The organism is Edaphobacter sp. FHG110511_03, from assembly GCF_059115365.1.
The window spans coordinates 115,344-173,014 of record NZ_JBZYWL010000006.1; the positions used below are offsets into that span (position 1 = coordinate 115,344).

48 protein-coding genes and 1 riboswitch (2 of these 49 cut by a window edge) are annotated in these 57,671 nt (G+C 58.8%); of the genes, 30 read left to right on the top strand and 18 right to left on the bottom strand.

Annotated features, from left to right (window positions below; genetic code table 11):
* The 5 genes from gnd to AC5S26_RS22895 all read left to right on the top strand — a co-directional run.
* Positions 1–744 carry the 3' portion of a phosphogluconate dehydrogenase (NAD(+)-dependent, decarboxylating) gene (gene gnd / locus AC5S26_RS22875; protein ID WP_494187268.1) on the top strand. The gene continues 279 nt to the left of window position 1, outside the view, so the window shows 744 of its 1,023 coding nt (coding positions 280–1,023); its start codon lies beyond the left edge, outside the window; its stop codon occupies positions 742–744.
* A 24-nt stretch (positions 745–768) separates the two neighbouring features.
* Positions 769–2,205, top strand: a complete 1,437-nt coding sequence (gene zwf, locus AC5S26_RS22880) for a glucose-6-phosphate dehydrogenase (protein ID WP_494187269.1) — start codon at positions 769–771, stop codon at positions 2,203–2,205.
* A 488-nt stretch (positions 2,206–2,693) separates the two neighbouring features.
* Complete coding sequence (carA, locus tag AC5S26_RS22885; protein ID WP_494187270.1) at positions 2,694–3,827, top strand: glutamine-hydrolyzing carbamoyl-phosphate synthase small subunit; 1,134 nt, start codon at positions 2,694–2,696, stop codon at positions 3,825–3,827.
* Between the two features lie 87 nt (positions 3,828–3,914).
* Positions 3,915–7,181 carry a carbamoyl-phosphate synthase large subunit gene (gene carB, locus AC5S26_RS22890; RefSeq protein WP_494187271.1) on the top strand — a complete coding sequence of 1,089 codons (3,267 nt, stop codon included), beginning with the start codon at positions 3,915–3,917 and terminating at the stop codon, positions 7,179–7,181.
* An 18-nt stretch (positions 7,182–7,199) separates the two neighbouring features.
* The gene (locus AC5S26_RS22895; RefSeq protein ID WP_494187272.1) at positions 7,200–8,243 is read left to right on the top strand and encodes a dihydrodipicolinate synthase family protein; all 1,044 of its coding nucleotides are present in this window, start codon (positions 7,200–7,202) and stop codon (positions 8,241–8,243) included.
* A 474-nt stretch (positions 8,244–8,717) separates the two neighbouring features.
* Here the strand turns inward: AC5S26_RS22895 and AC5S26_RS22900 are convergent, their stop codons facing one another.
* The 4 genes from AC5S26_RS22900 to AC5S26_RS22915 form a co-directional block, all read right to left on the bottom strand.
* A complete protein-coding gene (locus AC5S26_RS22900; RefSeq protein ID WP_494187273.1) occupies positions 8,718–9,704 on the bottom strand; it encodes a tetratricopeptide repeat protein in 987 nt (328 codons plus the stop codon).
* 119 nt (positions 9,705–9,823) lie between these two features.
* On the bottom strand, positions 9,824–10,585 hold the full coding sequence (locus AC5S26_RS22905) for an OmpA family protein (protein ID WP_494187274.1): 762 nt from the start codon (positions 10,583–10,585) through the stop codon (positions 9,824–9,826).
* Positions 10,586–10,683: 98 nt separating this feature from the next.
* A complete protein-coding gene (gene tolB, locus AC5S26_RS22910) occupies positions 10,684–12,063 on the bottom strand; it encodes a Tol-Pal system beta propeller repeat protein TolB (RefSeq protein WP_494187275.1) in 1,380 nt (459 codons plus the stop codon).
* Positions 12,064–12,148: 85 nt separating this feature from the next.
* Positions 12,149–12,931 carry a ThuA domain-containing protein gene (locus AC5S26_RS22915; protein ID WP_494187276.1) on the bottom strand — a complete coding sequence of 261 codons (783 nt, stop codon included), beginning with the start codon at positions 12,929–12,931 and terminating at the stop codon, positions 12,149–12,151.
* A gap of 99 nt (positions 12,932–13,030) precedes the next feature.
* Here AC5S26_RS22915 and AC5S26_RS22920 point away from each other — a divergent pair, with 99 nt between their 5' ends.
* Positions 13,031–14,377: an enolase C-terminal domain-like protein gene (locus AC5S26_RS22920; RefSeq protein WP_494187277.1), complete on the top strand. Its 1,347-nt coding sequence runs from the start codon at positions 13,031–13,033 to the stop codon at positions 14,375–14,377.
* A 43-nt stretch (positions 14,378–14,420) separates the two neighbouring features.
* On the opposite strand, the gene AC5S26_RS22925 is transcribed toward AC5S26_RS22920, so the two are convergent.
* Genes AC5S26_RS22925 through AC5S26_RS22935 form a run of 3 tightly spaced genes read right to left on the bottom strand, consistent with a single transcriptional unit; the run spans position 14,421 to position 16,451 of the window.
* Positions 14,421–15,212: an energy transducer TonB family protein gene (locus AC5S26_RS22925; RefSeq protein WP_494187278.1), complete on the bottom strand. Its 792-nt coding sequence runs from the start codon at positions 15,210–15,212 to the stop codon at positions 14,421–14,423.
* A gap of 10 nt (positions 15,213–15,222) precedes the next feature.
* On the bottom strand, positions 15,223–15,639 hold the full coding sequence (locus AC5S26_RS22930; RefSeq protein WP_494187279.1) for an ExbD/TolR family protein: 417 nt from the start codon (positions 15,637–15,639) through the stop codon (positions 15,223–15,225).
* Positions 15,640–15,641: 2 nt separating this feature from the next.
* On the bottom strand, positions 15,642–16,451 hold the full coding sequence (locus AC5S26_RS22935) for a MotA/TolQ/ExbB proton channel family protein (RefSeq protein WP_494187280.1): 810 nt from the start codon (positions 16,449–16,451) through the stop codon (positions 15,642–15,644).
* Positions 16,452–16,786: 335 nt separating this feature from the next.
* Here AC5S26_RS22935 and AC5S26_RS22940 point away from each other — a divergent pair, with 335 nt between their 5' ends.
* The 3 genes from AC5S26_RS22940 (at position 16,787) to AC5S26_RS22950 (ending at position 20,456) form a co-directional block, all read left to right on the top strand.
* Positions 16,787–17,965 carry a PAS domain-containing sensor histidine kinase gene (locus AC5S26_RS22940; RefSeq protein WP_494187281.1) on the top strand — a complete coding sequence of 393 codons (1,179 nt, stop codon included), beginning with the start codon at positions 16,787–16,789 and terminating at the stop codon, positions 17,963–17,965.
* 206 nt (positions 17,966–18,171) lie between these two features.
* Complete coding sequence (hemW, locus tag AC5S26_RS22945; protein WP_494187282.1) at positions 18,172–19,389, top strand: radical SAM family heme chaperone HemW; 1,218 nt, start codon at positions 18,172–18,174, stop codon at positions 19,387–19,389.
* Between the two features lie 38 nt (positions 19,390–19,427).
* The gene (locus AC5S26_RS22950; protein ID WP_494187283.1) at positions 19,428–20,456 is read left to right on the top strand and encodes a threonine aldolase family protein; all 1,029 of its coding nucleotides are present in this window, start codon (positions 19,428–19,430) and stop codon (positions 20,454–20,456) included.
* 22 nt (positions 20,457–20,478) lie between these two features.
* Here AC5S26_RS22950 and AC5S26_RS22955 read toward each other — a convergent pair whose 3' ends face one another.
* Entirely contained in the window at positions 20,479–22,272 is a 1,794-nt protein-coding gene (locus AC5S26_RS22955; RefSeq protein ID WP_494187284.1) for an ATP-binding protein, read from the bottom strand.
* An 18-nt stretch (positions 22,273–22,290) separates the two neighbouring features.
* Entirely contained in the window at positions 22,291–22,668 is a 378-nt protein-coding gene (locus AC5S26_RS22960) for a response regulator (RefSeq protein ID WP_494187285.1), read from the bottom strand.
* A 221-nt stretch (positions 22,669–22,889) separates the two neighbouring features.
* Here AC5S26_RS22960 and AC5S26_RS22965 point away from each other — a divergent pair, with 221 nt between their 5' ends.
* The 7 genes from AC5S26_RS22965 (at position 22,890) to phoU (ending at position 29,562) form a co-directional block, all read left to right on the top strand.
* A complete protein-coding gene (locus tag AC5S26_RS22965) occupies positions 22,890–23,600 on the top strand; it encodes a winged helix-turn-helix domain-containing protein (protein WP_494187286.1) in 711 nt (236 codons plus the stop codon).
* 99 nt (positions 23,601–23,699) lie between these two features.
* The gene (locus AC5S26_RS22970; protein ID WP_494187287.1) at positions 23,700–24,959 is read left to right on the top strand and encodes a sensor histidine kinase; all 1,260 of its coding nucleotides are present in this window, start codon (positions 23,700–23,702) and stop codon (positions 24,957–24,959) included.
* A 106-nt stretch (positions 24,960–25,065) separates the two neighbouring features.
* Positions 25,066–26,070 carry a phosphate ABC transporter substrate-binding protein PstS gene (pstS, locus tag AC5S26_RS22975; protein ID WP_494187288.1) on the top strand — a complete coding sequence of 335 codons (1,005 nt, stop codon included), beginning with the start codon at positions 25,066–25,068 and terminating at the stop codon, positions 26,068–26,070.
* 171 nt (positions 26,071–26,241) lie between these two features.
* Positions 26,242–27,231 carry a phosphate ABC transporter permease subunit PstC gene (gene pstC, locus AC5S26_RS22980; RefSeq protein ID WP_494187598.1) on the top strand — a complete coding sequence of 330 codons (990 nt, stop codon included), beginning with the start codon at positions 26,242–26,244 and terminating at the stop codon, positions 27,229–27,231.
* A complete protein-coding gene (gene pstA, locus AC5S26_RS22985) occupies positions 27,231–28,136 on the top strand; it encodes a phosphate ABC transporter permease PstA (protein ID WP_494187289.1) in 906 nt (301 codons plus the stop codon). Before pstC ends, pstA begins: the two co-directional genes overlap by 1 nt.
* A complete protein-coding gene (gene pstB / locus AC5S26_RS22990; RefSeq protein ID WP_494187290.1) occupies positions 28,136–28,894 on the top strand; it encodes a phosphate ABC transporter ATP-binding protein PstB in 759 nt (252 codons plus the stop codon). The genes pstA and pstB overlap by 1 nt, the downstream gene beginning before the upstream one ends.
* Complete coding sequence (phoU, locus tag AC5S26_RS22995) at positions 28,894–29,562, top strand: phosphate signaling complex protein PhoU (RefSeq protein ID WP_494187291.1); 669 nt, start codon at positions 28,894–28,896, stop codon at positions 29,560–29,562. Before pstB ends, phoU begins: the two co-directional genes overlap by 1 nt.
* A gap of 9 nt (positions 29,563–29,571) precedes the next feature.
* On the opposite strand, the gene AC5S26_RS23000 is transcribed toward phoU, so the two are convergent.
* Entirely contained in the window at positions 29,572–33,195 is a 3,624-nt protein-coding gene (locus AC5S26_RS23000) for a UvrD-helicase domain-containing protein (protein ID WP_494187292.1), read from the bottom strand.
* Positions 33,161–35,890: a PD-(D/E)XK nuclease family protein gene (locus AC5S26_RS23005; RefSeq protein WP_494187293.1), complete on the bottom strand. Its 2,730-nt coding sequence runs from the start codon at positions 35,888–35,890 to the stop codon at positions 33,161–33,163. The genes AC5S26_RS23000 and AC5S26_RS23005 overlap by 35 nt, the downstream gene beginning before the upstream one ends.
* Positions 35,891–35,972: 82 nt before the next feature.
* Between AC5S26_RS23005 and AC5S26_RS23010 the strand changes: the two genes are divergently transcribed.
* Positions 35,973–36,884 (top strand): SCO family protein, encoded by a 912-nt coding sequence (locus AC5S26_RS23010; protein ID WP_494187294.1) that lies wholly within the window; start codon positions 35,973–35,975, stop codon positions 36,882–36,884.
* Positions 36,885–36,890: 6 nt separating this feature from the next.
* Here AC5S26_RS23010 and AC5S26_RS23015 read toward each other — a convergent pair whose 3' ends face one another.
* A complete protein-coding gene (locus AC5S26_RS23015; RefSeq protein ID WP_494187295.1) occupies positions 36,891–37,334 on the bottom strand; it encodes a CBS domain-containing protein in 444 nt (147 codons plus the stop codon).
* A gap of 197 nt (positions 37,335–37,531) precedes the next feature.
* Between AC5S26_RS23015 and AC5S26_RS23020 the strand changes: the two genes are divergently transcribed.
* Positions 37,532–37,906: a hypothetical protein gene (locus tag AC5S26_RS23020; RefSeq protein ID WP_494187296.1), complete on the top strand. Its 375-nt coding sequence runs from the start codon at positions 37,532–37,534 to the stop codon at positions 37,904–37,906.
* Positions 37,907–38,050: 144 nt separating this feature from the next.
* Positions 38,051–39,913 carry an ABC transporter ATP-binding protein gene (locus AC5S26_RS23025; RefSeq protein ID WP_494187599.1) on the top strand — a complete coding sequence of 621 codons (1,863 nt, stop codon included), beginning with the start codon at positions 38,051–38,053 and terminating at the stop codon, positions 39,911–39,913.
* A gap of 21 nt (positions 39,914–39,934) precedes the next feature.
* On the opposite strand, the gene AC5S26_RS23030 is transcribed toward AC5S26_RS23025, so the two are convergent.
* On the bottom strand, positions 39,935–42,070 hold the full coding sequence (locus AC5S26_RS23030) for a S9 family peptidase (protein ID WP_494187297.1): 2,136 nt from the start codon (positions 42,068–42,070) through the stop codon (positions 39,935–39,937).
* Positions 42,071–42,198: 128 nt separating this feature from the next.
* On the opposite strand from AC5S26_RS23030, the gene AC5S26_RS23035 reads away from it, so the two are divergent.
* From AC5S26_RS23035 to AC5S26_RS23045, 3 genes are all read left to right on the top strand, one after another.
* Positions 42,199–42,885 carry a DUF4142 domain-containing protein gene (locus AC5S26_RS23035; RefSeq protein ID WP_494187298.1) on the top strand — a complete coding sequence of 229 codons (687 nt, stop codon included), beginning with the start codon at positions 42,199–42,201 and terminating at the stop codon, positions 42,883–42,885.
* 79 nt (positions 42,886–42,964) lie between these two features.
* A complete protein-coding gene (locus AC5S26_RS23040; RefSeq protein ID WP_494187299.1) occupies positions 42,965–43,759 on the top strand; it encodes a TPM domain-containing protein in 795 nt (264 codons plus the stop codon).
* Between the two features lie 124 nt (positions 43,760–43,883).
* A complete protein-coding gene (locus tag AC5S26_RS23045; RefSeq protein ID WP_494187300.1) occupies positions 43,884–44,468 on the top strand; it encodes a LemA family protein in 585 nt (194 codons plus the stop codon).
* A gap of 83 nt (positions 44,469–44,551) precedes the next feature.
* Here the strand turns inward: AC5S26_RS23045 and AC5S26_RS23050 are convergent, their stop codons facing one another.
* Positions 44,552–44,899, bottom strand: coding sequence for an STAS domain-containing protein (locus AC5S26_RS23050; RefSeq protein WP_494187301.1), 348 nt, complete (start codon positions 44,897–44,899; stop codon positions 44,552–44,554).
* Between the two features lie 14 nt (positions 44,900–44,913).
* Positions 44,914–45,354 carry an ATP-binding protein gene (locus AC5S26_RS23055; protein ID WP_494187302.1) on the bottom strand — a complete coding sequence of 147 codons (441 nt, stop codon included), beginning with the start codon at positions 45,352–45,354 and terminating at the stop codon, positions 44,914–44,916.
* 215 nt (positions 45,355–45,569) lie between these two features.
* On the opposite strand from AC5S26_RS23055, the gene AC5S26_RS23060 reads away from it, so the two are divergent.
* The 3 genes from AC5S26_RS23060 to AC5S26_RS23070 are packed head-to-tail and all read left to right on the top strand — an operon-like array spanning position 45,570 to position 49,978.
* A complete protein-coding gene (locus AC5S26_RS23060; protein ID WP_494187303.1) occupies positions 45,570–47,624 on the top strand; it encodes a M13 family metallopeptidase in 2,055 nt (684 codons plus the stop codon).
* Between the two features lie 16 nt (positions 47,625–47,640).
* Positions 47,641–48,900, top strand: a complete 1,260-nt coding sequence (locus AC5S26_RS23065; protein WP_494187304.1) for a magnesium transporter MgtE N-terminal domain-containing protein — start codon at positions 47,641–47,643, stop codon at positions 48,898–48,900.
* Between the two features lie 37 nt (positions 48,901–48,937).
* Positions 48,938–49,978: a CgeB family protein gene (locus AC5S26_RS23070; protein ID WP_494187305.1), complete on the top strand. Its 1,041-nt coding sequence runs from the start codon at positions 48,938–48,940 to the stop codon at positions 49,976–49,978.
* A 6-nt stretch (positions 49,979–49,984) separates the two neighbouring features.
* On the opposite strand, the gene AC5S26_RS23075 is transcribed toward AC5S26_RS23070, so the two are convergent.
* Positions 49,985–50,515, bottom strand: a complete 531-nt coding sequence (locus AC5S26_RS23075; protein ID WP_494187306.1) for a hypothetical protein — start codon at positions 50,513–50,515, stop codon at positions 49,985–49,987.
* Between the two features lie 136 nt (positions 50,516–50,651).
* Here AC5S26_RS23075 and nuoI point away from each other — a divergent pair, with 136 nt between their 5' ends.
* From nuoI to AC5S26_RS23100, 5 genes are all read left to right on the top strand, one after another.
* Complete coding sequence (gene nuoI / locus AC5S26_RS23080; protein WP_494187307.1) at positions 50,652–51,155, top strand: NADH-quinone oxidoreductase subunit NuoI; 504 nt, start codon at positions 50,652–50,654, stop codon at positions 51,153–51,155.
* An 80-nt stretch (positions 51,156–51,235) separates the two neighbouring features.
* Positions 51,236–51,559, top strand: coding sequence for a response regulator (locus AC5S26_RS23085; protein WP_494187308.1), 324 nt, complete (start codon positions 51,236–51,238; stop codon positions 51,557–51,559).
* An 86-nt stretch (positions 51,560–51,645) separates the two neighbouring features.
* Positions 51,646–51,758, top strand: a riboswitch (SAM riboswitch).
* Positions 51,759–51,889: 131 nt separating this feature from the next.
* Positions 51,890–53,176, top strand: a complete 1,287-nt coding sequence (gene thrC / locus AC5S26_RS23090; RefSeq protein WP_494187309.1) for a threonine synthase — start codon at positions 51,890–51,892, stop codon at positions 53,174–53,176.
* A gap of 3 nt (positions 53,177–53,179) precedes the next feature.
* A complete protein-coding gene (locus tag AC5S26_RS23095) occupies positions 53,180–53,458 on the top strand; it encodes a MoaD/ThiS family protein (RefSeq protein ID WP_494187310.1) in 279 nt (92 codons plus the stop codon).
* A 180-nt stretch (positions 53,459–53,638) separates the two neighbouring features.
* The gene (locus AC5S26_RS23100; RefSeq protein ID WP_494187311.1) at positions 53,639–53,788 is read left to right on the top strand and encodes a lmo0937 family membrane protein; all 150 of its coding nucleotides are present in this window, start codon (positions 53,639–53,641) and stop codon (positions 53,786–53,788) included.
* Positions 53,789–53,850: 62 nt separating this feature from the next.
* Here the strand turns inward: AC5S26_RS23100 and lon are convergent, their stop codons facing one another.
* Positions 53,851–56,277 (bottom strand): endopeptidase La, encoded by a 2,427-nt coding sequence (gene lon / locus AC5S26_RS23105; RefSeq protein ID WP_494187312.1) that lies wholly within the window; start codon positions 56,275–56,277, stop codon positions 53,851–53,853.
* A gap of 220 nt (positions 56,278–56,497) precedes the next feature.
* Positions 56,498–57,671 carry the 3' portion of an ATP-dependent Clp protease ATP-binding subunit ClpX gene (gene clpX, locus AC5S26_RS23110; RefSeq protein ID WP_494187313.1) on the bottom strand. The gene runs 113 nt beyond the window's last position, so 1,174 of the gene's 1,287 nt are visible here — the last part of the coding sequence; its start codon lies beyond the right edge, outside the window — the gene reads right to left on this strand; it ends in the stop codon at positions 56,498–56,500.

Consider the following 57,671-nt stretch of genomic DNA (forward strand, 5'->3'; position numbering starts at 1 on the left):
GGCAACTCCTACTACATCGACGATATTCGCCGCTCCAAGGAACTCAGCCCTCAAGGCATTCACTACGTTGACGTAGGCACCAGCGGCGGCGTCTGGGGGCTGGAGCGCGGTTACTGCATGATGATCGGCGGCGAGAACGAAATCGTTCAGCATCTCGATCCCATCTTCCAGGCCATCGCTCCCGGGCCCGGAGACGTTCCTCGCACCCCCGACTTCGACAAGATCGGCGGTACCGCCGAACAAGGCTATCTCCACTGCGGGGCGAATGGAGCCGGCCACTTCGTCAAGATGGTTCACAATGGAATCGAATACGGCATGATGGCCGCGTACGCCGAGGGCCTCGCCGTCCTCAAAGGTGCCAACATCGGCAGCCATACCGAGGAGATCGACGCCGAAACCACTCCGCTGCGCGATCCGGAGCATTACCAGTACAACTTTAACCTTCCCGCAGTAGCCGAGGTCTGGCGTCGCGGCTCGGTCATCGCCTCCTGGTTGCTCGATCTCACCGCCTCCGCGCTCGCCGAAGATCCCCAACTATCGAAGTTCGGCGGCCGCGTCTCCGACTCCGGAGAAGGCCGCTGGACCATCAAAGCAGGTATCGACGAGGGCATTCCCACTCCCGTCCTCTCTACAGCTCTCTATGAAAGGTTCGCCTCTCGCGGCCTCGCCGACTTCTCCGATAAACTTCTCTCCGCCATGCGCTACGAATTTGGCGGCCACCTCGAAAAACCCGTTACCAAATAACTGTAGCCACAAGGAGAGATGCTCTTGAGCGCGCAAGCCCCCACTGTTCAGCCTGTCATACACTCCGACGCTCTCGTCTTCTTCGGAGCCACCGGCGACCTCGCCTACAAAAAGATCTTTCCTGCCCTGCAGGCGATGGTCAAGCGCGGGCATCTCAACGTCCCCGTCATCGGTGTAGCCAAAGCAGGCTGGAATCTCGACCAGCTCAAAGCCCGTGCCCAGGATTCGCTCGAAAAGCATGGCGGCATCGATCGCGATGCCTGGCAGAAGCTCTCCTCGTTGCTCCATTATGTTGACGGAGACTATGCCGATGCCTCCACCTTCGCTGCCGTTCGCAAGGAGATGGGCCCCGCCAAGCACCCGGCTCACTACCTCGCCATCCCACCCTCGCTGTTTGAAAAGGTAGTGGAACAGCTCGTCAGCTCCGGTTGTTCTAACGGCGCACGCATCATCGTCGAAAAGCCCTTCGGCCACGATCTCGCCTCCGCCCAGGAGCTCAACCGCGTCCTTCTCTCGGCATTTCCCGAATCCGCCATCTTTCGCATCGACCATTACCTCGCCAAGGGGCCGGTGCAGGACATGGTCTCCTTTCGCTTCTCCAATGCCTTCCTCGAGCCGCTCTGGAACCGCGACTACATAGAGAGCGTCCAGATCACCATGGCTGAAAACTTTGGCATCCAGGGCCGCGGTGCCTTCTACGACCAGAACGGAGCCATCCGCGACGTCATCGAAAACCATATCTTTCAGGTGATGTGCAATCTCGCCATGGAATGCCCCGCACGCCGCGATAGCGAATCCATCCGTGACGAAAAGGTTAAAGTCCTCAAGGCCATCCCACCCATTGAGACCTGCAACCTCGTCCGCGGCCAGTTCCTCGGCTACAAGGACGAAAAAGGCGTCGCCCCCAACTCCACCGTCGAGACCTACGCCGCCCTCCGTCTCGAGATCAAAAACTGGCGCTGGGACGACGTGCCCTTCTACATCCGTGCCGGCAAAAATCTCCCCACCACCTGCACCGAGGTCATCGCCCGCCTCCGCCGTCCGCCCCAGACCAACCTCACCGATCCAGCTCCGCAGAATTACATGCGCTTCCGCATCATGCCCGAGATGACCATCGCCCTCGCCGTCTCCGTTGCAACTCCCTTGGAGGAGGGCCATCGCTCCCTCGTCGAGCTGGAAGCCTGCCGTCATCCTCGTTCTGAAGAGATGGAGGCCTACGAGCGCGTTCTCACCGACGCCATGGCCGGAGACTCCACTCTCTTCGCCCGTCAGGACTACGTCGAAGAGGCATGGCGCATCGTAGATCCCGTCCTCAAGGCAAACACTCCCGTCTATCCCTACGCCCTCGATACCTGGGGTCCCGCCAATGTCCCCCAGCAGACGCTCGACAACGTCACACCTCCCGGAGGCTGGCAGCAGCCGCTTACGGGCGCTGTCGAAGACTTCCAGGTCATTGGCTGAACGCTTCAATCTTCACCACGACGAAAGCGCCAGGACCTGACGGGCCAGATGGAAAGAACGTGCACATCGCCTAACTTGATGGAACTCGAAGTGCGCACCCGAAGTTCCAATCCACAACAAGCCGCTTGACTCGCCCGGTTACGCTTAAATCAGAGGAACAGATGCCCGGCCGCACAGCCGGGCATCGTCGTCTTACAACAAAAATGCGAAGGATCACAAAAGGAGTCCAGACCTATCTTTCATCTTTCGAAGACTTTGCGCGAAAGGATAGGGAGGGGGGACCCCGAAGTCAGAACCCTGAAGCTATCTTCGACACGAAGTTGTGGCATCGCTGCAAACGCTGTAAGCAGGGAACCGAAAGCCAGATCACGGTTACAGCGAAATAAATATTTCGCTGCGACGTGAATCTGTCGCCTCACGTTTACTGCTTCGCAGCAGAGCTCCGAAGATACTGTTAGAATCTATTAAATCCACTCCTCGGAGAGGCAATGCAGGCAATCTTGGCGCTCGAAGACGGGCGCATCTTTCGCGGCAAAAGTTTTGGCGCACGGACGGAATGCTCCGGCGAAGTGGTCTTCAATACATCTCTTACCGGTTATCAGGAGATCTTCACCGATCCCTCCTACGCGGGACAGATTGTAGTCCTCACCAATCCTCACATCGGCAACTACGGAACGACACCGCACGACGCCGAATCGAAGAAACCATACATCGAAGGTCTCGTTACCCGCGAGTTCTCGCCCGTAAGCTCCAACTGGCGCTCCACGCAGGTCGCTGACGAGTATCTCGAGCGCTACGGCGTTCCTGTCATCGCCGAAGTGGACACTCGCGCCGTTGTTCGCCACCTCCGCGCCAACGGCGTGATGCGCGGCGTCATGGCCAGCGGCGATAACCTCGACGTGGAAGCCCTCGTCGCAAAGGCCCGCTCCATCCCCAAGATGGAAGGCACCGATCTCGCCAGCGTCGTCACGACGAAAGAGCCCTACACGTGGGATGCGACCGAGCCGAAGAACCAGACCGGCGATCCGTTCCTGAAGCCATCCGTGGATGGACAGCCTCTCCACGTCGTCGCCTACGACTTCGGCATCAAGGAGAACATTCTGCGCATGCTCGCGCGCGAAAACATTAACGTCACCGTTGTCCCAGCAAAGACCTCCGCCGAAGATGTCCTGGCCATGAACCCTGACGGAATCTTCTTCTCAAACGGCCCCGGCGATCCAGAGCCGCTCCACTACGCCATCGAGAACGTGCAGAAGCTGCAAGGCAAGAAACCAATGTTTGGAATCTGCCTCGGCCATCAGATCTTCGGCCTCGCCCTCGGCGGCAAGACTTACAAGCTCAAGTTCGGCCATCACGGCGGCAATCATCCCATCATGAATCACCAGACGGGCAAGGTCGAGATCACGGCACAGAACCACAATTTCAACGTAGACCCGGAGTCTCTGCCCGACAACGTCGAGAAAACCCACACCAACCTCAATGACCAGACGCTCGCCGGCCTGAAGCACAAGACCGACCCGATGTTCAGCGTCCAGTACCACCCCGAGGCCAGCCCCGGGCCCCACGACTCACACTACCTCTTCAAAGACTTCCGCAAGATGATGGAAGAGTGGAAAGGGTAGTTCTCTCTCCACGATTGATGACAAAGGGCGCGAAATAGAGCGCCCTTTGAAACGCCGGCAGGATTCAGCAACAGGAAAGACGTAAAGATGCCACGCAGAAATGACATCGCGAAGATTCTTGTGATCGGCTCAGGCCCGATCGTAATTGGCCAGTCGGCGGAGTTCGACTACTCCGGCACCCAGGCGTGCAAGGCGCTCAAGGCCGAGGGCTATGAAGTTGTTCTGATCAACTCGAATCCCGCCTCGATCATGACGGATCCCGAGGTCGCTGATCGCACCTATATCGAGCCACTCAGCGTTGCATATCTGGAAGAGATTATCCGGGTTGAAGTGGGGATGATGTCTACAGGATCGGGTAGGTTCGCCGTGCTTCCGACCGTTGGCGGGCAAACTGCGCTGAACCTCGCCGTGGATCTTGCCGACTCCGGCTTTCTCGAAAAGCATGGCGTCGAGCTGATCGGCGCGAAGCTCGATGCGATCAAAAAAGCTGAGGATCGCCTGTTGTTCAAGGACGCGATGAACAAGATCGGCCTCGACATGCCGAAGTCTCAGCTTGTGAACACTGTAAGCGGAGGACTTGAGTTCGCGATGAAGATCGGCTTTCCCGCCGTCATCCGTCCCAGCTTCACACTCGGCGGCTCCGGCGGTGGCATCGCCTACAACCGCGAGGAGATGACCGAGATTCTGTCCCGTGGACTCGACCTGAGTCCTGTACACGAGTGCCTGATTGAAGAGGGCGTGCTCGGTTGGAAGGAGTACGAGCTCGAAGTTGTTCGCGATCTCAATGACAACGTCATCATCATCTGCTCGATCGAAAACTTCGACCCGATGGGCGTGCATACCGGAGATTCCATCACTGTCGCTCCCGCGCAGACTCTGACGGATCGCGAGTACCAGGTGATGCGCGATGCCGCGATCCGGGTGATTCGCGAGATCGGTGTGGAGACCGGCGGAAGCAACGTACAGTTTGCAGTCAATCCGATCACAGGGCGCATGACTGTCATCGAGATGAATCCGCGTGTCTCACGCTCGAGTGCGCTCGCCTCGAAGGCCACAGGCTTCCCCATCGCGAAGATCGCGGCGCGACTCGCCGTCGGCTATACGCTCGATGAAATCCAGAACGACATCACCAAAGCGACGCCTGCCTGCTTTGAGCCGACGATCGATTACGTTGTGGTGAAGATTCCCAAGTGGCAGTTCGAGAAGTTTCCCGGCGCCGATGAAACTCTCGGTCCTCAGATGAAGTCTGTCGGCGAGGTGATGGCAATCGGACGCACCTTCAAGGAAGCCATGATGAAGGCCGTGCGCTCGCTCGAAACCGGCAAGAAAGCTACCGCGGATGATATTGAGCCGCGCCGTCTGACGCAGCGTCTGGTCACTCCCCATCCTGAGCGCCTCTCTTACGTTCGTTATGCTTTCGAGCGCGGCATGACCGTGCGGGAAGTTGCTCGCATTACCACGATGGATCCGTGGTTCCTGCACCAGGTCAAACAGATTACCGATGAGATCAAGGCGATCGGCGGCGTCAGCATCGACGAGGTAACCACCGATCAGCTTCGCACCGCCAAGCGGATGGGTATCTCTGACGAGCGGCTTGCTGCCGTCTGGGGTCTCACTGGCGCGGATGGAACCGCAAAGATTCGTGCCCTTCGCAAAAAGCTTGGCGTCAACCCGGTCTTCAAGCTCGTCGATACCTGCGCGGCTGAGTTCGAGAGCTTCACGCCTTACCTCTACAGCTGCTACGACGAAGAGGACGAGGCAGCGCCGAGCTCGAAGAAGAAGATCATCATCCTGGGCAGCGGGCCAAATCGAATCGGGCAGGGCATCGAGTTCGATTACTGCTGCTGCCACGCTGCCTTTGCCCTTCGCGAAGACGGCTACGAGACCATCATGGTCAACTGCAATCCCGAGACTGTATCCACCGACTACGACACCAGCGACCGGCTCTACTTCGAGCCGTTGACGCTCGAGGACGTGCTCTCGGTTTACGAGCATGAAGCCTCCGCTGGCGCAGAGATCGGAATGATCGTGCAGTTCGGGGGACAGACACCTTTGAATCTCTCCCTTCCGCTCAAGAAGGCAGGCGTACCCATCATTGGAACGTCGCCGGAATCGATTGACCTTGCAGAAGATCGCAAGCGATTCGGAAAACTGATCGAAGATCTGAAGATTCCGCAGCCTCAAGGTGCGATGGCGAGCAGCGTAGAAGAGGCGGTTGCAGGAGCAAACCGCGTCGGGTACCCCGTGCTGGTGCGCCCCTCGTATGTTCTCGGTGGACGCGCGATGGTGATCGCATATGACAATGAGGCCGTCGTTCGCTACATGACCACTGCGATTGAGTACTCGCAGGAGCGCCCCGTTCTGATCGATCATTTCCTCGAAGATGCGACCGAGGTCGACGTCGATGCATTGTGCGATGGCGACGACGTCATTATCGCGGGGATTATGGAGCACATCGAAGAGGCTGGAATTCACTCCGGCGATTCGTCATGCGTGCTTCCTTCAGTTGATATCGCTCCAGAAGTGCTGGAGACGATTCGCGACTATACGCGCAAGCTTGCGATGTCGCTGTCAGTTCGAGGTCTCGTCAACATTCAGTTCGCGATTCAGCGCGGCAAAGTTTTTGTCATCGAGGTCAACCCTCGCGCTTCGCGAACGGTTCCTTACGTCTCGAAGGCGACCGGAATTCCCCTGGCCAAGATTGCCTCGCGCATTATGGTGGGGCAAAAGCTCAAGCAGCTTCTTCCGGAGCAAGTTGCATCGGGCAAGGATCTTGGGACTGGCTCTCACTTCTTCGTCAAATCGCCGGTCTTTCCCTGGGGCAAATTCCAGGGCGTCGATCCGGTGCTTGGCCCGGAGATGCGCTCGACCGGCGAGGTTATGGGAGTCGCGGACAACTTCGGCGAGGCGTTTGCCAAGGCGCAGATTGCCGCAGGACAACAGCTTCCGATGAAGGGGACACTCTTCCTGAGCGTCAATGACCACGATAAGAAGGGCGCCGTTTCGCTCGCAAAACAGTTCGTCGAGCTGGGCTTCCATCTGGTCGCGACGCATGGGACCGCCGCGGTTCTGGAAGCGGCCGGGCTGCAGCCGGAGCGCGTCTACAAGGTGAAGGAAGGCCGGCCGAACGTCGTGGATCTGATCAAGGGCGACCGGATTCAGTTGATCGTCAACACGCCGCGCGGACAGGACACCTTCTTCGACGAGAAGGCGATTCGGCGAGCAGCGGTGCAGGCTCGTATTCCGACCATTACGACCCTTGCGGCGGCACGGGCGGCTGCGGAGGGGATCTCGGCATTGCAGCGCGGAACCTTGAATGTCTTTGCCCTGCAGGAGCTGCACGCAGGCCGTTGAGAAAGGTACGATCGATCCATGCTGCTTGAAGGTCTTCATCTTCCTCTGACTACGCCGTTCTATCCGGACGGTCGCCTGAACCTTCGCAAGATCGAGCACAATGTGGACCGCTATTCGCGGACCCCGGTCGCTGGCCTGGCCGTTCTCGCCGAGAATGGTGACGCGGCGATGCTTTCGGATGCCGAGGCACGCGAGGCGCTCGCGGCGGCGATGTCTGTCGCGGGAGAGACGAAGGTGATGATTGCCGGCGTTTCACGCGGGAGCGTTGTGGGAACGCTGGAGCTGGCGGAGTTTGCGGCTTCGGTTGGATACGATGCGGTTCTGGTGAAACGACCGGCATTTTTACGCGAAGAACAGATGCGCGAGACGCTCACTTTCTTTCAGGCAATCGCAGACCGCTCTTCGCTTCCGGTGATTTTGTACTCCGTTCCCTCAGCTTCACTTTCTGTCCATGCGGTGGCGGAGCTTGCGACGCATTCCGGAATCATCGGTCTGGCGGACCAGGACGCTTCTGCAACCCGGGTTGCGAGCATCCTGAGCGCGACCTCGAAGATTCGCCGTGAGGCTACGGTGACCACAGTCTTTTCGGCGGTCACTGGACGGATGCTTGCGGTGAAGGAGCAAGCCGGCGCGTCGACGTTCGTCTCCGCCGAGAGTCTAGGCGGCGGTGTGGCGGTTGCAACAGCTCCTCCGAAGCCCGCGATCAAGACACGGACGAAGGCGGTCGGTTTCCAGCTGATCTGCGCCAGTTCCGCTGGGATGCTGGCGGGCCTGCGGGCAGGAGCGGTTGGAGCGATGCCTGACTTCGCGGCGGCGGCCCCTCAGGGCTGCTATGAAGTCTACGCGGCGTGGAAGGATGACGATCAGCCTCTGGCGGATGAGAAGCAGGCTCGAATCGCTCCGGCGATCGCGAAGGTCGAGTCGGAGCTGGGAGTTCCGGGTATCCGGTTCGGATGCGATCTGAACGGGTACTTCGGCGGACGGCCCCGGCTTCCTCTGCTACCACCGACCGAGGAGCAGCGTCGCGAGATCGAGGCGGTGATGGCGGGGATCCGCAACTGACCCGCTCCCCCCGTACTATTTTGCGCAAGGTATTCAAATAATAGATCTTAGGTCCGGACTTGTGTTTTTCCCCCTGCAGGACCATGTCTTGGGGCGGGTTTCGTGCCGGACTATGCGCCTACTTCCATGATAGCGATTCGGGAGAAACTGATCGGCAGGTTTATCTTGCTGAACAGGAATAGCTTACGGGGATTTTGGCTTGACAGGGTTTTTATGTCCGGGTTGTTTCGGGTCCTCTGTGATTTGTGCCAGCAGCGGCGAAATACAGGGATCCCATTCGACTTCGCTCAGGGCAAGCCTTCGACTCCGCAACGCTCCGCTCAGAATGACGTGTAGAGGTGTGCTCGGGAGGTGCGGGGTCGAGGAATGCGCGAGGCTAGGGAATGCTAAGGCTGGGAGGCTGGCCTGGCGATGCAATCAGAATTTTGAGGGGTGGGGATTTTGGCGGGAGGAGCGGGATTCCGGTTCTGACTTCTAACGCTTGGGTGTAACGGTAATGCCCATGCCGCTCAGCTTGCTGCGGGCCTGCATGGCTTCGGGGGAGTTGGGGAAGCGCTGGATGAGGGCGCGGAGCTCGCGGACTCCGGCGTCGTTCTGTTTGAGAGCGATGAGGGCCTGGCCCTTATGGAGGTGGGAGACGGGAACCTTATTGCTATCGGCGTACTGCTCGATCACCTTGTCGTATTCCTTGATGGCGTCCTGATACTTTCCAGCGCGGTAGGCGATCTCACCCTGGTAGAAGGAGGCATTTCCAGCCAGGGGGTGGTCGGGGTAAGACTTTACGACATCGGCAAACTCGGAGGAGGCGAGCTGGTACTTCGCCCCCATATAGTCGCCGAGAGCGGTTTTGTAGAGGTCATCAACGGGGGGAGCTGCGGGAGCGGCTGGAGCGGGTACGTCGGGTGCCGGAGACGCCTCGGACATGGGCGTTCCGGCTGAGGGCTTTCCCTTGCGCACCGGAGCCGGAGTCGTCGCTGGCGGAGGGGTGTTGGCGGGGGGAGCAGCGTTGTCGGAGGGGGTTCCTCCGGCAGGCGCATTCGAGTTGATCTGCTGCTGCTGGCTCTGGATGTCCTGAGTGGCCTTCTCCAGACGGGCGAGCCGGGCCTTGACCTCGTCGAGCGAATCGTTGAGGGACTGCATCTGCCCGGAGACCTGATCAAGCTTGGTGTCCTGGTTGCCCTGCCGGTTTTGCAACTGCTTCTGCAGGGAATCGATATTGAGCGACATGCGGTTGACCGAATCGGCGCTCTGCTGGATGAGGTCCTTCATGACGCCCATGCGCTCGTCGTTGGATTGTTGAAGACGGGCGACGGCATCCTGAAGCTGCTGAACCTGGGTCTGAAGCTGCACGATCTCCTTGCTGACGGCGAAGGCGGGGGATGCAGGAAGCAGAAGGGATGCAGCGAGGACCGCGCTGGCCATCGTGACTGAACGTCGGAAGATGGGGATTGGGATTTTCATGGCGGCTTTGTGCCTCGTATTTCGTTGTTTCAGCGGTACTGATAATTTAGACCCCCGCGCCGCCTTGAAGCGAGCGGCAGACGCGAGGGCCAGTAGGTTCGTTATGCGTCCCGGTAAAATTAGCGGTCGAGCGAGAACTGGGCGCGGCGATTCTGCTGCCAGCAGCTTTCGTTCTGCTCGGAGCAGAACTGCTTCTCCTTGCCGTAGCTGATGACGCGGATGCGAGAGGCGGCTACGCCAGCGTTGACCAGTCCGGTCTTGGCGGCGTTGGCGCGGTTCTCACCGAGGGCCAGGTTGTACTCAGCCGATCCACGATCGTCGCAGTATCCACCGATGACGATCTTGATGGCGGTGTGCGAGTTCAGATACGAAGCAGCGGTCTGGGCAGAGCTCTGCGCGTCGGGGCGGAGATCGTAGCTGTCGTAATCGAAGAAGATGTCCTTGACGTTCTGGTGGAAGGCAGCTTCGGAGCCCATATCGCCGTTGTCGTTACCCGCGGTGGGAGCCTGGGGGACACGGACGGTTACCCGGACATTCGCGTCTGCAGTTCCGCCATCGCCTTTGGCGGTGAGATGGAAGTCGGTGGAAGTGGAGGGCGAGACGGTCTGGGTTCCATTGGCCGGGACCTCACCGATGCCGTCGATGGTGACGGAGGTGGCGTTCGTGGTGCGCCAGTTCAGCACGACGGACTGACCTACGTCGATAGCGACGGGGTCCGCGGCGAGATTCGCCGTGGGGGCGGGAGCGGATGAGGGCATGGGGCCAAGCGAGGCGGGGTTAACGGCCTTGTCCTTTTTGTGGCAGCCAGTCACGGCGCTAAGGGCGGCCACGACAGCAGCCATAACCAGAGCCTTGCGGTAAATCGCGGGCGATACGTTCATTGGAGGGTTCTCCTGCTCTTTCTCTTTCGGGTAGAACTAAGGGTTTCAGGTTACCTGCGCGAACTGCAATGAAATTTCGCGCAGGGGAAGTCTGATTACTACTTCCAGCTCCAGTTTGGCATGTCGGCTCCGCCACCTGTAAGGTTGCGGCGACCAGTTCCATCGGCGAGCATGCTGACGATGCGTGTGCTGGAGGCACGACCGTCCGGGGAGTTGGCAAAGACGAGATGGCGTCCATCTGGAGACCACGAGGGAAAGTCGCAGCGGCCGATCTCGTGGGTGACCTGAATCCAGCGCTTGGTGGCGACTTCCATGACATAGATGTCCTGGCCGCCGGGTGCTCCGGGACCGTACTTGCGATTCCAAGCAAAGGCGAGGAACTGACCGTTGGGGGACCACGATGGGGAAGTGGCATAGCCTCCGTCGGTCAGGCGGGTGACAGCGGAGCCGTCGGCATCCATGACGTAGAGCTGTGGAAGATTCGTGCGCCCGCTGATCCATGCGATCTGTGAGCCGGTCTTGGGATTGAAGACGGGCGAGACGTCAGGCCCGCGGAAGCTGGTGACCCGGCGCGCAGCCCCGCCATTGGAGTTGGCGATATAAATTTCCGGGTCTCCGGTGCGCGAGGAAGAGAAGGCGATGTCCTGGCCGTTGGGTGACCATGCGGGTGAGAGATTGGTTCCACCTGCCCCCGGGAAGTTAACCATACGGTTGAGGAGGAGCGAGTACATACGAATCTGGAAGCCATCCTTGCCAAGGGAGGAGAAGGCGATCCGATTGTTATCAGGGGATATCCGCGGGGAGAGGGAGACGGTGCCGAGATGGGTGATCTCATGCTGGTTGGCGCCGTCGTAGTCCATGGCCCAGATTTCCTTGTTTCCACCGGCGACCTTGACGTAGTAGATCTTGGTCTCGGCGATGCCGGGGATGCCGCCGCCTAGACGGAAGATGATCTCGTCGGCGAAGCGATGGGCGATCTGGCGAGCCATTGCTTCGTTGGCCTCTTCGCTGTACTGCTTGGCGAGGACCTGCGGAAACTGGGTGTTCTTCGCGTCGAAGAGGAAGCCATTGACGGTGATGCGTCCGCCCGAGGCACCAAAGGCTCCGAAGGCGACCATGGCCGCATTGGTGGGCGCGACGGACCACTGGGCGAGGTTCATCTCGCCAGGCGCTCCGGGCGAGGCTTGTGGAAGAAGGCTCTTGGAGACGATATCGAAGATGCCGGCCGTGGAGAGGTCGTTGAAGAGCGTGGTGTCGAAGGTCTGCTTGAGCGTCGACGTCTGCGGATCGGTGGAGACGGGCTTGAAGTCCGCGACCGCGATGCGGATGTTCGAGACGCCGGCGGAGGTCTCAGTCTTGAACCAGTCCTGCCCTTGAAGAGTCGCCGAGGAGAGGGAAAGGAATGCGAGTGCGGTGAAGAGGAGCCCGGCGGGCCGCAGAAGAAGTTGTGCCAGAGGTCGAGCAGGACTATAGATCATCTCTTTTATCGTAGACGCAAAGAGGGCAGGCAGGGTTATTTTTGATGTGCAGATCGCGAACCAATCTTTGTACGGCTAGCAATTTCTACGATTTAGGACGACCTTGTTTTTCCTGAATGGACCAGAGAATGCTGCGCCGAATGAGGTTGTAAAGGATGGGGTTGTCGTAATCTTCTTTGCGATGACCGAGGGCAAGGTAGATCTCGCGGCTGCCATCGAAGGTCTGGTACCAGGCAAGGGGGAGTGGATTGGGGTAGGTCTTCAGATCGGTACGCATCTTTTCAAGGCCATCGAGTTTGGTGCGATCGGTAGTCAGGAAAGGGCGGATCTCAGGGCTTTGATGGTCGGTGAAATAGCACTCATCGGTCCAGGAGAAGTCGGATGAGAGACCTTGCGTAACCGGAAAGGCGGGGTCGGCTACGTGGATGGTGAAGGTCTGCATGTGGGGATGCTCTGCAAATTTTCCACCGACGACCTGCCAGTAGTAAGGCCAGGATCGCTCGGACCCGGAGGCAGAGTGAATGGCGACGAAGCCGTGGTGGGACTGGATGTAATGCTTGAAGGCAGCTCGCTGATCGTCGCTGGTGAAGGCCTCGTTATTGCTGTTGGCAAAGATGAGGGCGGCGTACTGGCGCAGGTTGGCGTCGGTGAAGACTTCAGGTGAGTCGGAGGAGTCGACGGTGAAGTGGCTCTCGGCTCCCATCTTCTTGATGGCTTCGACGCTGGTGGCGATGTTGTCGTGGATGTAGCCCTTGCCATCCGGGGTGTAGTTACGGGTGTAGACGAGAACTTTTGGCTGGGCCGCGAAAGCTGCGCTGGTGAGGCCAAGGGCGAGAAGTAGGGACGCGATTCTGGGGAAGATTTTCACCACAGCATTATGCGGGAATCGGGCGAAGCGTGGAGGGGATTAATCCGGTGTGTCCGTGACTTGGCTTGAGGAGAGTGTAAGCTTTTTCGTGTTATGGCGATGAATCGACGGGATCTGTTGAAGATGGCGGCGGCCTCGACGGCGTGCGGTGTGGGTGCTCCTCTTCTGGCGGTTGAGCAGCGGGCAGAGGCACAGGTGGCGAAGGCGACGCGAGGCATGGCAGCGGCGAAGATCAAGGACATCAGCGTGATCGAGTGCGAGCCCGCGGGCTCGCGGCTGACGGTGGTGAAGATCACCACGGATCAGGATGGTCTCTACGGTTACGGCTGCGGGACGTTTACGCAGAGAGCGGATTTGGTGAAGCCGGCGGTTGAGCGATATCTGAAGCCGCTGTTGATGGGGAAGACGACGGACCGGATCGAGGATATCTGGTGGACGTGCTACGACAGCTCGTACTGGAAGAACGGGCCGGTGCTGAATAACGCGATCAGCGGGATCGATGAGGCTCTTTGGGATATCAAGGGGCGTCAGGCGGGGATGCCGGTGTATCAGCTTATCGGTGGCAAGGTGCGTGAGGCAGTGGATACGTATGCGCATGCCGATGGAGCGGACTACCCGGACGTCGTGGCCTCGGCGAAGCAGTATATGGATCAGGGATTTCGTAATGTGCGGGTGCAGATCGGCGTGCCGGGGATGGCAGGGTACGGATCGAGGAGCGGAGGACAGACGAAGTACAAGCCGCTGCACGACAAGCCGTTCTTCGAGCCGGCTGCGTATATGCGCCGCGCGTTGAAGATGCTTGAGACGTGCCGCAGGGAGCTGGGCGAGGAGGTGAACCTGCTGCACGACGTGCATGAACGGCTGTCGCCGAATCAGGCAGTGGAGTTCTGCAAAGAGGCGGAGAAGTTCAATATGTTTTTCGTGGAGGACCCGCTGTCTCCAGAAGATATTGCGTACTTCAAGCAGATTCGCGACAACTGCACGACTCCGATTGCGATGGGCGAGCTGTTCAACTCGCCACATGAGTGGCGGCCGCTGATCGAGGGAAGGCTGATTGATTACATTCGCTGCCATCTGTCGCAGATGGGAGGACTGACTCCGGCGCATAAGGTTGCCACTCTGGCGGAGAATTTTGGAGTGAAGACGGCGTGGCATGGCCCGGGGGATGTGTCGCCGGTGGGACACATGGCGCAGATTACGCTCGATATCGTCAGCTCAAACTTTGGCGTTCAGGAGTACACACCGTTCAATGAGCGGACGAAGCAGATCTTCCACGGATGCCCGGAGATGAGGTATGGATACTTCTGGGTGAATGAGGCTCCGGGATGGGGAATCGAGATCGATGAGAAGGAGGCCGCGAAGGCTCCATTTACCGAAAGCAAGAATGGGTTGAATGGAGGATGGGGTGAGATTCGGCGTCCGGATGGAACGGTGATTAAGCAGTAGGGCGTTCGTGGATTCGCGGTAAGAAGATTTTTCTGTGCGCCGATCAGGGTTGCGTGTAGTGGAAGGTGTACTCGACGGTGATGTGATCGCCTGCAGGAAGCGGTCCGAAACCTTCGACGCGCTGCACGGCGCGCAGGGCGGATCGATCGAGGGACGGGGAGCCGCTGCTGGTCTCGAGGCGTGGGTTTGAGGGTGCTCCGGCGCGGTCGATGTCGAAGAGGACGGTAACGCTCTTACCGACGGAGGCGCGAGGGTCGGCCTCCTGGGTGTACCAGTTCTGCGCGACGGTGCGGTTGACGATGTTGACGTAGTAGGCGAAGCGCGCGCCGAAGGTACGGTCCTGCACCATGGCGGAGGCGGTGCCGTTTTTGAGCTCAAGGGTGGACTGCGGAATGCGGATTCCAGCAGTCTCGCCGGTGGCGGCCTTGTTGGGCTGCGGCGGCGTGGGCTGCGGGTGTTTTGGAGGCGCGGGCGTAGGCTTCTCGGCGACCTTGGGCGGCTTGACCTTTTCGGGCAGCGTCACTTCGTGGGGATCAGGCGGAGGCTCGGTCTTCACGGGGGCGATAAGAGGAGCCGGGCTGGGATTCTCCGAGGTAAGGACGCCGGTGTCGAGCTCGCGTTGCTTGGGAGGGAGGGGAAGCGAGGCGACCATGGTGGCTTGAATGGCACCGGCGTTGGCGGCGTTTTCTCCCCAGCTGTGGCCGCGATTGTGGAAGTAGGCGAGACCGCCGATCGCGGCGGCAATGGCGATGTGGAGGAAGAGCGAGCCGACGAAGTTCCTGCGCAGATTGTCATCTGCGAATTGCTCGTCGGGATTCCAGCTTAGATCGGCCATGAGTTCGGTGCTATTTGTTTTCGATGGGGCGAGTGACGATGCTGATGTTGGTGATGCCGGCCTGCTTTACGGCATCCATCACGGAGGCGAAGGCACCGAAGGGAACACGCTCGTCGGCGCGAAGATAGATGATGCGCTTGGCTGGATCTCCCTTGCCGACGGTGCGTAGACGCGCGGGAAGCTCGTTGACGTTGACGGGCTTGTCCTGCAGGAAGACGTTCTGATCATGGTCGATGGTGACGACCATGCGCTCGTCGGTGACCTGGCTTACGGTGCGGGTCTTGGGAATGGCGACGTCGATGCCGGACTGAAGCACGGGCGCGGTGAGCATGAAGATGAGCAGAAGCACAAGGACGACGTCGACGAGGGGAGTGATATTGATCTCGGCGAGTGCGGTCTGTGTGCGTCCCTTTGTGCTGAAGGCCATGGCTAGAAGGCCCTCCTGCGGGGCGGCTGCGGCTCTTCTACGGGAGCGTAGGCGGGAGCCGGAGGCTGCGGCTGCGTGGGAGTCACCATGGCGGCGTTCTCGATGGCGTTGAGGAGCTCGCGGCCGAAGTCGTCCATGCGAGATCCCTGCTCGCGGAGCCTCGCGGTGAGCTGGTTGTATCCAATGACGGCGGGGATGGCGACGACGAGGCCTGCGGCGGTGGTGATGAGGGCTTCCGAGATTCCGGGGGCCACGGCGCGGAGCGTGGCGGCTCCAGCGGTGCCGAGGCCGTGGAACGCGTCGATGATTCCCCAGACGGTTCCGAAGAGGCCGATGAAGGGGGCGATGGCCGCGATGGTGGCGAGCCAGGTCATGCGTGATTCCATCAGGGTGAGGGCTTCAGACGACGCAGTGGCGGCGGAGCGCTCGAGGGCGACAGGATTGCGGGGAAGGCCGCGTCCGCCGTTCTGTCGCTGGTACTCGTCGTGAATTTCGTTGAAGACGGAGACGAGCGGGCTGGGACGGAACTGCTCGGCGACGGTGGCGATCTCGCTAAGGCGGGTCGATTTGCGGAAGGCGCGAAGGAAGCGCCTGCTCTGCTTGTCGGCGCGGCCGAAGCTGGACCACTTGGAGAGCATGATGGTCCACGAGAAGATGCTCGCCAGCAGAAGAAGGACGAGTACGGTGAAGGCGACCGGGCCGCTGTTGTGGATCATCTCGGCAATCGCGCTGGAGCTGGCGACATTGGCCGGAGGAACGGCGGCGGTGTCTTCCTGAAGGAAGTGAAGGGCGAGGGCTAGGGTCCAGACCATAGTTATTTATCCACCAGTAACTAGTGTAAATCGTTGGACGCCGCATAAAAGGCGAAGGACAGCATCTGAGAGGGGTGGCATCCTCGAAGGAACCTGTCCAAAACTCCCGGATAGCTTGTGGATTCCAGAGGAGAAACAGGGAGTGGCAAGGACAAAGGATAAATACAGGGTCTCTCCGCTCCGCCGAGCGGTGGAACTGCGCGTCTCCGGTCGAGATGACGAGGTTTTTATGTTATTGAACAGGTTGTAAGTGGATACGCAGAGACTAAAGGGGGAGGCAGGGATAGATACGCAAGGGGAGGGTGCAGCCTGAAGCACGGAGAGGCGCATCCAAGATGGAACGGATCAATGGATATTTACCTCACGAGACCGAATGCCAGGGGATTCTTTCTGTGAATGAAGAGCTGAGAGATGCCGATGACAGAGTGCCTTTGTCCGACGATGGAATCCTCTTTCAGCAGATTGCAGATTCTGCGCCGGTGCTGATCTGGCTGTCTGGAGCAGATGCACGGAGTACCTGGTTCAATAAGCCATGGCTCGAATTTCGTGGACGCTCGCTGGCCCAGGAGCTTGGAGAAGAGCGAGCCAAGGGAGTTCATCCCGATGATCTTGATCGTTATCTGGAGGTTTCGACGGAACACTTTAAGTGGCGCCGGCCATTCCAGATGGAATATCGGCTGCAGCGGAATGATGGAGTGTACCGCTGGGTTCTCGATCATGGGTTGCCACGGTTTGGCCCCTCGGAGGAATTCCTCGGATTTATCGGTTCCTGCACCGACATTACCGAGATGAAGCTGGCGGAGGCGGCCCTTCGGGAGTCGGAGAAGCTGGCGATTGTGGGACGGCTGGCTTCTTCCATTGCGCATGAGATCAATAATCCCCTGGAGGCCGTCACGAACCTTCTTTATCTTGCGGCGTTTACTGCCGACGAAGAGACCAAGGTAAACATCGAAGCCGCGCAGCAGGAGCTGATGCGGATCTCCCAGATTACCGCTCAGACCTTGCAGTTCCGGAGACAGAGGAATACCCCCGAATCGGTCAACGTCGTCACCCTTCTGCACTCGGTTCTTACCCTTTACCAGGGAAGGCTCATCCAGAACGGGATTGAAGTGGTGAACGAAGTGCCCGATGTTTCTCCTCTTGTCTGCTACGCCGGGGAGATCCGCCAGATGTTGGCGAATTTTATAGGGAACGCGCTGGATGCAATGCCGCGGGGAGGGTGTCTTCGCATTCGGATTCGTCCTTCGACGGATTGGAGAGACGGAAGCGAGGGGGTCCGGATCACGTTTGCAGACAATGGGCAGGGGATGAGTAAGGAGACGCGGAGACGTGTATACGAACCGTTCTTTACCACCAAGGAAACGACCGGGACAGGACTTGGACTTTGGGTGAGCGCAGGGATCGCGAAGAAACACCATGGAAGCATCAGCGTCCGCAGCAGTGATAAAGCGGGCGAATCGGGAACGATCTTCTCCGTGATCTTTCCGCGGCGAGGGGCTTCGCTCTCCACGTAGCCGCGGCAGATTTTTGGTCGATGTTTTCTTCAGGACCTGTCCAGAAATTTCCCGGGTAGGTTGTAGAGAAAACGGACAACAGCAAGAACAAAAGCTAAATACAGGGATTTCTTCACTCCGTCGCGCGATGAAGCTGCGCGTCTTCGGTCGAGATGACGTTTTGGGGGGTAGCTGCGGCATGAAAGAATAATCTCGACACGTCGCTTATGAATTCTCCTCTAGGCATCTATCTTTCGGTTCCGTTTTGCAAGGCGAAGTGCAGCTTCTGCAACTTTGCCTCGGATGCGTTTGGCCCGGAGCGGATGGATGCCTATGTGGATCGGCTGGGCGCGGAGATCGGGGATGCACGACAGAGGGCGGCGAAGCTGGGAGCAGCGATTGGGAGCGCGGCCGATTCGGTGTACTTCGGGGGCGGGACGCCGAGTTTGCTGTCCGCGAAGCAGTTTCAGAGCATCTTCACGGTTTTGCGAGATCAGTTTGAAGTGACCGCGGATGTAGAGGTGACGCTGGAGTGCGCGCCGGGACAGCTTGCGGATGAGACGCTTGAGGAGCTTCTGCGGCAGGGAGTAAACCGCGTCAGCCTGGGTGTTCAGTCGTTTGTGGATCGCGAGGCGCAGGCAGTGGGCCGTTTGCACACACGAGCAGTATGCGAGGCGGAGATCTTACGGCTTCGTGCGGCTGGAGTTTCGAAGATCGGTGTCGATCTGATTGTCGGATTGCCGCACCAGACGCAAGCCAGCTGGATGGAATCGCTGGAGCGCACGCTGGGCAGCGGAGCCGGACACATAAGCATGTACATGCTGGAGGTCGATGAGGAGTCGCGATTGGGACGCGAGGTGCTTGCGGGGGGCGGAAGGTATGGAGCTGGAACTATCCCTGCCGAAGACGATGCGGCTGCGTGGTATGAGATGGGCTGCGAGATATTGCATACGGGTGGGGTCGCGCAGTATGAGATCTCGAATTTTGCGCGGGAGGGCCATGCTTCGCGCCACAATCGGAAGTACTGGAAACGGCAGCCCTATATTGGGTTTGGCCTGGATGCGCACTCGATGCTGCCTGTGGGCGACGACGCGGTGCGATTCCAGAACACGGATGAGCTTGATGCGTATATGACTCGCGATGCGCAAGGACCGCTCGCGGTTTTGCCGCGCGGGGCTGGCTGGCCGGAGCCGGAGTTCCTTGGAAGGGAAGCGGCATTCGAGGAGTCGCTGTTTCTGGGGTTGCGCCTGATCGAAGGTGTGAGCCTGAATGGATTGCAGGCGGAGTTCGGCGATGAGATGGTTGCGAGCGTGATGCCAGGGATCCGCGAGGCACGCGAGGCCGGACTGCTGTCGATGGATGAGGATCGAATCCGGCTGACGGCACGAGGCCGCATGGCTTCCAACGAAGTCTTCAGCCGGTTACTGGTTCCGGCGACGGCATAAAGCGAACGGTTGGATTTAAACAGGAGAATGAGACAGGAATGATCGATCTGCGCAGCGACACCGTGACACGACCCACCCCAGCCATGCGGCAGGCCATGGCCGCGGCCGAGGTAGGCGATGACGTATATGGAGAAGATCCGACGGTGAATCGGCTGGAGAAAGAGGCTGCCGCGGTCTTCGGAAGAGAGGCTGCGATCTTCGTGCCTACCGGGACTATGGGGAACCAGATCGCGATCCGCCTGCACACGGAGCATGGGCAGGAGGTGATCTGCGAGTCACGATCGCATGTTCTGGATTGGGAGATGGCGATGATGGCGTCCTTCGCAGGCTGCCAGGCTCGTACGGTTGAAGGAGTGCGGGGAGTTCTGACCTGGGAGAAGATTCGTCGTGCCATCGGGCCAAAGATCTACTATCGCCAGCCAACCGGGTTGGTGTGCCTTGAGAATACGCACAATATGGCGGGCGGAACGGTAACTTCGCTGGAGGTGCTGAAGGAGGTCTGGCGCGGCGCGAAGGAGGCAGGCCTGCCGGTGCACCTGGATGGAGCAAGGGTCTTCAACGCGGCGACTGCGCTGGGCCTAAGCGTGGCCGAGTTGACGGCAGGGTTCGATACGGTGATGTTCTGCCTGTCGAAGGGACTGGGAGCGCCGGTGGGTTCCGTGCTGGTGGGTTCAGCCAAGGCGATCGAGCGGGCGAGAGTGTTTCGCAAGGCGCTGGGCGGAGGAATGCGACAGGCCGGTGTGATTGCGGCTGCCGGGCTGATCGCTCTGAGCGAGATGACAAAGCGGCTTGCGGAGGACCATGCCAACGCGCGGCTGCTGGCAGAGTCGGTGGCGAATGAAGCTGGAGCGGAGATCGATCTCGATGCGGTCGAGACGAACATTGTGATCTTCAGCCTGCGCGGAGAGGGCGATGCAGCTGCATTTTGCGCGGCACTGAAGCGTAAAGGAGTGCTGGCAAGCGCGATTGGACCGCACAGTGTGCGTTTCGTAATGCACTATGACGTGAGCCGTGCAGATTGTCAGGAAGCTGCGGGAATCGTGTCGGAGCAGTTGCGGATGGCTTAGTGCAGGATGTCTTGCGAGGCGTCTAACGCGCTGGTGGTGCTGGTCCGGTGGCGATGGCGGGTTTTTCCGCGAGAAAGACCGTAACCGTGGTGCCATGGGAGACGGCGTTTGTGTCGCTGGCGATCTCGATGGACCCGCCGTGCTTATCGATGATGCCGCGGCTAACCCAGAGACCGAGGCCAGTGCCGCGTTCGCCCTTGGTTGTGAAGAAGGGTTGAAAGAGCTGCGGGCGCACCTCTTCAGAGATTCCTGCCCCGTTGTCGTGGATGACGACGACCGCTCCGGAAGCCATCTTGGGGGTTGCGCTGAGCGGGGACGCTCCGACGCGGATCTGACCGCCTGGGCTGGCGGCTTCCGCTGCATTGGCGATGAGATTGGTGAAGACCTGGCGGAGCTCGGCAGGAAAGGCGTCGACGATCACCGATGAGGGGAGTTCAGCCTGCACCCCGACGTTGAGCTCCTGGAAGCGGTGCTCCATCAAAAGCAGAATGTCTTCGAGGATTCCCTTGAGGTCTACCGGGACAGGGGCGCGCGATTCGCGGTAGAGGCCGAGCATGGCCCGGCTGATCTGGGTGACGCGAGCCAGCTCGCTCTCGGCCATGTCGATGAACTGTTTGGATTCCTCTTCGGAGACGCCGGTGCGCATGAGATAGAGGAGGTTGGAGACGGCGTCGAGAGGGTTGTGGATTTCGTGGGCGATGGTGGCGGCGAGTCGTCCTGCGACGGCAAGCTTCTCGTTCGCGAGCAGGGTCTCCTGAGTGCGGCGCTCGAGAGTGATATCGCGGAAGACCAGAACAATGCCGACGATCTCGTCGGTCTGGTCCCGGATGGGGGCTCCGCTGTCGGCGATAAGGATGCGAGTTCCATCTTTGCGGATGAGCGCAGTGTCGTGGCCCAGGCCAACGACGGCGTGGAGACGCTTGACCTTGGCGACCGGGGTTTCGACGACTTCTCCGGTTTTCTGGTTGACGATGCGAAAGACTTCCTCGAGCCGGAGGTTGGCGGCTTCAGCCTGGGTCCAGCCGGTGAGCTCGGAGGCGATGGGATTCATCATCTGAATGCGGCCTTCGGCATCACAGGTGATGACGCCGTCACCGATGGAGGCGAGAGTGGTGCGGAGACGCTGCTCGGACTGGAAGATTTCTTCTGCTCGACGGCCGAGAACCTCGAGCGATGTACGGTAGGCCGAGGAGACGGCGTTGAGGCGGCTGCGGGTGAAAAGTCCGATGAGCACGCCCATGCCGAGGGCAATGGCGATGAGGGCCTGGACCATGTTGCGGACCTGACGGTGCCATTGCTGGATCCGGACCGAGCGACGCTCCTCGGCGTGCTTTGTAATGGCCGCGATGTCCTGGCGAACCTGATCCATCAGCGTCTTGCCGTAGAGATTGAGGGTGACGTCGTTGGCCTGGCCCCCGGCGCGCACAGTGGCCATGATCGGCAGGGCGAAGGCATCGTGCCAGTTTTGATATTCGTTGCGGAGGTCTTCGAGGTTATGCTTCTGGACGGCGTCAAGCTGAACGACGGAGGCAAGATTGTCCAATTCGGATTGGATAGTTCCTTCGGCCTGACGGAAATCGGCCAGAAAACGGTCGTCCCCCGTAGTTTCATAACCACGAAGACCGGACTCCTGGTCGACGATGAGCTTCGCGACCTGTGCCGCCTGGGCAATTCCGGTGTCGGCTGCCTGGATGAGCCGGACCGTTTCGTTGGCGCCGCGTACCTGCAGGTAGAGTGCCCCAGCGGTGATCAGAAGAGCGATGACGGGAAGGAGAAAGACCTGCCGCAGAATTCGATTGAACTGGGTTAGGTTCACAGAGTTCTAGGCCTGTCGTTACCGCGTGCTTACGGACTGTTGCAGCAAGCTCTCAAGCTTCTGGAGCAGTATGGGAGCTCCTTCGCCCTTGGTCATGTAGAGATCGACCAGTGAGGTCACCTCAGTGGGAAGTCCGATGTAGGCGGACAGAAGAAGAATGGGCACCTGTGGCTTGATTTGACGCATGCGATCTGCGACTTCGCCGCCATGCATTCCGGGCATGGAGTAGTCGAGGACCACCGCATCGACCGGTTCTTTCTCGAAGAGCGAGAGACCGCTGGCCCCATCTATCGCTGTCAGGACGTAATAGCCTGCACGTTCAAGCAGAATTTTTCGGACCTTGAGTCCGACCAGTTCATCATCAACACAGAGAACGAGGTGAGAGTTCTGTACCATAGAATTCATCCGATCAGTAAGAACCGCAGGTTAGGTCGGAACGAAGGGGACAAGTCTAGCAGAGGTGCCATTTTGAGTATACGCAGGCATTTTCCCCAAACACAGTCATCAACGATTTATCGTACGTTAGCAAAGTTTGAACTGGTGTTGCGCTAAGCTCATAGACGGAAACGTCCCGTAATTCGATTAGAAACGTCCGTAATTCGATTGAGGTCGAGCCTTTGAGTCAGACGATTTTTCTGTTGGAAGATGATGCAGACATCTCCCGGCTGGTGCAATACCACCTGGAAAGTGCAGGATTCACAATTCGCCCTTATCTTACTGTAGGGCAGATACTTCCGGATGCCGAGCGCCAACCCCCCTCGCTGTTTTTGTTGGACATCATGGTTCCTGGAGGGGATGGTCTGGATCTGTGCCGGAGATTGCGGCAGAACCCGACTTTGAGCGTGGTTCCCATCATCTTTCTTACCGCGCGCGCGGCGGAGAATGATCGCGTTCATGGCCTCGACCTGGGAGCGGATGACTACATTACCAAGCCCTTCGGGACCCGCGAGCTGGTGGCGCGAGTGAAGGCAGTCTTGCGGCGGTTTGAGCGCCCGACGACCCCCTCTATCGTCAAGTTCGAGACGATTGAGATCGATGCCGGCGCCATGCAGCTTCGTGTCAACGGGGACCTGGTGACGACCACGGCCACCGAATTTCGCCTGCTCGATTACCTGGCCCGGCATCCGGGAAGGGTCTTCAGCCGGGATCATCTGCTCGATGCCGTCTGGGGCGACGCTCGTTTTGTGACGCCGCGATCGGTCGATGTGTATGTGCGGCGGATCCGGGAAAAGATCGAGATCGATCCGGAGACCCCGCGGTATCTTAAGACTATGCGCGGGGCTGGTTACCGGTTCGAGGTTCCAAAGACGGTACAGGTTCCGGCATAGAGGTTGGCTGTGACGCGCGGTTTATTCCTTTCGTTCTTCCTTCCTATCACGATAGGCCTGGCTTTTGTCGCCGCGATGGGGTCCATAGGATGGCTCTTCATGGCAGCACTTGTGTTGCTCTGGGGAGTCTTGATCTCATTGCTATTGTCTCGACGGCTGCGGGGTGAGATCGCGCACTTCAAAACAGCGGCAGATGCTATTGGAACGGATACCCAACCTGTTCTCAACTCAAAATTCAGCGATTTCGAGGGTCTGGCAGAAGCGATCTCCCAGGCCTCAAACCGCGTGGAGCTTATGCTTTCCGACGCCGCGGAGAGCAGGCGCGAACTGGAGGCCATGATCGACAGCATGCAGGATGCGGTTGTCGCGGTCGATCAGGCGGGCCGTATTCAGTGGACGAACCAGAAGATGCAGAAGCTGATTCCGGGGATGGCATTTTCAAGCGCAGTCCGTATAGGCCATGCCCTGGTGCAGACGATTCGCGATCCCGAGGTTCTGGAATGCATGCGTGTTGCCCTTGAGCAGCGCGTGCTGAGCGAGCGGCGCTCGACCTCACTGCGGCCGGGACGCATCTTCGAGGTGGCCGCTTCACCGATGCCTGGAGGCGGCGCCGTCGCGGTGTTGCACGACATTACGCGGATTGAACAGGTGGAGCGGACGCAACGGGAGTTTGTTGCCAACGTGAGCCATGAGCTGCGTACACCGTTGACCTCGATTACCGGATACGTAGAGACGTTGCTGGATCATGAGGAGAATCTGAGCCCACAGGCTCGCGAGTTCCTGACGACGATACACAAGAACGCGTCGCGCATGAATCGGCTCACGGAAGACCTGCTGGTGATGGCGCGGGTCGAGTCGTCCGAGCAGGAGTTGCACCCTGTAGCGGTGCGAGCCGATATCCTGGTCCAGGATGCTGTTCAGGCGATGAGCGGCCTGGTACAGGACGAGGAGGCCGTGCTCGAAGTCGGAGCGACAACAGAGTGCGAGGTCTTCGCCGATCAGGATGCGATCGTGCAGGTGCTGAGCAATTTGATTGAGAATGCGATCAAGTATGGCAAATCGCGTGCTGAACAACGCAGTCGAGTCATTGTGAGTGCCAGGCCGCTCGATGAGGGAGTCGAGTTTCGTGTGCGGGATTTTGGCCAGGGAATTGCGTCGGAGCACCAATCACGCATCTTCGAACGGTTTTACCGGGTCGATAAGGCGAGATCGAGGGAGTCCGGGGGGACCGGACTTGGGCTGGCGATCGCTCGCCATGTGGTCCAGACACAGGGTGGCACGATTCACGTCGAGAGCGAACTGAACGTTGGAAGTACGTTTATTTTCATCTTGCCTTTGGTGAATGCTGCCGCTATCTAGCTTGTTTTTCGGCGTTTCACTACGATGTAACCTTCCATTAACAATCCCCCTTCACACTTGAAGGTGTGTGCGGTTTACCCTGCACACGTACTTGCGAGGGGGAAGTGTGAAAAAGAGCATACTTGCTGCAGGCGTGTTGGCGATCGCTGCCATCGGAGCCGGCGCACAAAATCTAAATGGAGCGGGAGCGACCTTTCCTTACCCGATCTATTCGAAGTGGTTCAACGAATACAGCCAGCAGGCCGGAGTCAAGATTAACTATCAGCCCATCGGTTCGGGCGGCGGGATTCGGCAGGTCTCGGATGGAATTGTCGACTTTGGTGGGAGCGACGGCCCGATGAGTGATGAGCAGATCTCTGCCGCCAAGGTAAAGACGCAGCATATTCCGACGGTTCTCGGAGCTGTCGTGCCTGTCTACAATATTCCGGGTGTCAGCAAAGATCTGAATTTTTCCGGCGACGTTATTGCCGATATTTATCTAGGCAAGATCACGAAGTGGAACGATGGTCGTATCGCCAAGGACAATCCGGGAGCGAATCTTCCCGATAAGCCGATCCTTCCCGTCTACCGTTCTGACGGAAGCGGCACGACCTACATCTTTACCGATTATCTGTCGAAGGTAAGCTCGGACTGGTCGACCAAGGTGGGTAAGAACACCTCGGTCAAGTGGCCTACCGGCATTGGCCAGAAGGGCAATGAGGGAGTCGCTGGAATGGTTCGCCAGTCGCCCAATTCGTTCGGGTATGTCGAGCTGATCTACGCGGTGCAGAACAAGATGGCCTTCGGTTCGGTGAAGAACGCCTCGGGCAAATTTGTGAAGGCTTCCACTGATGGCGTAACCGCCGCGGCGGCAGCTGCTGTAAAGACGATGCCCGCCGACTATCGCGTATCGATTACCAACGCCCAGGGAGCAACCTCGTACCCGATCTCCAGCTTCACCTGGCTACTGGTTCCCACGCACTCGAGCGATGCGGCAAAGGCGAAGGCGCTGAAGGGATTTCTGAACTGGATGCTTGAGCACGGTGAAGCCGAGGCCGCAGGGCTGAGCTATGCTCCGTTGCCGAAGCAGGTTCAGGATATGGTTCGCAAGACCGTCGCCCAGATTCAATAAGTAAATCCGCCGCGCGAGTTTGATGCCGAGTTCGCGCGGCGGCCTTGTTTTACCGGATACAATCACACTGAACCTTTTGACCAGGAATGATCTCTCTCCCGTCGTATGAGTATTGAAAGAGAACACGGCGCACCGTCGCCCATTAGAACCGCGGTCCCTGTGGCTCCAGCAATGGAAGAGAAGCCGTCTCTGGCCCCGCAGCCGGTCTCTGCGATCCGTGAATTTCTGAATTCGCGCGGCAGCGGACGATTGGCGGATTCGAGTTTTGCGGCGTTGATGCTCGTATGCGCCTGCACCATCTTTCTCATCGTCCTATTTATCTTCTGGATTCTGATCAAGAACTCGCATCTGAGCCTGGCTGCCTTTGGATGGAAGTTTTTCACGCGCGAGGCGTGGGATCCTGTCTCCGGGGATTTCGGCGCGCTCCCATTCATCTATGGCACATTGATGACGTCGCTGCTGGCGCTTGCGATGGCCGTGCCGCTGGCGCTTGGGGTTGCGATCTTTCTCACCGAGCTGTGTCCACGTCCGTTGCGGGCGCCGATCTCATTCCTAAGCGAGTTGCTGGCAGCTATTCCGAGCGTGGTCTATGGCCTGTGGGCTGTCTTCGTACTGGTGCCACTGATGCGCGACACGGTTGGCCCTTTTCTGGTCAAGACGCTGGGCTGGACGGGTTTCTTTGAGGGACCTAACTTCGGTGTGGGTCTGCTGACGGCCAGTATGATTTTGGCAATCATGATCCTGCCGATCATCTCGTCGCTTACACGTGACATCATGACGGCGGTTCCGAACAGCCAGCGCGAAGCTGTATTGGCGCTGGGTGCGACACGCTGGGAGATGATCCGCATCGGAGTCCTGCGCAATTCGAGAATCGGTATTGTGGGAGCGGTCATGCTGGGCCTCGGGCGCGCGCTGGGCGAGACCATGGCCGTCACCATGGTCATCGGAAACCATCCTGACATCAGCAAGAGTCTCTTCGCCCCCGGCTACACACTGGCCAGCGTTATCGCCAACGAGTTCTCAGAAGCAACGGGCGATCTGTACTACAGCGCATTGATCGAGATCGGTCTTGCGCTCTTCCTGGTAACGATTGTCGTCAATGCGATCGCCCGCCTGATGGTGTGGGCCGTGACGCGCGGCGCGCCAGCGAGGGCCTCCTGATGAGCACACAACCGGTTCAGGCACAGCCGCTGGGCGATCCACGCAAGCCGTCGCGTGCGAATGTTCTTCGACGCTACACTGCCGATTACATCGTCTCCGGCCTGGCCATCCTGGCGACGGTTATTGTTCTCGCACCGTTGGCGGCAATTCTCTTCTACCTGATCTACAAAGGCGCCTCTTCTCTCAACCTGGCGTTCTTCACGCATGTTCCTGCTCCCGTTGGCGAGGCGGGCGGAGGCATGGCCAATGCGATTTTCGGGTCGGGCATCATTCTCGGTCTGGCAAGTTTCATGGGAATTCCGATTGGAATTGCCGCCGGGGTTTATCTGTCGGAGTTCGGACGAGGAAGGCTTCTGGGAAACGCCATCCGCTTTACCGCCGACGTGCTGAACGGAGTTCCATCCATTGTGATGGGCATTGCGATCTATTCGCTGGTCGTGAAGCCGCAACACCATTATTCGGCCTTCGCCGGAGGCATCGCGCTTGCGATCATGATGATTCCTACCGTGACGCGCACGACGGAAGAGATGCTGGCGACCGTTCCTCACGCAGTTCGCGAGGCAGCTTTGGGATTGGGAGTGCCGAAGTGGAGAACGGCAGTTTCGATCAGCCTGAGAACTGCATCGCCAGGTATTATTACCGGTTGCATGCTGGCATTTGCCCGGGTAGCCGGTGAGACGGCGCCACTGTTGTTTACGGCATTTGGCAATCAGTTTTGGAGCTTCAATATCAACCAGCCGATTGCAGCCTTGCCATTGCAGATTTTTGTGTATGCCATCTCCCCGTATGACGAGTGGCACCGGTTGGCGTGGGCGGGTGCTCTGGTGCTTATCGTTCTTATTATGGTTTCGGTGACGCTCGTCCGCATCTTCGCGAATCGCGGCATGCTCAAGGGAGGAAGTTAGTGGGAGTCGGCATTCAAGTGGAAGATTTGAACGCGTGGTATGGGTCGAACCACACGCTGCAGGATATCAACCTGCATATTCCGGCCAACCATGCCACTGCTCTCATCGGCCCTTCGGGCTGCGGCAAATCGACCTTTGTGCGTTGCCTGAACCGCATGCATGAGACGAACCCGATTGCGCGCGCAACCGGCGTTGTGAAGATGGGTGCGGTCGATATCTACCGCGAGGCCTCGCCGGTGGAGATTCGCCGCCGTGTCGGCATGGTCTTCCAACGCCCGAACCCGTTTCCGACGATGTCGATCTACGACAACGTGATCAGTGGCCTCAAGCTGAACGGCTTTCGCAATCGCCGCGTTCTGGATGAGACGGTGGAGCGCTCGTTGAAGCAGGCGGCCTTGTGGGAAGAAGTGAAGGACGATCTAAAGAAAAAGTCCGGAGCTTCGCTCTCCGGTGGTCAGCAGCAGCGCATGTGCATCGCTCGTGCCCTCGCGGTCGATCCCGAGGTGTTGTTAATGGACGAGCCTGCTTCCGCGCTGGATCCGGTCTCGACCTCAAAGATCGAAGATCTCATCTTCCAGCTCAAGAGCCTGTACACGATCGTAATCGTGACGCACAATATGCAGCAGGCAGCACGTGTAGCGGAGAACACCGGCTTCTTTTTGAATGGGAAGCTGGTCGAGTTCGATTCGACGCATAAGATCTTCACCAATCCTCGCGACAAGCGTACAGAAGACTACATCACGGGGAGGTTCGGCTGATGCGCGTGAAATTCCATCAGAGTCTGGACGAGTTGAAGGAGCGGTTGCTGGTGATGGCGGGGATGGCGGAGCAGGCTATCCAGCGGTCGATCGAGGCCTATCGCACCCGGGATCTGAGCATCTGCGAACTGGTGCTGCACTCAGAGCCGGCGATCAATCGCCTGGAGCGCGAGATCGACCAGATGGCGCTCGACCTGTTGGCGATGGAGCAGCCGATGGCGATCGACCTTCGCTTCATCCTCTCCGTCATTCGCATCAATGCCGACCTGGAGCGTGTAGGCGATCAGGCAGTGAACATCGCGGTGCGGGTACGGGAGATGGGAGCGTTCGCGAATATCGATCTTCCGGTTGATATTCCGAAGCTCGCGGAACTGGCCTCGGCGATGGTACGCAAGGCACTGCAGGCCTTTATCGAAGGCGATGCTGAGATGGCCGATTCTGTTTTCCTGATGGATGACCAGGTAGACAACATGAATGACGCCGCGTATTACGCCCTGAGCTCGCTGATCAAAGAGAAGCCGGAGCTGACGCCGCAGTCGTTGAATGCCCTGATCATCTCGCGTAACCTTGAGCGAGTGGGCGATCATGCGACCAACATCGCAGAGGATGTCATCTTCTGGGTGCGCGGGGCCGATGTTCGCCATCACGCAACGGCGCCAGTCCAATAGGCATTGGGCTCATTCGGACTCCAGGGCCCACCAGGTAAGTCCCGGCAGCAGAGGGTAATAGAGGCCGAGGCGAATTGACGCGGGAGCGACGGTATCGAGCATCGTTCGCGCGTAGGTTTCCAGCTGAGCAGCATACTTTTCCTGCTCCCGCGCCAGGAACTCGTCCTTCGCAGAGCTGGTATACGGAGTGGTCTTGTAGTCGACGATCCAGAGGTAATCTTCGCCGGGAGCGAAAGGTTCATGCCCAGCGCGGAAGACGCGGTCGAGGCGCACATTGGAGAGCTCGTCCTGCCATGATGTGAGGGCGCGTTCGCTGAAGCCGTCTTTGTGATTGCTCAGCACCCATACACCGGCGGGATCGCGCAGCGTTGAGGAAAGCGCTTTCTGCACGCGAGCAGAAAGTTGTTCCACTGCGTGCGGCGAGAGTCCGTGGCTGCGCAGAAGAGCGGTAATTCGTGGCGCCCACGCGGCAATCTTCTCTGACGCCGCCGCTGTCGTTGAGCCTGTGGCGAGATCGGTGGAGAGGACTTCGAGAAAGGCGTGCACGGTAGTACCGAAAGCGCGAGCTTCGAAAGATCCCTCCGGTCTCTTGAATCTCTCTGCGGAAAAAGCAGGCTTCGAAGGCGTGCTGATCGTGGTTGAATCCTGAAACCGGTTTGCCGGACGAAACTGCAAAGGGAGCCGGTGCAGGATGGCGGTCTTCGGCTCATCGGCTTCCGCCGCAAGACTTGGCAGAATACGACTTTCGACCGGCGCAGGCAGAGGGATCACCGGAGCGATCAAGGGGCGGGAGCTGATTTGAGTATCGACGAAGTGCGGTTCCGCGGCGCGCCACGCCGCCTGAAGCAGGCTTCCTGCGGTTTGCCGGATAGACCCGTCCTGGTTTTGTTCCGGAGAGGCGAAGAGATGAAGCTCCTCTCGGGCCCGCGTGCAGGCGACATAGAAGAGGCGACGAGCTTCGGCGTCCTCGCGGGATCGTTGAATGCGAGTGAGCCATAGGTTTAACGCTTCGGAGTCGCGGCCTTTGCCTGCGATCGGCGCGAGCAATACTGGCGCCGAGTTCTCGTCCGGAGAGGTCATCTCATTCCATGTGAGCAGGCGGCTGCGGCTGGTGCGGCTTCTCTTTTCGAGCCCCGGGACCAGCACGATATCCCACTCGAGACCCTTGGCGCCATGGATAGTCATTAGATCCACGCCGCCGGCTGCCGCAGACGGTTCAGCATACAACGATCGCAGGCGAAGCCGGAGTTGGGTGAGATCGATCGCGCCTTGTCGTTCGAACTCATCGAGTAGCTCGAAATAGGTTGTGGCGTTTTTCTTCTGCTCCTCGCTGAGGGGTGCATCGCCACCGAGAGAGCGCCAGGTCCGCTCCACCCATTCGGCCAGCGAAAGGCGGGAGTGCTGTTTGAGAGAGGCCTGGAGGACTGGCCAGATCCGCGCCAGTCTCTGGCAGCTCTCTTCGCCGAGTTCCTGACCGCGTTCCACGATAAGCTCTTCGATGGTTTTTTCGAAGAATTCAGAGTCGTCCTTTCCCGCGAGTAGATGGAGCTCCGCGATCTCGAGACCGCACCACGGCGCTCGCAGGACGGCCAGCCAGGCAATCCGATCCGCGGGATGCAGAAGCGCACGCGTGAGGGCGAAGAGATCCATAATTTCTGGGCGCTCTTCCAGGGATTCGATCCTGACTGCCCGAAAGGGAATTGGGGGATTCAGCCCGTCGCGCTTCAGCTCGGCCACAATCTCCGCGAGATGGATTCGATTGCGAACCAGCACGGCAATCTTCAACGGTGCGGTGCGGCCTATGGACAAAGGGTGTGAACGCCATCGCTCGATGATCCGACGGACTTCTATGGCTTCACGCCGCGCCCGACGACGATGGTCGCGACGTCGGTCTTCTACTGAGGACCTATACGGCGCGACCTGTGTGTGCCACACGATGCTTTGCGATTCTCCCGACGAGGGTCCTCGGACAGGTTCCGCCGCGATGTACGGGACTTCTTCCGAATCTTCTGCTTCGGAACTGCGGGGGAACAGCTGCGCAAAGTCGTTGTTGAAGGAGCGCACAAGATCGCGCTGGGAGCGGAAGTTAGCGGTCAGGTGCAGACAGCCGAGTTCGAGCTCGCCGAGGCGCTTCTGCCGCATCGTGCGAATAAAACGTTCTACGCGCGCCTGCCGAAAGAGATAGATGGATTGCTTGGGGTCTCCGACGAGAAAGACGGTCTGGCTGCGTCCATCCCATCCCTGCGTCAGAAGCTGGATCAGCTCATACTGACTCGTCGACGTGTCCTGCATCTCATCGACAAGGATGTGTTGAAGATTTGTTCCCATGGCAGTTTCGAGCGCCGCGCCTTCGCGAAGGGCGGCGCGCGCGATGAGGCCCGGCTCGGTGAAGTCGCACTCACTGCGCTCGGCGAAGACGACCTGCAGCTCTGCGAGCGCGCGATAGAGAACCCGGAAGAGAGCTTTAGCCACACGCCATTGATCTGGCGGATACTTCGCAGGCGGCAGTGCGGCGACGCCTTCGATTGCCTTGCAGAGATCGTCTCGCTCGCGAAGCTGGTCGACGATCTCGCGCAGACGCCCGGCCTGAGGTTTCCCGATGTCGAATTGGATATGGTTGCGGGCGAATCCGGCTCGCCAGCCTCCGGTAGGTTTTACCAAAAGATGTGCCAGCGCTCGCCAGTGTTCCAGATCCTCGGCTGTGTCACCTGGAGCACGATAGACGCCTGCACAGACGGCAATCGGCGATGGCTGGCCGCCGTATCCCTCATTACTGCCCATCTCCGCCGCCAGCATGGAGAGATCCTGCAGCAGGGAAGACGGGATCAGCCGCGCGAGTTTGGACAGCTCCAAGCAGATCGCGTCGGCCAGAGTATGTTCGATCTGCGGCAGAACTGTGTGATCGAGATACTCATCCTCGAGCATTTGGTGGCCGAGCGGAACCAGGCGGCCCCATTGATCGCGCAGGGCAAGCATCTCGGCCAGCAGATCGCGAACCTGGATCAGGTTGCCATCGCGATGCAGAAGGATCAGGCGCAGAGCATCGCTGAGCGCGGCATCGCTTCCGCCAAGCTGTAGAAGCGTCCGTTCGGCAGCGGTTCTGTAGAGAGAGGAGGCGTCTTCCGTGGGGTTGAGCGAGCCGCTTCCGGAAAGCACCGGCAGGCTGCGTGCGATCTCGGCGCAGACGGAGTCGATCGTGCGAACGTTGAGACGGCGTGGGTGTTCGCGAAGATTCCAGCCGAGGTTTCGATCGCGCTCCAGCACGGCGAGCGCAAAGCCGCGTGTCTCGCGCTCGAAGTCGTGGATGGTGTTGTCGGGTCCGGCGGCGCGCTCCAGCTGTTCGAGGACGCGCTCGCGGATTTCTCCGGTTGCTTTGACGGTGAAGGTGATCGCCAGAACCTGTTCGGGCTGTTCCACGCCGGCGAGCGCCAGCAGCTTGAGATAACGCTGAATCAGCAGGCCGGTCTTGCCGGACCCCGCCGGAGCCTCGACGATCCACGACCGGGTGACATCCAGCGCGCGCTCGCGCTCGCCGCGATCGGGCGGCGCTGTGGAGGGTGTCTCAGGTTGTTCTGGCTCAGGGGGAAAGGAGAACAGCTCACCCATTCCCTGAATCGAAGGGCGTTTCTTCATCAAAATCCTCATCAAAGGCTGCCGGATTCAGCCGGCACAGAATTCGTTGGGCGCAGTGCGCGCAGGTTGTGGGATAGCTCTTGGGATCGACCCTGGTATCGCCACGATGAAATGCCGTCGCAAGGTCTTCAAGAACCCTGCGCCACTCCACCAGTTGCTCTTCCAGAGAGAGGCTTCGACGCTTCGGTGTCTCTTTCTCGGTTGTAATCCTGCGCCGGAAGCTCTCAAAGGCCATGTCCTTGCCTGCGCGAATCTGCGCGAAGGCGACATCGGCGAGCGGAGTTTCGGGCTCCGCCGCAGTGGTAAGCACTGCGTAGAGAGGAAGCTGGGGTTCGTCGGGACGATCGGATTGCCATTGCGCTGACTTCGCCCCACCGGTCTTGTAGTCAAGAATGATCTCACCTTCTTCGGTGACGTCGACGCGGTCAACACGAAGGTTCAACCGCAGGGGGCCGATGTGCACATCGCGGGACTCTTCCTCGCTGAACTTGACGGTAAAAGGCTCGCGCTCGAGTTCGAGATCGAGCCATGGATTCAGCAGCGTCGCCAGCCTGACCCGTTGAAGATCCACGTAAGCCTCCTCCCAGCCCGGTGTGCTGGCAGCCGCGGCTCGGCGGAGGCCATGTTCGATAGATTGCGCCAGCAATTCCGCCCGGTCTTCGCTGTTCATGGATCTCAGGGCAGCCTGCGAGCGGACCTGTTTCCAGAAGTGCTCCAGCACGCGATGGACGATGCTGCCGCGCTCCGCCGCATCCATTCCGAGCTCGATCTCGCGAAGCTCGGCCGAGCCAAGACGCCGTTCTGCAAAGGCGCGGAAGCCGCAGGCTGCCTGCAGTTTCAGAATCTCCGCTCCGCCTTGAATCGCTTGATCGGGAACAAGGGGTAATGGGGTGAGGTCGGAAAACTCTTCGGGTTCGGTCTTCTCGGTCGCGAACGCAGGTGGCGAAATCCGTTCGATCGCGACGGCCTCGAGTAGCAGAGACTGCAAGAGCGGCGACGGACGCTGCACGCCTTCGGGCATCTCCGTCGCATAGCTGAAGACAACCTGCGATGCGCTCTCTGCGATCCTTTGCGTGATCTGTCGTGAGCGTTCATCCTCCAGCGCCGGATCGGCTCCCGGCATTCCAAGATCGCGCTGAAGCGCCCACGGAAGCAGAGGGTTTACGGCGCTCTTTAACGGCCACCCTAAATCACCAGCGCTGAGGAACCATAGAGCGTCGAAGCTGCTCCCGCCGGCCTCCAGCGGCCCCATCACCTGAACAGGAGCATGATGGGATTCAGGCGCGAACATGGTCTGCTGCGTCAGTCGCTCGAGCTCGCCCAGCGCCTGAGCAAAGGTGACACGGACGCCGTCAAAATCCAGCGTCGCCAGTTCGTCGAGTGTGCTCTCCCACTTCTGGCGTGCCTGAAATTCGACACTGTCTTCGCCTTCATTACGTCCCCATCGGGCTGCCTGCAATCGCTCGCGGATAAGATCTGTCCACGCAGCATGAGTGCGCAACTCCTGGGGTGGATTCGCGGTCGCGCGGGCCATGGACTCCAGCGCATGAAGCAGTCTGGCGAGCTGCGGTCGTTTTCGGGAATGGCGCAGCGCTGTGATAAGCCAGGTTATCGAGATCTCCGGACGTAGGAGCCTCGCTCGGCGAAGCTCTTGTGCATCGAAGGCTGCGCGCGCGCTCCGCTCGGCGTCCTCCATGGCGAAGAGTGGCGAAACGAGCAAGGCGCTGACGCGTTCAACCGTAAGGGGAGTGAGGGACCATCGTGCAAGATCCAGCGCCACCCGTACCATCGGCGTCTCAGACAATGGAACGCCAAGCGAGAACTCATATGGCTCTGCATGGTTGGGAGCCTGAATATCTTCAAGCTCGGGCGCCAGGATCTCGCGAAAGATGCGATCGATCGCACTGCGCCGGCTTTCGAGCGATGGCACGATGACGGCGATCTTCGTATTGGGATTCTCTTTGAGGAGGTCTTTGGCCCACCGTGCTGCAGCAGCAGTCTCGCGAGCTGGATCTTCTGCATGTGTCAGTGCCTTGCTCGAGGAAGGCACCGCGACGCGAAGCTGCTCCACTTGCGTGCCGGAGGATGCAAAGGCCGCGACCAAACTTTTCTGCGCAGGCGTTATCTCGTCGAAGCCCACCAGGGCAATCGATTCGGCAAGATGCGGGGGGCCTTCTTCCAGCGAGATTCGAAGAGCATCTTCAAGGGCTGCGCGAGGCAGCAGGCGCTGGCTTCGGCAGCGACGTTCGAACTCGGTTGCCCAGCTTTGGAAGGCCTTGGCCTCAGTGTTATTCCATCCTGTGCGTAGGCGATCCTTGCCATTGTGGCGAACCAGCATCCTCCAGGCGTCGGCCGCCATCTCCGCCAGTGAGTCCGGAGATCGAAGGCTTGCTGTCAGTCCTTCGTCCGCAGCGATAACACTGCGCCATAGCTTGTGTTCCTGGGCGCGATTCAGCAGGAGCGTTGAAACTTCTCCCCTGATGAGGAGGCCATGCCAGAGATTCGCAACCCAGGCGTCCCAGGGGAGAATCGCCGCGGGCTGCCAGCTTGAAAGTCCAGCTTGAAGATTCCTCTGGTCAAACGCGTATCGCAGGGTGCGGGCGGCGCGTTGATTGGCCGTTACCACAGTGGCCCCGCGGTCGAGCGCATCGGCGATCGGTTGAACAAGCTCTACCGGCAGATCGGTCGCTTCCATACACTCTTGGTTATACGCCGGATCGTGCTGGAAAAGCTCACCTCCGAGGCGCCCAAGTATGATCGATACAGGAGTCTGCCTCGTGTCCCGCAAGCCTGTCGCTTTTCTCTTCGCTACTCTGTTTGTCGTTCTTGGCGTCTCGTTTACGGGGTGCCGTCAAAGTGCTTCCTCCGCAAACCCGGAGCCGGCAGGCGTGGAGAAGACATTCTCCCTTCGCGGCAAAGTCATCAGCACCGATGCGACCCATGCGACGCTTGCTCATGAGGCCGTCCCTGGCTTTATGGAAGCGATGACGATGCCTTACAAGCTGAAAGACCCCAGCATTGTGAGTGAACTGCATCCCGGAGACACCATCACAGCTAGCATCCATGTGAAGCAGGATGAGGGTGGATACCACGATGCTGTGCTGGACAACATTGTTGTCGTCGCACAGGCCCGGCCCGACTACAGGCCAGCAAAGCAGTATCACGTCCCTCAAGTGGGGGACGACGTTCCCGACTTCCGTCTGCTGAATCAGAGTGGAAAGATGATTCACCTGGAACAGTTCCGGGGAAAGGTCCTGGTTGCGACATTCATCTACACGCGCTGCCCGCTGGCGGATTATTGCCCGCGCATGAGCCATAATTTCGCGGAGATCGACAAGGCTCTCGCTACAGACCCTGCGCTCTATCAGAAGACTCATTTGCTCAGCATCAGTTTCGACCCGGCCTACGATACTCCGGCTGTGCTGCGCAGCTATGGCGGCGCTTACACCGGCAACTATACGAAGGAAAAATTCACCCACTGGGACTTCGCCGCACCATCGGCAAAGGAGCTTGAGAAGGTGAATGAGTTCTTTGCCGTGGGAGTGACGCCCGCCGAGGACAAGACCCTGACGCACTCGCTCTCGACCGTCGTGATCGGAAAAGACGGTAAAGTCGCCGCATGGTATCCCACCAACGACTGGAAGCCGTCGGAAGTCGTAGAGGCGATTAAAAAAGCGGCAGCCGTCTAGTGCGCTTCATTGACCGCAGATATACGCCTCAAGATGACGAATCGTCTCTTCCTGTTCGGTGATGATCCAGTTCACCAGATCTCCTATGGAGACCACTCCAGTGACCCGGGATCCATCGCGCACAGGCAGATGGCGGATGCGATTCTTCGTCATGATCTGCATGCAATCCCCGACCGTATGACCCGCTGAGACGCAAAGTGCAGGAGCGCTCATGATCTCGGAAACGGTCGTCTCTTTCGAGGACCTTCCCTGCAGGATCACCTTGCGGGCATAATCGCGCTCGGAGACGACTCCGATGAGCTCGTCCCCCTGCATAACAAGCAAAGCGCCCACCTCTTTTTCCGCCATCATCTCTACGCATTGATAGACAGAGGTCTCCGGGGTTGTGGACCAGATATCGCGCCGCTTCTTTTTTAGGACCGAATCTACCGCTATTGCCAGTTCGCTCACGGGCAGTCTCCTGGGACTGGAATGACCTGTCTGGAAAGGCAGGTCTCTCGAATAGTGCAGCAGCTTAGTCTTCCTCAGGCTGGTTTGGCAAAGAAGATCGGTTGCGGATCCTGTATCGGGCATGAGATGTGGCAGTGACCACCGATCGGGTATTCTGAGGATTCACAGTTCGCGTGATCATGAAGGAGCGTAAGTCTATGGCGAAGTTGACGATCGTATTCGGAGTGCTGCTCATCCTGCTGGGAGTGATCGGCTTTGTCTCCACCGGCAGTGCCCACCCCACGGCTTTGATTCCGGCAGGAGTGGGGGTCGTCTTCATCCTCTTTGGCGTCCTTGCCAATACTCCGGATCCGAAGAAGCGAATGCTCTGGATGCATATCTCGGTCACGGTGGCCCTTTTAGCTTTCCTCGGCACCATTCCTGCTGATATCCAGGCAATTCGTCTGTCGCACGGCACGGAATATCCGCATCCGGCGGCTGTTCTTGAGAAAGCGGCGATGTCGCTGCTGTGCCTGATCTATGTCCTGTTCTGTGTGCGCTCCTTTATCAATGCCCGTGTGAAGCAAAACTGATCTTCGGGCAATATCTGGTGTCAGATGGACGAACATTGCCATCTCTGCGACGACACAACGGCCACACGTGCTCCTGGCCGCAAGCAGGCGTACACTGCCAATAAGATGCCTTCTATCGGACCTTCCAGCTTCGGAGCTCCCGGGATGAAAGCTGCCGATCGCCCCTCGCGTGGCGCAAGAGACTCCTCAGACCTTCCAGCCAAACAGAAGCCGAACCTGCGGCGGGTGCTTCCTGAGGTGTGGAAGCTGATGAAGCCGCGGCGCCTGTTGTTGGGCGGCAGCTTCCTGTTGATGGTCATCAACCGCTCCAGCGGCCTTATCCTTCCGGCTTCGACCCGATACCTGATCGACAATGTCATGGGCAAGCATCTGCTGAACCAGCTGCCTTTGATTATTGGAGTGGTCGTTGCTGCGACGGCGGTGCAGGGCATTACCTCGTACACGCTTACGCAGCTTCTATCGAAGGAAGGCCAGCGTCTGATCGCGGAGTTGAGGATCAAGGTGCAGCGGCATATCGGCCGGCTTCCAGTCGCCTTTTATGACGCAAACCGGACCGGAGCCCTTGTAGCTCGCATCATGTCGGATGTCGAGGGTGTGCGGAACCTGATCGGCACCGGGATTATCGACTTTCTCGGTGGACTGCTGACGGCGCTTTTTGCCTTCGGCTATCTCATCCATCTCAGCGTGCAGATGACGTTGGTCACTTTTGTCATCCTGGTAATCTTCGGCCTCATCCTCCAGCGCGCCTTCAAGACGATTCGACCGATCTTCAGAGAGCGGGGGAAGATCAACTCTGAAGTGACGGGCAGGCTGACCGAATCGCTGGGCGGAGTCCGCGTCATCAAGGGGTATCACGCAGAGGACAGCGAAGCGCAGGTCTTCGCGACGGGCGCTCACCGGCTGCTGGCAAATGTCATCTCTTCGCTCACAGCGCAGTCGTTGATGTCGTTGGCCTCAACCGTTGTGCTGGGCGTGGTCGGGGCTCTGGTGATGTATCTGGGAGCGCATCAGGTTGTCGCCGGCAGGCTGACAACCGGCGGCTATGTCACCTACGTGATGTTTCTTGCCTTCATGATCGCGCCGATCGTACAGCTGGTCTCGATTGGAACGCAGCTTACCGAGGCCGCCGCCGGCCTGGATCGCACCGCTGAACTGCTTGACGAACAAACTGAGGACGTCGAACCGGGCCGCGTTCACGATCTTGGCGGCGTGCGCGGCGAGGTCGCCTTCGACAACGTGACCTTTGCCTACGATCCCGGCAAACCGGTTCTGCACGGCATCAGCTTTGAATCGCATCCCGGCACGGTGACAGCACTCGTCGGATCATCGGGTTCTGGCAAATCGACCATCATCTCCCTTATCTGCGCCTTTCATTCGGCGACGACGGGACAGGTGCTGGTGGATGAGGTCGATCTGGCGACAGTACGGCTGGCAAGCTATCGAAGCCAGCTAGGTGTTGTGCTTCAGGAGACGTTTCTCTTCGACGGAACGATTCGGGAAAACATCCTCTTCTCCCATCCGACCGCAACCGAGGAACAGTTCGACGAGGCCTGCCGCATCGCTCGCGTGGATGAGTTCGCGACGCGGTTTCCGGAAGGCTATGAGACGATCGTCGGCGAGCGTGGAGTGAAGCTCTCAGGCGGACAGCGCCAGCGCCTTTCCATCGCACGCGCGATTCTTGCCGATCCCCGCATTCTGATTCTTGATGAGGCGACCAGCTCGCTGGACTCGGAGTCCGAGGCCATGATCCAGGACGGTCTGAATCACCTGATGAAGGGCAGGACGACCTTCGTCATTGCACATCGGCTCTCGACCATTCGCCGCGCAGAGCAGATTCTTGTCGTTGAAGCAGGAAACATCGTGGAACGCGGCACGCACGAATCGCTCTACGCTCTGGGCGGTCGCTACTACGATCTCTACACGCGTCAGCACGGCCTGGAGATGAATCTCTTCCTGGCTCCCGGCGAGGGCGATAAGGTGGAAGAGACCGAGACGACTGAAGTCTGACGGTCGTCCCGGCTTTCTTTCTTAAGACTCCGCTCCCAACTCCCGCAGCAGGAACGCATAGTCAAAGGCGATCTCTTTTAGGTAGTCGTAGCGGCCCGAGGCTCCACCGTGCCCGGCATCCATGTTGATGTGCAGCAGCAGGGGAGCGCCGTTCTTCTTCAGGGTTCGCAGCTTTGCGACGTATTTTGCAGGCTCCCAATACATGACCTGTGAATCGTTGAGACTGGTCTTGACCAGCATCGCTGGATAGGCGCCAACCTTGAGGTTGTCGTAAGGGGAATAAGACCGCATGTAGGCGAAGGCTTCGGGCTCGTTCGGGTTTCCCCACTCCTCGTACTCAGCGACAGTAAGCGGAAGGGAAGCGTCGAGCATCGTGTTCATCACGTCGACGAAGGGAACGTGGGACAACACGACATGGAAGAGATCGGGGCGCTCGTTGACCACCGCGCCCATCAACAGGCCGCCTGCGCTGCCGCCTTCGATCGCAACCTTGTCTTTTGCTCCATAACCCTTGGCGATGAGCGTCTCCGTCACGGCGATGAAGTCGGTGAAGGTGTTGCGCTTCACCATCATCTTGCCGGCGTCGTGCCAGGCGTCCCCAAGCTCGCCCCCGCCGCGGATGTGGGCGTAGGCCAGGACGACGCCGCGATCGAGAAGAGAGAGACGGGCCGGGCTGAAGCCAATAGGAAGTGGATACCCATAAGAGCCGTAGCCGTAGACGTAGAGGGGATTCGTGCCGTTTTTCTGGAAACGATCCCGGCGATAGACGAGAGAAACAGGGACGAGCACGCCGTCCCCCGCCGTGGCCCACAGCCGCTCTGAGGCGTAGTGGCTGCGATCGAAGCCTCCTGGAATCTCCTGCTCTTTGAGCAGCTCCGAGTTGCCGGTCGCGATGTCGTATTCGTAGACCGAAGCCGGGGAGACGAGAGACTGATAGCTGTAGCGGAATTTCGTCGTCAAGAACTCGCGATTGACGTGGCCCATCGCCGTATAGGCTGGTTCAGGAAAGGCGATCTTCTCCGTAGGCTCCAAGATTCCATCGATCGCGAATCGCGACACGGAAAGTGCGGTCAATCCTTCTTCGCGCCTGGAAAGCACGCAGAATGAGTCGAAAACGTCGAAATCTTCAAGTGGTACTTCTTTATCTTCCGGAAGAAACTCCTGCCAGTCTTCACGGCCACCGCCATCGACGGGTACGGTTACAACGCGGAAGTTCTTTCCCGTATCGTTCACCCGGATATAGAAAAGGCCATTGCGGTGATCGACGTAGTACTCCTGCTCATCCTGCCGCGGCGCAATGACGAGGAAGACTCCGCCGGGAGTATCGGCGGGCAGATAGCTGCACTCGTTGGTCGTGTGGCTTCCGGCCTCCATCATCAGGTACTTGCCGTCGCGAGTCTTTCCTACGCCCAGGTTGAAACGCTCGTCCTTCTCCGCACAGATCAGCGCGTCGTCGATGGCCGGGTCTCCCAATCGATGCCGAAAGAGCTTGTCCTGGCGCTTTGTGACCTCATCTTCCGTGGTGTAGAAGAGCGTGTGCGAATCCTCCGCCCACGCCAGCGAGCCTACGCGCTCAGCGGTGTCGGGAAGCTCCGCGCCGGTTGCGAGATTTCGGATGTGCAGGGTGTACTGCCGGAAGCCGGTGTTGTCGGTCGAGTAGGCAAGCTTTTCGCCATCAGGGCTCACGCTCATGCCGCCAACCGCCATGAAGGCCTGGCCTTCCGCAAGCTGATTGACGTCGAGAATGATGGCTTCAGGCTGCGAGGCGTCGTAGGCCTCCCTGACGGCCTTCCTGCGGCAGTGGATCGGATACTGGCTTCCTTCAACGGTGCGCGTGTAGTAGTACCATCCGCGGTCGCGGTAGGGAACTGACTCGTCGGTCTCTTTGATATGCGAGAGCATCTCGGCGTAGAGCTTCGCCTGCAACCCTTCGGTGGACTTCATGGCTGCAGCGGTATACGCGTTTTCGGCTTCGAGATGTTGGATGACCTCTGATGAATCCTTGTCGCGCATCCAACGGTAGTCGTCCTCAAGTGTCTGGCCGTGAAGGATCGTCGGCGTCGGTTCGCGACGTGCCACGGGAGGCGATAACGTCGACACAGGAGAGATATTTTCGGAACTCGTCGGCTTGGCGGTAACGTCGTTTGTCTTTTCCATTGCTCAGAAAGAATATCGTGTCCGGAGAAAAGTTTTAGGCAACCCTCGGTCCTTCCGCTGCACCCATCCAGGGAGCGATACAGACAGTGGATACAGCGTTACAATGACCCGTCCGAGGAGGCCCCACTATGAAATCTTCCATTTTTTCAATCCTTGCACTTGGTTCTGCCGTTGCCTTTGCGTCTCCGCTTTTTGCCCAGTCCGATCCGATGACCCCTCCCCCCGCATCTCAGAACCAGTCGAACCAGCCCGGTCATGCGGTTCCTCCGACGACTTCCATGCAGGACTCTAGCGGCGCTCCGGGCGATACGGCACAGCAGATGAAGGACAAGATGTTTATCCGTAAGGCGGCTCAGGGTGGATTAGCTGAGGTCGAGCTCGGCAAGCTTGCTGCCGAGAGGGGCGCAAGCGACGACGTTAAAGCTTTCGGTAAAAAGATGGTGGAAGACCACACGAAACTGAATCAGGACATCGCGCAGCTTGCTGATTCCATCGGCGCCCGACTGCCCAAAAAGATGGACAAGGAGCAGCAGGCCGAATACGACAAGCTGAGCTCGCTCTCCGGGGAGGAGTTCGACAAGGAATACATCACCTACATGGTGAAGGACCATCACTCCGATCTGCGCGAGTTTCGCATGGAGGCGAGCAGTACAGGCGATGCCGACCTGAAGACCGCACTCGACGATGGAGCGAAAGTCATTCGCGAGCACATGGTGATGGCCGACAAGATGGCACGCGAGCGGGGAATTCCCATGCCTGGACATCATTCGCGTCCGGCAGAGCCAGCGGCAGAAACAACTCCGCCTGCGCAGTAATTTTCATATGCAGCTTCGAAGGATGCAGCGGTGCGATCTTCATTTCCGCAATACATCGTGGGCGTAGAATAAGCGGAACATGAATCGTATCTCGCGATGGCTGGGGATTGTTTTACTGCTCGTGCTGCCGATGGCCCTGGCCGGCGAGTCGGTAAAGTCTCTTCCTGCTCCAACCGGATACATCAATGATTTCGCGGGCGTGCTTTCGCCCACGACGAAGCAGGAGATGGAGACGCTGTGCGGGCAGGTGGATCGCCAGGCGCATGCCCAGATTGCCGTCGTAACCATAAAAACTCTCGACGATGGTCAGTCGATCGAGGAGTTCGCCACCGAGCTTGAGGACAAATGGGGCGTCGGCAATAAAGAAGACCGTGGCGTGCTGATGGTCCTGGTGATGACGCCGCGGCGCGGACGCATTGAGGTTGGATATGGGCTGGAAGGCATCCTGAACGATGCCAAGGTGGGCGATATCGGGCGTTCGATGGTTCCGGCGGCCAACCAGGGTGATTACAACACCGCGGTTCCGCTGGGTGTGCGGCAGCTCGCCGGCATTATCGCGCAGGACGCGGGCGTCACGTTGACGCTCCCCGCGCATCAGTACCATCGACAGGCCGTCCGGCGGGAGGCGACCCCCCTCAGCCTTACGCAGGTTATTCTTGGCGGCGGAGCAGTCCTGCTGCTGCTTTTCTTTCTGGCCCGCACCGGGAATCTTGGCCTCATCTTCTTCCTTCTAGGCAACATCATGGGAGGCGCGGGCCAGGGCGGCTATCGCGGAGGAGACGACCGTGACGGTTGGGGAGGAGGCGGAGGAGATGGTGGTGGATTCGGCGGTTTCGGCGGTGGCAGGTCTGGCGGCGGCGGAGCGAACTTCTGAACCTAACTGTCTCGTCACCATGCAGAAAATGTCATACAGCAAAGCAGTATCGCGGGGATGATACAGTACAGCCGATAGCACTTAGGCCCGTAACGAAGCTCAAGGAAGGGAACACTTAGAGAACATGAAACCTTTATGGATTGTTTTGGGCGTGGTCGGCCTCATTATTGTTCTGCTGCTCTTTGCAGGCGGAAGCTACGTCAGCACAAAGAATACGCTGGTGCAGAAGAATGAAGCGATCAACCAGGCTTTTTCACAGGTCAACGTGGTGCAACAGCGACGTCTGGATCTGATCCCGAACCTTGTGGCGTCGGTTAAAGGGTATGTGGCTGAGGAATCTACGGTCCTGACCAACATCGCAAATGCTCGTGCCGGCGTGCTTGCGGCGGGCTCGGACCATGCGGCGAACATCGATGCCAACCGGAAGCTTGACGTGGCCCTGGGGCCGTTTTTCCGGCTGCAGGAGCAATATCCTAATCTGAAGGGGAACGACCAGTTCATGCGGCTGAACGACGAGCTGGCTGGAACGGAAAATCGCATTGCGGTCGAGCGCCAGCGTTACAACCGGGTGCTTGAGGACTACAATGTTTACGTTCGGCAGTTCCCCAACAGCATCTGGGCCGGCATGTCCGGTTTCCACTACCGTGATGAGTATTTCAAGGGGAATCCGGAGAACAGTGTCGCGCCCAAGGTCGACTTCTCAAAATAAGCAGAAGCCGAATGAACCTTGGCACGAAGAAAGGGCCGTCCTCATCAGCGACGGCCCTTTCTTATTGTCTGTTGCCCCTGCGTTTAGCGGGTAAACGAGGAGATCGCCGTGGCTTCGTCGTCGCGGACGTCGAACACGGTGTAGAGCTTGGTGATCTGCAGCAGGTCGTGCACCTTCTTGGTCAGATTCAGCAGCTTCAGCTCGCCGCCTGCATTCCTTACGGTGGTAAATGCGCTGACGAGTTCGCCTATACCTGAGCTGTCGATGTAATTGATATCGGCCAGGTTGAGAAGAACATTCTTCTGCCCTTTTGCCAGCAGGTCGCGAACGGCATCGCGAATAGTTACGCTGCCTTCGCCGAGGGTGATGCGTCCGCTCAGATCCAGGATAGTGACGCCGTCCACTTGGCGAGTAGATACTTTCATGCTCATGATTACTGTTCTCCTTAGGTCCCCGACTTCGCGGGTGTACGGTGCTTGATGAGGGTCAGCTCAGTGCCAGGTTGCAACTGGCGAAAGTTTACCTCATCCATGAAGGATCGAATCAGAAAGATGCCACGTCCTGATCCTCGCAGGATATTTTCAGGTGCTAGAGGGTCCGGAAGCGTGTTTGGATCGAGCCCGGGGCCTTGATCGGTGATGCGAATCACCAGGTCATCCGATGTTGTTTCAAACGATGCGGTAATGTGCTTGTTCGGATCATAGGCATTTCCATGCAGAACGGCGTTGACCGCCGCCTCCCGCACCGCCATAGCGATGTAGGGAATGGTGTCTTCGTCGAAGCCGGCGCGCTGTGCGTATTGCTCCGCTGTCTGCTCAATCTTGTTCACGCTGTCCAAGGTGGAGTCCAGGGTGTAACTGACGCGGCTTGTCGTTGAGTCGGCCAAGGATATCCTTGAAGTTCTTGTGTGCCCGTCGTCAATGGCAGACAACAGCGATGATGGCAGTGTGCTTGTGCTTGCCGTGAATGTCAAGATTTGCTCCTTCCGCTTGCGCGCCCGGGAAAAACTGGACGGCGGCTCATCCCGGGACTCTAACTAAACACAACAGAGGCTCTGTCGGCAAATCTCATGCGCTAACATGCGAAGACGAGGACATTTGCATGCGGAATCTGATTACTTTAGTCTGTGCCTCCCTTCTTGGCATGCCGGGAGCCTTCGCCCAGCAGAGTTCCCAGCCGTCGCCGCAGCCGCTCGAGACCATGCCTTACTCTCCCAGCCTGGACCTCTCGTCTCTGGATCGAACCGTAGAGCCCTGTGCAGACTTTTACAAATTCTCCTGTGGCGGCTGGATGAAGAAGAATCCCATTCCCGCCGATCAGGCCCGCTGGGATGTGTACTCCAAGCTTGCAAATGAGAATCAGCAGTTCCTTTGGGGCCTTCTCGAGGCCGACGCCAAGGCGGCTCATCGCACCCCGACGCAGCAGAAGATCGGCGACTCCTTCGCGGCCTGTATGGATACGGCTGCGATCGATAAGCTCGGCGCCGCCCCCATCAAGCCCTCCCTGAAGGCCATCGACGCGCTTTCCGACCGCAAGGCGCTGGTCGCCTATCTGGGCCCGCTCAGCCGCCATACCCCGGGTACATTCTTCTTTGACGCCGGTTCAACCCAGGACCCTGGAGATTCAAGCTCCGTCATCGCCGAGATCTCGGCTGGCGGCCTCGGCCTGCCCGATCGCGACTACTACCTGAAGACCGATCCCAAGAGCGAAGAGATACGTAAGGCTTATCTGGGATATGTCGAGCAGATCCTTACTCTCTCCGGCGAGCCGGCGGAAAAGGCGCATCGGGATGCTGCCACGATCATGCGCATCGAGACCGAGCTTGCGCAAGCGTCGCTGACCCGGGTCGAGCGACGCGATCCCTATAAGCAGTTCCACAAGATGACCGTCGTGCAGCTTTCGTCCGAGAGCCCGGTTATCAACTGGAGTGATTATCTCCATGCCCAGGGGCTGGAGAACATCACGACCCTCAACGTAGCCCAGCCTGCGTTCCAGAAGGCCGTGGACCATGTTTTGACGAGCGAGCCGATCGAGGATCTCAAAGCCTATCTGCGGTTCCATGTCGTCACGACCGCAGCCCCGTCGCTCTCGGCCCCTTTTGAAGAGGCTGCATTTGACTTCTACAGCAGGAAGCTTCGCGGGGTTCAGCAACTTCCTCCACGCTGGAAGCGTTGCGTGCGTCAAGTGGACCACGGTCTCGGCGAGGCCCTTGGACAGGAGTTTGTAGCGCGAACCTTCTCTGCTGAAACCAAGCAGAAGACAGTCCTCATGACGGATCAGATTGAACAGGCCATGCTGGTGGAGATTGAACATCTCGACTGGATGAGTCCGGCCACCAGGCAGGAGGCCATTCAGAAGCTGCACACCATCCGGAACAAGATTGGCTATCCCGATACGTGGCGGGATTACTCGAAGCTGGAGATCAGGCGCGGCGACAACTTCGGCAACGTGCTGCGAATGGCCGACTTCGAGACGGCGCGCGATCTTGCCAAGATTGGAAAGCCGGTCGACCGCGAGGAGTGGCAAATGACGCCGCCAACCGTCAACGCCTACTACGATCCGCAGATGAATGACGTGAACTTTCCGGCGGGAGTGCTGCAGCCTCCCCTTTATGACCCGAAGATGGACGATGCGCCAAACTATGGCGATACCGGCGCGACGATCGGACATGAGCTGACCCACGGCTTCGATGACGAAGGCCGCCAGTTTGACGCGCAGGGAAACCTGAAGGATTGGTGGACCAAAGCGGACGCCACGAACTTCGAGGATCGAATCAACTGCCTGCGCGATCAGTTCGCCGGTTACATCGTGGTCGACGACATCCACATCAACTCAAAGCTCACCAGCGGAGAAGACGTCGCCGACCTTGGCGGCACCCTGATCGCCTACATGGCCTGGAAAAAAGCCACAGAGGCCCAGCGTCTGAGGCCCGTGGATGGCTACACCCCCGATCAGCGGTTCTTTATTGGCTTCGCCCAGTGGGCTTGTGAGAACACTCGCGAGGCCAACAGCCGTCTGCAGGCGGCAACCGATCCGCACTCCCCGGGCTTTGCCCGAATCAATGGGATCGTTACCAATATGCCGGAGTTCGCCACTGCGTTTGGATGCAAGGCAGGCCAACCGATGGTAAAGGCGAAGACCTGCAAAGTCTGGTAATCTCGCGCGAGCAGCTATGACTCGCCACGGCAATCAAAGAACGACAGTTTCAGCACTGGTCGGGAGGCCTCTCTTCGATGCGCAGGGCACTCTCCTGGGCCGCGTGCGCGAGTTCGCTGTGGTGGTCGCGGAGGATTCATCGCAAGTCCTTGGGCTGATTTTGAAGCTGTCCAGCAGCCGTTCGAGCGCTCAAGGCGAGATGGCTCCGGTTAAGGACATCGAGGTATCGCCCAGCGGCCTTCGGCTCTCTTCCGGGGCTTCGCTTGTCTCCGCTCCCCAGGACCCTGCGCTCGTCCTCCTGGAACGCGACCTGCTCGACCAGCAGATCATCGATGTCCATGGCCGCAAGGTCGTGCGAGTGAATGATGTAAACCTCGATTGGGATCACGCAAGCGATTCGCATTTGGTTCTGAAGATTGTCGAGGTGGAGGTAGGGCTTCGCGGTGCCGTTCGTCGCCTGCTCAAAGGGCTTCCCGCAGGCGCGGTCGAACAGGTCGCCTCAAGATTCAGGCCCACCGTGATTCCGTGGGAGTTTGTCGATCTCATCGATCCGTCTCGCCGGGTTCGCCTCAAGGTCGACCAGGACCGCCTCTCCCAGATGCATCCCTCGGACATCGCAGATATTCTCGAGGACCTTGCGCCTCCGGAGAGGCAGGCGCTCTTCGAAAGCCTGAACGAGGAGGTTGCCGCCGAGACGCTCGAGGAGGTCGAACCGCGGCTGCAGAAGTCACTGATTCAGTCGCTCAATTCAGAGCATGTCGCCGGGATCGTCGAGGAGATGGACCCCGGGGCTGCTGCCGATCTTCTGGCGGAGCTGTCGGAAGAGAAGTCCGAGGCGATCCTGGAAGAGATGGATCCCGAGGAGCGCCAGGAGGTGGAGGAGCTTCTCGAATTCTCACAGGATTCAGCCGCCGGCCGCATGACCACCGAGTACATAGCACTTCCTGCAACAGTCAAAGTCTCCGATGTTCACGCAGCCCTTCGTGACTTCGAAGGGGATATCGAGCTCATCACGGATATTTACCTGCTGGATGAGGAGGAGCACCTCTGTGCCCTGGTTCCGATCGTTCGTATCCTGCTTGCGGGCGCAGAATCTCCGTTAGCGGAGCTTCCGCGTGGACACCTGGTCACCTGCAGGGTGGACGCTGGCGGACGCAAGGTTGCGGAGCTCTTCGATAAATACAATCTCCGCTCTCTGCCCGTTCTCGATGAGGAAAACAACTTGGCCGGCGTCGTCCACGCCGAGCAGGTGATTGCACTGCTTCGAGAGCAGTAAGGACGGGACACCAAGGATCGTTGATAATCAGAGAGGAATGAAGATCCTCTACGCTGCGAGCCTTTCGCCGAACGACTCTGCGTTGTACCGTCTCTGGGCCCTGGAAAGATTGGGGCATCAAGTTGTCCCTCTGGACACCATCCCTTATACGCCTTCCAATCCCATCGTCCGTCGCGCCGTCTTCCGGATGGTGGTGGGACCCCAGGTGGATCGCTTCAATCGAGACATCCTTCAAATGGCGGAGCGCGAACGACCGGATGTCCTTTGGGCCGACAAGCTGTTGTGGATGCAGCCGCAGACACTCGATCGTCTCCGCTCACTGGGCGTGACGACGGTGAGCTATATGATCGACAATCCCTTCGGCCCGCGGCGCGATCCCGGCTGGCGGCTCTACATGAAGGACATCCCGCACTACGATCTCCACGTTGTGCAGCGCGACAAAAATGTTGTCGACTATCGGGCGCGCGGGGCTCGGGACGTAATCAAGATTCAGACGGCTTACGAGCCTACGATGCATTTTCCGCCGCCGGAAGGCTGGTCCGATCGCAACCGAAACCGGGGTGTCTCTTTTTCAGGTACGCACTACGACGATCGCGGTGCCGTTCTCACGCGGCTATCGGAAGAGTTCGAGGTGGCGGTTTCAGGTCCCCCGCGAGGGTGGCAGCGCGCGTTTACGCCGGAAAATTTTTCGAAGCTCTACCGCGAGGGCGAACTCTATCGGGATCAGTATAGGGAAGCGATCTGGCGGTCGAAGATCAATCTGAGCTTCATTACCCGTTCCAATCAGGATGAGTTCGTCCATAAGAGTTTTGAGATCGCAGGCTGTGGGGGCTTCCTGCTTGCCGAACGCTCGCAAGGGCACATGGACCGGTTTATTGAGGGCGAAGAGGCGGTCTTCTTTACCGGCTACGACGAGCTTGCTCAGAAGATCCGTCGTTACCTGCCGGATGAAGCCGAGCGAGAGAGAATCGCAGCCGCTGGCCACAGGCGCGCTCAGCGGGATGGATATCACAACGATCACCAGGTGTCCCTGATCGTCGAACGCGCCGAATCGATCCTGCATTCAAAAAAACGCTGACCGGAATTATTCCTTTACCGTGACCAGGCGAATAGCCGAAAGGTTTCTGACCCAGCGCTGCGGCTTCTTGTCTGCGCTCGCCACAAGCTTCAGGTTGCCGTCGTCTCCCAAGGGCCCGCCGTCCACGCTGGTCGCCACGATGACGTCGGCGTCATGCTCGGAGGCCTCCACCTCCGTAACGGAGTAGAGAACCCAATATTTGTCGGTCCCCTCGGCGATCAGGTAGCTGCGCAGCATCGTCCGATGTGTTGTCTGCCCAACGGCAAAGCCATATTTCGCCAAAAGATCGCCTACCGCCACCCCTGTGTAGGTCTCGTCCTTCTTCGTATGCTCGTTATGGACCTTTACCGTCTTCTGAGGCATGGCTGCCAGCTCTGCCAGGGTAATGGTGGAAGTCTTGTCGTCTACCGTAAGCTGAAGCCCTGTGGATAGTGCGGCTTTGGCGTGCGCATGCTCCGGCATCGTCTGGCAATGCAGGGACGCGCTGCCTGCAAGAATCGCAACGGCGAGTATCAGAGAGAGGCGTGGGGTAGACATGCGGCTATCGTAAATGGGAACCGTCAGGCAGGAAACAGGGAAGAACTGTAGCGATTATGCCTGTCAAGCAAGCCTCTCATCGCTGGGCAAATGCGATCGTCAACTCTATGGGCTGGCTCTCGGCTATACTTGACCTATGTCCATCGTTCGCAACGCTGCCGCTATTGCCAAGGGAATGAGTGTCACGCTGAAGGAGATGTTCCAGCCGACGGAAGTCGAGAACTATCCTGACGGCAAAGGTCCTATGCGCGGCGCGAAGTTTCAGGAGCGCTTCCGTGGCAAGCATCAGCTCCAGCGCGACGAGAATGGCCTGGAAAAGTGCGTAGCCTGCTTCCTGTGCGCAGCTGCCTGCCCCTCCAACTGCATCTACATCGAAGCAGCGGAGAATACGGAAGAGAAGCGCATCTCGAGCGCGGAGCGCTACGCCAAGGTCTACAACATTGACTACAACCGCTGCATCTTCTGCGGTTACTGCGTTGAGGCCTGCCCGACAGATGCCATCACGCACGGACACGGCTTTGAGCTGGCATCCCTGAACGCCACAACGCTTGTCATGCGCAAGGAAGACCTGCTGGTTCCCCATCCCGCGCTCCCCGATGTGGTGTTGTCCGATAAGGACAAGGCTGAGGTTCTGGCCTGATTTTGTAACAGACTCGCGACACAAGCATGGAATCTGAATTCACTAAATCTTCCTCTATCCTTCACCTCTGTAGCCGCGAGATGTTGCGGCCTCTCCGCGATCAGATCCTCCGCATCTCCGGGTTTGAGGTCGACTCCGCTTTAACTGCTGCTGAGGCTCTGCAGATGTTCTGGGCCAGGCATTACGATCTCGTGCTCGTCGATGTTGAGGGCGAAGCCGGCATTGCCAGCGCTGAAGATCTCTGTTCCGCGATCAAGACCGCGCAACCCGAGCAGCGAGTTGCCTTTGTCTGCAACTGGCGCGTGGCGATCCTCACGGATTGTCCCGATGACATTCTCCGTACCGAGTTTGATCCTGCGGCGTTTGTCAGTGGGGTGCACGATATCCTCGAGGAAAGCAAGTAAGCCCCCGGTCACTTGCGACCCCATTCCAGCTGTGTTACAAAGGAAGTGTTCAGTCTGTTCCGGAATTATTTCCGCCTCAGGCGCGAATTTCATGAAGAGTGGTTGAGGGACGAGCCCTGTGACGCCACGACAACCGGCCTGAAACCATTATTTTAGGCGACCGGTGTCAACTCTCTCCTGGAAACGGGGAACATGAGATTCGGGGCGAAACTTTATTCAGTAGCCCCGCGATTTTCTATCCGCCTATCTGCATGTGTTTTCCACATGTGCAGGATCCATGAGAGACGTCATACGACTTTTACCCTCCTCCGCTATGGAGAGAGAGCGTAAATGAGCTATTCCTGTACGTCGACGGCCTACGAGCTGAAGTGCAATGAGTGCGGCAAGCGATTCGGCAATCAGCCGCTCTCCGCCTGCCCGGACTGCCTCGCCCCTCTTGAGGTGGTATACGATCTGGACTCCGCACGCGGCATCTTCACCCGCGAGGCCATCGCGAAGGGACCAGCCAACATCTGGCGTTACGCCACCTTACTGCCGCTGCCGAAAGGTTTTGAGCCGGATCTCCCCGTCGGATTTACCCCCCTGGTCAAAGCAAGGAATCTTGGCAAGCGCATCGGCGCCACCAACCTTTACGTCAAGAACGACGCCGTTTGCTTTCCGACTCTCAGCTTCAAGGACCGCGTCGTCTCCATTGCGCTGGCAAACGCGCAGGGCTTTGGCTTTGAGACCGTCGGTTGCTCCTCGACGGGAAATCTCGCCAACTCTGTCGCCGCTCAGGCTGCCCGTCTCGGTCTCAAGGCCTGCGTTCTGGTCCCTGCCGACCTCGAGCCGGCAAAGATTCTCAATACCCAGGTCTACGGTGCGCGCCTGGTTCGCATCGACGGGAACTACGACCACGTCAACCGTCTCTGCACCTTGATCGCAGACGAGTACAACTGGGGCTTCGTCAACGTCAACCTGCGCCCCTACTACGCCGAGGGCTCGAAGACAGTAGGCTACGAGATCGCCGAGCAGCTTGGTTGGAAGCTTCCCGACAATGTCATTGTTCCCATGGCTGGCGGCTCGCTGATTCGCAAGATCCGGAAGGCATTTCAGGAACTCGTCTACCTCGGCCTGGTTGAGGACAAGCCCGTTCGCTTCTTCGGTGCGCAGGCCACAGGCTGCTCGCCCATCTCACAGGCAGTCAAGCAGGGCCTGGACTACATCGAGCCGCAGCGTCCGAATACGATCGCGCGCTCGCTTGCGATCGGCAATCCCGCCGACGGTCCTGCTGCGGCCAAGATGATTCAGCAGACCGGCGGATGGGCAGAGGATGTCTCCGACGTTGAGATCGTCTCCGGAATTCAGGAGCTCGCCGAGACTGAAGGCATCTTCACCGAGACTGCGGGTGGCGTTACCACCGCAGTTACGGCGCGCCTGTATGCGCACGGTCGCATCACCCCCGACGAGATCACGGTAAGCTGCATCACCGGAAACGGTCTCAAGACCACCGACGCACTGGCTGGTCACTACCAGCAGGAACGCGCCGTCCGGCCGCGCCTCGCGGATTTCGACGTCTATCTTCGCGAGCTCGACGGTATCGCCGAGCCCGATCTGGTTACAGCAGGAGGAAATTGATCCATGGCAGTCAAAGTTACGCTTCCCACCGCCTTTACCCGTCACACCGACGGCCGTAAGCAATTCGATTCGACCGCGGAGAATCTCTCCTCGCTCCTTACAGACATCGATCAGACCTTTCCCGCGTTGGGGACGCAGATCAAGGATGACGACGGAAAGCTTCGCCGCTTCATCAATATTTATGTCAATGACGAAGATATTCGCTTTCTGGGTGGAGAGACCTATGCCTTCCAGGATGGCGACGAGATCATGTTGATCCCATCCATTGCAGGCGGCTGCTAAAACTCCGCTCCGGCAGGACTAAAGGGCGCTCATCGAGCGCCCTTTTTCATTTCATGGAGAACTCTTTATCGACCGGATGCCGCCTTACCGCCGCCAAGGTAGAGCAACGATTCTTTCAGAATCAAACTCTTACCTTGCAGACGTTATGTATTTGAAAGCGATAAGAAAGAGGCATCTGCAATGTTTCTCATTCTAGCTGTGGTCTTGTTCGTGGTCTGGATCGCCAGTTTCCTTGTCTTCAAAACTGCCGGAGTCCTGATCCACCTTCTTCTGTTGTTTGCGATCCTGTCCATCATCATGCACTTCATCAGCGGCAAACGCGCCGTATAGCTTCCATGCAAAAGTCGGGCCTTGGAGAGGCCCGACTTGAGAATCGCTATAGGCTGAAGTTGCTACTGCCGAGCTACCGGCTGCTGTGGAAGTTCGATGTTTCCCGGAAGGACCGATCCCAGCGCTTCAGGCTGTTCTTCCTTGAGATCCGGAAGCTTCCCTTCAAGCGCGATCTGCAGTACGTGGTCCATGTCCTCTACGAAGTGGAGCTTCATAGTGGTCTTGAGCAACTCTGGAAGATCTGCGAGATCCCTCTTGTTCTCATCCGGAAGAATTGCTTCGAAGATCCCAGCCCTGTGTGCGGCAAGCAGCTTTTCTTTGAGACCGCCGATAGGAAGTACCTTGCCGCGCAGGGTGATCTCGCCGGTCATCGCGATATCGCGACGCACTTTGATTCCGGTCAACGCGCTTGCCAGTCCGGTCGCCAGGGTAATGCCTGCGGAAGGGCCGTCCTTCGGGATGGCGCCTTCTGGCACGTGGACATGGATATCGACGTTCCGGTAGAAATCCTTGCTCAGCCCAAGCTGGTGGGAACGAGAGCGTATGTAGCTCAAGGCTGCCTGCGCTGACTCCTGCATCACGTCACCGAGCTGCCCGGTTGTCGTGAGCTTGCCCTTGCCGTCGAGGACCTGAACCTCCGTCTGAAGAATCGTGCCCCCCATCTCGGTCCAGGCAAGTCCGGTCACCAGGCCGACCTCGCTCTTCTCATGCACCTGCGAGTCGCGGAACTTTGCCACGCCAAGCAGATCGGGAAGGTTCGCGGCTGTGATGATCTCTTCGTGGGCGGGACCTTCCTTCACCACGCGCCGAGCCACCTTGCGGCAGACGTTTCCGATCTCGCGCTCAAGATTTCGTACGCCAGCCTCACGGGTGTACGCCCGAATCAGCAGGCGGATCGCATCGTCCTCAAATGCAATCTGCTTTTCGGTCAGTCCGGTTGCCTCGCGCTGCTTCTTGACCAGGTACTGCTTCGCGATCTCTAGCTTCTCCAGCTCCGTATACCCATGAAGACGGAGAATCTCCATACGATCCTGCAAGGGGCCGGGAATCGTGTGCAGCACATTGGCCGTTGCGACAAACAGCACCTGCGAAAGGTCGTACTCGACGTCGAGATAGTGATCCTGGAATGAGGTATTCTGCTCCGGGTCCAGCACCTCGAGCAGGGCACTGGCCGGATCGCCGCGGAAGTCCGAGGCCATCTTGTCGATCTCATCCAGCATGAAGACAGGATTCTTGGTTCCCGCCTTCTTCATCGACTGAATGATCTGTCCTGGAAGAGCGCCGATGTAGGTTCGCCGATGGCCACGAATCTCAGCCTCATCACGAACACCGCCCAGCGACATGCGAACGAACTTGCGTCCCGTCGCCTTGGCGATGGACATGCCGAGCGAGGTCTTGCCGACGCCTGGAGGTCCGACGAAGCACAGGATCGAGCCCTTCGGATTCTTTACCAGTTGCCGCACGGCCAGGAACTCGAGGATGCGGTCCTTGATCTTCTCCAGGCCATAGTGATCTTCGTTGAGAATCGTCTCCGCATGCTCGATGGAGCGGATCTCCTTGGAGCGCTTCTTCCATGGCACTGCCAGCAGCCAGTCGAGATAGTTCCGCGAGACGGTCGACTCGGCCGACATCGGGGGCATCGCCTCCAGCTTCTTCAGCTCCTGCAGCGACTTCTCTTGAACCTCTTTCGGCATTCCAGCTGCTTCGATCTTCTTTTTCAGCTCATCGAACTCCGACTTCTCGCCGCGCCCAAGCTCCTTCTGGATCGCCTTGATCTTCTCGTTGAGGTAGTACTCTTTCTGTGCCTTCTCCATCTGCCGCTTTACGCGAGACTGGATGGTGCGGTCCATGTTCAGCTTCTCAATGGCGAGGTCGAGCACCTCAGCCACCCGCGTCAACCTTTGTTCGGGGTCGAAGACCTCCAGAAGCTGCTGCTTCTCCTCAATCGGAAGCTGCAGGTTCGCGGCGATCGTATCCGCCAGCTTGGCTGGCTCGTCCGGGCGCACACTCGCCGCCATCGTCTCGTAGTTCAACGACTGCTGTAGCTTCACATACTGTTCGAACAGGGAGTGGACGCGCTGCATCTGCTGCTCGACCTGCGGCGTCATCTCCAGCTGCGTGCGGCCTGTGCGAACCGTGGCAACGAAGAATCCGTCCGTGTCGTTGACCTCGACCGAGCGCGCGCGCTCCACGCCTTCCACCAGAACCTTGATGTTGCCGTCCGGCATCTTCACGCTCTGCACGATGTTGCCGATTGTGCCTGTAGCGAAGATGTCGTCCGCATTCGGCTCATCGACCGAAGCATCGTGCTGCGTCGCCAGGAAGATCTTCCGGTCGCCGGACAGAGCCTCTTCCAGGGCCCGCACGCTCGACTCCCGCCCAACGACAAACGGAGTCATCATGTAAGGGAAGATGACCATGTCCCGGATCGGCATCATGGGAAGTTTCTGGGTAGGGCCGGTTAACGTTTCTTTGGATGGGTTGCTCATTGTTCTCCCCGATTAGACGCTCGAAAGCATGCAAGGATGCATCCTGCATTGGGCTTCAGGTGATTGTACTGCGTGTAACGTCGGTGGTTGATAGCGAAAAAGTAGTAGGGAAGCGATGGCGTTTCTCTTGATGCAAGATGGCAGGCAAGGCGATCCAAAGCTCCCCCGAGACCATAGTGTTCTTCTGGCAATCCTTTTCTGAACGTATCGCGAAAAGGGGTCAGCCAGCTTTTTCGAGCAGCATCGGAATCGTGAGGTCTCGGTTTTTCACCATCGTATCGGTGATCGCAATCTCTTTGACCTTTTTGTTTCCCGGCACGTGATACATCAGATCCAACATCAGTTCTTCGATGATCATGCGCAGTCCGCGTGCGCCAACCTTGCGCAGCAGCGCCTCACGGGCAATCTCCCGTGCTGCCTCGTCCGTGAAGGTAACCTTCACGCCCTCGAAGTCGAACAGCTTCGCGTACTGCTTCAGGATCGCGTTGCGCGGTTTGGTCAGAATCTCGATTAATGCTGCTTCATCCAGCTCGTCGAGAATTCCCATTACGGGAAGCCGGCCTACAAACTCCGGGATCAGTCCATACTTCAGCAGATCCTGTGGCTCTGCCTGACGTAGCAGCTCCGAATCGCGCTGTGCGCGGATCGGCATCACATCGCCGTCCTTCGCATCCGGATCCGTAACAGCGCGGAATCCCAGCGCCTTCTTCCCAACGCGCCGGCCAATCACTTTCTCAAGCCCCACAAAGGCGCCACCGCAGATAAACAGGATGTTGGTCGTATCGACGGCCGTGAACTCCTGGTGCGGATGCTTGCGTCCGCCCTGCGGCGGGACGTTGGCAACTGTGCCCTCGAGGATCTTCAACAGCGCCTGCTGTACGCCCTCACCCGAAACGTCACGGGTGATCGAGGGGTTCTCGTCCTTGCGGCCGATCTTGTCGATCTCGTCGATATAGATAATTCCGCTCTGCGCGCGCGCAACGTCGCCGTCAGCAGCCTGTAACAGCTTCAGAATGATGTTCTCAACGTCCTCGCCTACATAACCGGCTTCGGTCAGGGTCGTCGCGTCGACGATGGCAAACGGAACGTCCAGCATCTTCGCCAGCGTATGCGCCAGCAGGGTCTTGCCCGAACCCGTTGGTCCCACCAAAAGGATGTTCGACTTCGCCAGCTCCACATCATTGCCGCGAGTCTTGTTCATCTGGATACGCTTGTAGTGGTTGTAGACCGCTACCGCCAGCTTCTTCTTGGTCGTATCCTGCCCGATTACGTACTCATCCAGAAAGGCCTTCACTTCCTGTGGCTTAGGCAGGTGGGCGGGAGCCGCGCCGGGCTGCGCCTCGGTACGGTCGTCCTCCAGGATGGAGTTGCATACCGCCACGCACTCGTCGCAG

Coding starts and splice junctions, on each gene's coding strand:
- carA (WP_494187270.1), top strand. CDS start 2,694: ATGCAGGCAATCTTGGCGCTCGAAGACGGGCGCATCTTTCGCGGCAAA.
- carB (WP_494187271.1), top strand. CDS start 3,915: ATGCCACGCAGAAATGACATCGCGAAGATTCTTGTGATCGGCTCAGGC.
- AC5S26_RS22895 (WP_494187272.1), top strand. CDS start 7,200: ATGCTGCTTGAAGGTCTTCATCTTCCTCTGACTACGCCGTTCTATCCG.
- AC5S26_RS22900 (WP_494187273.1), bottom strand. CDS start 9,704: ATGAAAATCCCAATCCCCATCTTCCGACGTTCAGTCACGATGGCCAGC.
- AC5S26_RS22905 (WP_494187274.1), bottom strand. CDS start 10,585: ATGAACGTATCGCCCGCGATTTACCGCAAGGCTCTGGTTATGGCTGCT.
- tolB (WP_494187275.1), bottom strand. CDS start 12,063: ATGATCTATAGTCCTGCTCGACCTCTGGCACAACTTCTTCTGCGGCCC.
- AC5S26_RS22920 (WP_494187277.1), top strand. CDS start 13,031: ATGAATCGACGGGATCTGTTGAAGATGGCGGCGGCCTCGACGGCGTGC.
- AC5S26_RS22925 (WP_494187278.1), bottom strand. CDS start 15,212: ATGGCCGATCTAAGCTGGAATCCCGACGAGCAATTCGCAGATGACAAT.
- AC5S26_RS22930 (WP_494187279.1), bottom strand. CDS start 15,639: ATGGCCTTCAGCACAAAGGGACGCACACAGACCGCACTCGCCGAGATC.
- AC5S26_RS22935 (WP_494187280.1), bottom strand. CDS start 16,451: ATGGTCTGGACCCTAGCCCTCGCCCTTCACTTCCTTCAGGAAGACACC.
- AC5S26_RS22940 (WP_494187281.1), top strand. CDS start 16,787: ATGGAACGGATCAATGGATATTTACCTCACGAGACCGAATGCCAGGGG.
- hemW (WP_494187282.1), top strand. CDS start 18,172: ATGAATTCTCCTCTAGGCATCTATCTTTCGGTTCCGTTTTGCAAGGCG.
- AC5S26_RS22950 (WP_494187283.1), top strand. CDS start 19,428: ATGATCGATCTGCGCAGCGACACCGTGACACGACCCACCCCAGCCATG.
- AC5S26_RS22960 (WP_494187285.1), bottom strand. CDS start 22,668: ATGGTACAGAACTCTCACCTCGTTCTCTGTGTTGATGATGAACTGGTC.
- AC5S26_RS22970 (WP_494187287.1), top strand. CDS start 23,700: ATGGCAGCACTTGTGTTGCTCTGGGGAGTCTTGATCTCATTGCTATTG.
- pstC (WP_494187598.1), top strand. CDS start 26,242: ATGGAAGAGAAGCCGTCTCTGGCCCCGCAGCCGGTCTCTGCGATCCGT.
- pstA (WP_494187289.1), top strand. CDS start 27,231: ATGAGCACACAACCGGTTCAGGCACAGCCGCTGGGCGATCCACGCAAG.
- phoU (WP_494187291.1), top strand. CDS start 28,894: ATGCGCGTGAAATTCCATCAGAGTCTGGACGAGTTGAAGGAGCGGTTG.
- AC5S26_RS23000 (WP_494187292.1), bottom strand. CDS start 33,195: ATGAAGAAACGCCCTTCGATTCAGGGAATGGGTGAGCTGTTCTCCTTT.
- AC5S26_RS23005 (WP_494187293.1), bottom strand. CDS start 35,890: ATGGAAGCGACCGATCTGCCGGTAGAGCTTGTTCAACCGATCGCCGAT.
- AC5S26_RS23020 (WP_494187296.1), top strand. CDS start 37,532: ATGGCGAAGTTGACGATCGTATTCGGAGTGCTGCTCATCCTGCTGGGA.
- AC5S26_RS23025 (WP_494187599.1), top strand. CDS start 38,051: ATGAAAGCTGCCGATCGCCCCTCGCGTGGCGCAAGAGACTCCTCAGAC.
- AC5S26_RS23030 (WP_494187297.1), bottom strand. CDS start 42,070: ATGGAAAAGACAAACGACGTTACCGCCAAGCCGACGAGTTCCGAAAAT.
- AC5S26_RS23035 (WP_494187298.1), top strand. CDS start 42,199: ATGAAATCTTCCATTTTTTCAATCCTTGCACTTGGTTCTGCCGTTGCC.
- AC5S26_RS23040 (WP_494187299.1), top strand. CDS start 42,965: ATGAATCGTATCTCGCGATGGCTGGGGATTGTTTTACTGCTCGTGCTG.
- AC5S26_RS23045 (WP_494187300.1), top strand. CDS start 43,884: ATGAAACCTTTATGGATTGTTTTGGGCGTGGTCGGCCTCATTATTGTT.
- AC5S26_RS23050 (WP_494187301.1), bottom strand. CDS start 44,899: ATGAGCATGAAAGTATCTACTCGCCAAGTGGACGGCGTCACTATCCTG.
- AC5S26_RS23060 (WP_494187303.1), top strand. CDS start 45,570: ATGCGGAATCTGATTACTTTAGTCTGTGCCTCCCTTCTTGGCATGCCG.
- AC5S26_RS23065 (WP_494187304.1), top strand. CDS start 47,641: ATGACTCGCCACGGCAATCAAAGAACGACAGTTTCAGCACTGGTCGGG.
- AC5S26_RS23070 (WP_494187305.1), top strand. CDS start 48,938: ATGAAGATCCTCTACGCTGCGAGCCTTTCGCCGAACGACTCTGCGTTG.
- AC5S26_RS23075 (WP_494187306.1), bottom strand. CDS start 50,515: ATGTCTACCCCACGCCTCTCTCTGATACTCGCCGTTGCGATTCTTGCA.
- nuoI (WP_494187307.1), top strand. CDS start 50,652: ATGTCCATCGTTCGCAACGCTGCCGCTATTGCCAAGGGAATGAGTGTC.
- AC5S26_RS23085 (WP_494187308.1), top strand. CDS start 51,236: ATGTTGCGGCCTCTCCGCGATCAGATCCTCCGCATCTCCGGGTTTGAG.
- thrC (WP_494187309.1), top strand. CDS start 51,890: ATGAGCTATTCCTGTACGTCGACGGCCTACGAGCTGAAGTGCAATGAG.
- AC5S26_RS23095 (WP_494187310.1), top strand. CDS start 53,180: ATGGCAGTCAAAGTTACGCTTCCCACCGCCTTTACCCGTCACACCGAC.
- AC5S26_RS23100 (WP_494187311.1), top strand. CDS start 53,639: ATGTTTCTCATTCTAGCTGTGGTCTTGTTCGTGGTCTGGATCGCCAGT.
- lon (WP_494187312.1), bottom strand. CDS start 56,277: ATGAGCAACCCATCCAAAGAAACGTTAACCGGCCCTACCCAGAAACTT.